The following is a 45,318-nucleotide window of genomic DNA, read 5'->3' as shown; positions in this document are numbered from 1 at the left end:
ATTCCGGTGCGGGCAGTTTCGCCACCAATGCCGAAACGAGTGTTTGCCAGGCCTGCCACAGCAAGACGAGCCACTTCCGTCAGGTGGGCCTGGGCGGCGCTTCTGATCCTGACCACGCCAACGTAGGCGGCGCTGTTGGTAAAAAGTGCACCCAGTCCTGTCATATTCACCAGGGAGGTTTTGCCCACGGTGTGACCGGCGAAGGGGGCGGCAATGTATGCGTCAGCTGCCATGGCCATGAAGAAGGGACGGAAATCGACAAGGACATGAGCTATCCCTGGACGGGTGGTTCCGGCGAATACAGCCAGGGCCGCGGTACGACGGCCCCCCATTCGACGCATACCGAATGGGATGCCGACGATAAGCGCGGTCCCCGGATCTATTGCAACAGCTGCCATGATATTACTGACATTCCTGCCTTTAATTCCGGTACGGACAGTAACGGAGACGGCAGGATCGATCTTTCAGAAACCGATGTTTGTGATATTTGCCACAGTCCGGGTGGCGCTTTTAACGGCGTTAATACGACGGGTGCTTCTATCGGCGCCAAGGAGAACTGGCATAACGGTGGTGTTTACAATAACGGCACAAGTCTGAAACCGGGTAAAGAGAACTGGTGCGTCGGCTGCCATGATGAAATACCATCACAGATCAAGACAGAGACGGCGCCTAATAAGGTGGGGAATAACAGCACTTATGGTTTCTTTGTCAGTGGTCATGGGAAGGCGGCAGGCAATTATACCACCCTGTCCTGGCAGGATACGACGGCATCAGGTAACCCGGGAGCTAACCGGACCTGTGTTGATTGTCATAACGGGGCGGTTTTCCATATTATTTCCGGCCCTAATCCAGCGGGTAGCCGATTGAAGGCGGGCTATGAGAATGACTCTGCCAACAGTAATTGCTCGAACTGCCATAAAGCGGGCGGCCTGGCCACGGCAGCGCCAATCTGGTATACAGACGTGACGGCCTTTGAATTTTCGGCTCATGGAAAGGATACCATTATGCATCCTTACACATCGAGGCCCATCTACTGTAGCGACTGCCATGACGTGCATGGAACGGTGAACCCGGCCATGACAACGGCAAACCAGGAGACACTCTGTTATGAGTGTCATACCGAGGGGGGAGTGGTCAATGATGCTATAGCGAACAACAGGACCGGCGGATATAAGTCAGCAGATGATATTCAGGAGGCATTCAGTAAATCGGAAATTCACAATCTGGGAACCTCCTTCTCCAATGGTGGAAAGACCTATACCCTTGAGTGTATTTCCTGCCATAATGTCCATCTTGTAACGGGGAAATACTGGGATGCAGAGCAGAACCTGAGTCCCATCACGCGGCCGTCGAACCGGAATGAGGTCTGGGGTGACGATGCAACGGAGAAGATGGACTATTATGCGCAGACGGGTGGCTACGGTACGGGTGGTTTCTACCGGAAGATTGCCGAAGGTTATACTCTTGGTTCCGGTGGTCTCCCCTTCGATCAGGGAGGGGTCTATCAGCCGCCGAAGGATGGCAGCGGGATGACGGGATTTGAATTTGACGGCGATGTATTGCCGGCTTATTCCGCCTTCTGCCTGGATTGCCATTCTGAGCGGGTGAGTGCGGTCAATCCCCCTATTAATTGGGGGCAGGGCATCGGTTGTACCGATAACTCCGTAGATCCGCCCAATCAGCGGGTGGAGTGCGGCGCCCGCCATGGTTTTGGCATCGCCGGTACACCCTTTAATATGAATGAGAGCGATCCACTGGCGTCCAGCTTCTGGGGGGATGGCGGCAGCCCCGATGCTCTCTTCAAAATGAATGAGGTCTCACGCGGTCGCGGGGGCGGACATTTCATGCGATGGCCTTTTGATTCCGCCGAGCGCAATGCGGGAATTAACTTTGTAATGGCGTGTACTGATTGCCACGAGGCGCATGGTTCAAATCGTGGTTCAATGATCCGGGAGCGGTTCCAGGTGAATAAAAACGGCGCCTGCGGTTCCGGTACCAGTCCCGGTGAGAATTGTACTGATGGCGGCAACTGGAACTCATTCTGCAATGCCTGTCACTATTTCTATGGCGGCCACCATGCAGGTATGAGTTGTGGTAATGCATCCTGTCATGAAGTGAACTCTCTCCATCGGATCATCCACTCTGGTAGTGAAAGCGGCAGTGGTACCCAGCTTCATCTTACTGAACGGGTGGATGTGAACAATTATTTCCCACCGGATTTTACTCCGGAGATTGAGAGTGTGGTTGCCCCCATAGGCTCGGACAAACTCTATGTAACCTTCAGGGAAAGTGAATTTGGGATGGGCACTCCGGGTATCTTTACGTTGATCGATGAGAGCGATCTCTCTGTGGATACTCTCTCCGGCGCATTGCAACCGGGTGATTTCTGGCTCATCGATAAGAATGATGATAATCCAAGGGCCATCGTTGCAGTCGAGCATACCGCCGGTGATACCATTGCTGTGCTTACTATGAGTCAGCCGACTATTGCGGCTGATCTGGGCGCTGATTTCCTGGCTGCCCAGCCACTCTCTATTTGGGCCTGGTACAAGGGAGGATACAATAACTTGTCCTATACGCCTACCGCACTGCCTGCCCAGTTGGTCTCGGCCGGGCCATGGCCGGCAACCCTCACCGGACCGCCTGATATCATAAGTGTCCTTTATGGTGGTCTTCAGCTTAAACTGAACGGGACAGTCAATAGCAGTAATCAGGTTTATGTTACTTTTGCTGAAGGCGCTTACGCGAATCCCGACGGTAGTGGTAATCTTCTGGCCGAGGGCTTTGTTTTGAGTTGCGGCTGGACGATATCATCGGTTACTCACACAGCCGGCGACAATTTCGCTATTTTGACAATGAGTGCTATTGTCGATCAATCTGATATAGGCGTGTGCACCGTTGCCGCCGCTCCTGATGCCATTTATGGCTTTTACGGCAATCCCGTCGGGACCGGCGCTGTCACCTTTTCCCTGCCTCCGGAAGCCTCGGTTAATGATCTTATATTGAAATGGGATTTCAATGAAGGTATGGGCGCTGTTGCCGACAGTACCGGCGCATTGGGCACGCAAGAGGATATGCACGGTGTGCTTACCCGAAATGTCCAGTGGGTAACAAGTACTAAACCGGGTACGGCAGCAGGCGATAAGGCGGTCAGATTAGATCGGGTCAGCGACAGAGGGGCCGTCCAATTGAACTATACCATTAATCCCGATGACGGTCTTCCTCCGGCAACATATAATAGTGGCGGCGCCCCTGTTATTGTCCAGGAGATGCAACAAAGCGGTGAATTTTCATTTTCCGTATGGATAAAACCGACGGCCCTTGGTTGCAGTGAAGGTCAAACGCTGGGCTTGAATACTAAACTGAGACGAGACATTTTGACCACCCAATTCTGGATCAAGAACTGGGCCCTTGGCATTATGCGTTTTAGTGATGACGGTAATCCCATCTCAGGTAACTGCTCAACGGAAGATTCGACCCATGATGTGTTGCGGTTCTGGGTTTCCGTGGGCGATCCTGCCGATCCGAGGTGCGATCCCTGGGGCGGCACTTTGCCGGCAGCCGTTCTTCCGGTAAGTCCTGCCGGTTATTATCAGGGTGGTTGGATAACGGGGGCCTGTGGTAGTGGAAGTAGCATTATGCCGACTACGAGTTGGACTCACGCATTTGCCCAGACAGAGACGGCAGCTTCCGGCGCGCCCACATATGGTGGTGTCGCTCTGCAGCCGGGTCAGTGGCAGCATGTGGTTGGCACATGGGACGGACGTTATATAAGGATCTATATCAATGGTCAGTTAGCGGCTGAAACGGATATGGGCGGCAGCGGCAATTACATTATGCTTTCCGACCCGCATCTTTGGGGTGGAAACCTGCCTGCCGGCAGCAGGCATGTAAGCTCATTTTTTGCTGTAGGCGCCCGCCCGATTTGGTCAACAAGCGGTACGCCATCCGCCGGTTATACCTATTGGAACGCTAATGGATTTTATGACTTAAATAATTTGACTTATGTAGGTGAGCTTGATGATGTTAAATACTGGAAGAGCGCTTTGCCCTTAACAACGATTCAATACTGATGCTTAAAAAATACATGTGTGCAAGTTTTTATTGATGGGGGCGCTGTCAGGAGTTTATATACGTTCAATGGATGACTATGCAGATATCGGGACAATTTAGCCTGCTGATCTTTTTTTCGATTCAAAGGGACATTTAGAAAAAAGCTTTCCCAATAATCCCTTGTTCATTTTAACCATTTTGTCATGCATAGTGCCTGCCGAGTCCATGTGAAGCTTCATTTCTTCAGGCATACCTTCCATATGGCCCAGCTTGTTAACCAGGAAAGATGAATTCATCATGAGCTTCATTGATGTCATGAGGTATTCACGTTTGAACTCGTCCTTCGTTTTGAGCATTTCCTTCATCTTTCCCATGTAAAAATCCCTGTAACAGTCAACGATGGCTTCGTCGATTTCTTCAATAGTCAGGTTTTTCGGTTTAATAATGGGGTCAATGAGGTTGTATTTTCTATAATCGGTAACTTCAATATACTCCTTCAGATCCTCATTGATATCGGCATAGGGCCAGGGTACGATGGCAAGAAAATGGCAGAAATCGGGATTATATTCAAGCGCCGTTCTAAAGGTTTCTTTAATGGACTCTTTTGTGTCATCAGGAAAGCCGAGGATCATCGATGTTTCCGTTATAATATTATGCGCATTTAAAAGTCTCAGCGCTTCTTTGGATTCATCGGCCTGAATGTCTTTTTTGATGTAATCGAGTATTTCCTGGTTGACAGCCTCTGTTCCCACATAGATATGAATAATACCGGCCTCCCTGTATTTTGGAAGGATATCTTTATCTCTAAGAATATCTTCCACCCGCGTTTCCATAAGAAAATAGATGGGCAGGTCTTTTTCAATTAAAAGGTCCAGAAAGCTTTCCCATCGCTCCCTGTTGTGGGTGGGGTAGTCATCGGTAAGAAGAATAACGTTAACGCCGTATTTGTGGTGTTGCAGTTCCACTTCTTTAATAAGCGATTCGGGACTTCTGCCTCGCCATGATTTTTCCCAGAAGATCCTCTGGGAGCAGAAACTGCAATCCTTATCACAGCCCCTCGATGTGGCAATAGCTCCCAGTCTTGCATTTGGAAGAATAAAGTAGACATAGTCATCCCAGTCGAGCAGATCCCATGCCTGGGGCAGACTGTCCAGTTCGGCAGGGCTCAGAAGGGGCCGTCCAGGCGTTCTCACAATTTTTCCTTCTTCCAGGTAGGCAATCCCCCTGATTTTTAAAAGATCTCCTCCCTTTTCAATTGTTTCGAGCAGTTCCCTGACCGTCATGTCTCCTTCACCTCTAACCACATAATCAAGCGCTCCCCGGGAGAGTTCAAACATTTCTTCAAACATGAAGGTAGGGTGAATTCCACCTATTATCGTTATAATTTCAGGATTTATATCTTTAGCGTTTGTTATTATTTGCAATGCATCAGGTGAGGAACAGGTGATGGCAGTTGTTGCTACATAATGAGGGTCTATTTCCCTGATTTTGTCATTTATCTCCTCATGCCCCACACCTTTCGTCATGGCGTCATAAAGGTGAACTTCCAGACCAGCCTCTCTTGCAGCCGCCGTAAGATAGACCATATTAAGAGGGACCCATCTGCCGGCGACTTCAACGACACCGGCATGGTAGGGAGGAGTTATAAAGAGTATTTTTTTCATTGAGTGCCTATTTAACCGGAATTGTTTTTATCTTATTGAGTGTTGACAGAAGGGTTTTTGTTAATGGAATAATTACTTTGCATATAGTGTGCCTGATATGTTATTTTTTGAAGGAAAAAGGCTGCTTTAACGATTAATTACAGATATTTATTATGTTTTATTCTAAATCCCTTATGGAATAGAGTCAAATTTAAACTGTTGTTTTATAAAATCTTTTATTTCAAAAGATGAATCTCTGTATCAATAGCGCTGATTTCTGTTATTTCCTCCTGCTTTTATGTTATATAGCATGCATGTGATGCCATGTTTGTTATTTGGCGGTTCCCGGCAGGTTTTATTTTACCGGGCGCCGAAAAGAATAATGTCTCTTTGATCTGGACAAGAGAATCCTCAATTAACTATAATCTAGGATTAGGTTAAGGATTTATTTTTTAAGTAAATAGAGGGCAGTTCCTGTGTTGCAAGTGCGGTTATGATCAAGTCCGGAATAAACGATAAAAATGAAACTGATAAGTACAAAAAGGCCCTGGTAAAGGCAGAAAGTGATTTATCACTAATGAAAGCCGAACTCGAACAGAAAACGAGGGAGCTTACCGAGGCTAATGATGAGCTTAAAAGTCTCGACCGGATGAAAAATGAGTTTATCCAGAGTATTTCTCATGAGCTTAGAACGCCACTTACTCCTGTTGTCGGTTATGTGGAACTCTTCCTGAATAATGATCTTGGAGATCTGTCACCGTCGCAACGGGAGATCATGGTAGATATTCATAAATGTTCCAGGCAACTGGCATTTAATATTGATTCCCTGCTTCATATGGTGGCGCTTCAGGATGAAGTGGGCAATGAAAACTATGAAGAAATAGAGATTAACTCCATAATAGAATATGTGGCATACTATATCAGGGAAGATGCAGAGAGCAATGGATTGTCATTTAAGGTTTCATGTGAAGCAAAGCTCGATCCTGTTTGGGGTGTAAGGGGGATGCTAATCCTCATGCTTAATCATATACTGAAAAATGCCATTAAATTTACCTCGAAAGATGGACATATTGCGATGTTAACAGAGAGTAAGGGTAATGGATTTATCGATATAATTATCAAGGATACGGGGGTGGGTATCGATTCTCTGAGAATATCCCGGATCTTTGAGCCTTTTTTTCAACGGGATTGCACTGCAACGAGTGGGTATGAAGGGATTGGACTTGGACTGGCCCTCGTAAAAAAGATTGTAGAATTGCATAAAGGCAGTATTTCCGTTAAGAGCCGGGAAGGGAAGGGAACCACCTTCAGAGTGTCTTTGCCCGTTGTGGCAAATCTCTAAGTTATAAACTAATCAATCTGCCTGTCACATCCCTTGTTAAATAGACCATCGACGGGTTTAATTTAAAAAGCCTCCCCGGGAGGCTTTTTAAATTAATACATTCTCATGCCATGCGCTTGGTCTGTATAAGTATTCCCCCATTTTAACGGGTGGTATTATTGACCTGAAATAGTGCAGGGTTAAGACTAGTCAATGCTGATCATTTCAGGTTCACAGAGAAGAGAACTATAGACAGCTACTCTGCCACATTTCTTGCAAGCGTATTCCAGGTTTTCAATCATGGGAGTGCAGATATGTCTTGGATTGTTAGTGTTTTTATTACAAAATTCACAGGTGTAAGGGATGTCTTCCCTGTTTGGATGGCAAAGGTGGCCTCTGCCACTTGCTTCCTTGCCGCATTCAGGGCATGAATAGGTTTTTACGTAATCCGTCATATGTAACTCCTCGGAAAGTATTTGTAACGAAATCTTTATACTATAGATGATTGGATACAGTCAAATAAAAAGGTTTTTCCTGAATTCCTTCATTGAAATTTGAACCTTTTCCCCTGTCTGCTCCAGGTGAATACTAAAGAAGGCTTATTCTTTATATGGAAGAAGAGTATACGGTAGAAGTTAAGGGGGGAAAGACATTGCTCCCTTTCAGTATTATGAGGGCCATTTTTGCGCTTGTCCTCCTGGTACTGTCGCTGGCTTCTTATCTGATCGGAATTCTTCTGACACTGACCATAATCGGCGCCCTTGTCGGCATTCCCATTATTATATCGACTTATGCCATCGATGCCCTTGCCCTTATGATGCTTATCAATATGAGGGAGAAAGTATATACCTTGAAATGCCCCGTATGCGAAAGAAAGAGATGGGTTATGCCGGCTATTAAAGCGTTTTTTTATTGCAAATCCTGCGCAAGCAGAGTGAATGTATCGATAGAAGAGGATGAATAAGGGGCTGCCCCTTATTCATCCTCAAAAAGATCACTTTTTTTATAGGTAAAGTTACTGATACCGGTTACCTCAAAAATCCAGTTAGAAAGTCTTTCATTGTCTTCAATGGCAATTTTATGGGGATTGGGTGTCGTTGCCGTGTTTTCCTCTTCCTTGCCGGCGCCCGTAAAAGAAGCTGATATTTTTATGAAATGTTTGCTTTGGCCCCCCATTGCTTTTTGCGCCGAAAGAACCTCATATTTTCTTCCATCTTTCAGCACTGCCACATAGGCATTGTCAAAGCTGAGATCTTTTACCCTTTCATTTTCTTTTCTCATGCTGTCTGTAAGGCGTAAATTACTTAAGGCATTGCTTATGCCGTTAATTACGTATGTTTTGAGTTTCTTCCCCTTGGGAACGGTAAAATCCCCGGGTTCAAATTCCTTACTCCCCCTGCTTCTCAACTCAAAGGAACCTCCCTTGCTGTCATGCTTTAGTTTGATGCTGTCAATTTCCTCCCCTTTAACCTGGAGAAGTTCTTTTGCAAGCCATTCAGCCGGTTTGGCCTGTAGAGGTGTTACCTTTGAAACAAGGAAAATGTCCGCTTTTCCTTTAGCCCTTACATAGCGTGAGCTGTTAAGCGCATAGCTTCTCTGGTTATCTCCCCTGTTTTTAGGGGCATTCCCGATGATGATCCCTCCCGGTTTATCATCACCGCTGGAAATGAGGGTAACAATAATAGCCTCTTTATTGTCATCTGAAAGTCCAAAGTTTCCATGTTTTTCCTTTTTAGAGGTTATCCATTCCGTTCCTTTCATGTTTAGCAGTTCCACAAGGAGCGCATCTGCTTTGCCTGTATCAGCCCCGTATCCTTCTTTCTCCTCGACGCTGTATCCATCATCACTTCTTAAGAGCGTTGTTTTTTCGTCCCCTTTTTCAATAATAATTTTTTTTACCTGATCAAGCTTGGCGTCTTTTAGCAGTTTCGAACCGGAGAGGTCCTTATGGCTTGAGGGGGACTGCATAAAAAGGGCTATGGCGAACAGTATTGCTGTCGAAAATACAAGAATGGGCAGGTTCTTTTTCATAGACTTCTCCTCCTTTTGGATCTTGTAATATGAAGAATAAATGCCGAAATAGCGACAAGTAGCGGCATAAGCCAGATATTTGCAATCTTCAGGTTTCTTTGAAGGTTTTCAACGTCTTCTCGTAAGTTTTTTCTGACCTGGCGGAGCTGTTTCTGGTAATCAAGCCTTTCTGCCTTAAAGTTTTCTATTTCCTGGAGTTGCTCGGCAGTGAGTACCTGTCCTTTAAATTTGTCGCCCCTTCGGCTCTGAAGTTCAGAGAGCTTTCTTTCCAGTTCCTCCACCTTGGTCTGAAGTTCAGCCTCCTTGGATCGCCACTTTTCCTGGGCTTCTCTCTGCATATCGGCTACTTTGGTAAAAGGTCTGTTGAATTTCCCTCTCGAACGGATGCTGATGAGATCCTGCGACCCTGCAAGGGTTTCTATCGTATTAAAGGCGAGATTAAGGTTGTCATTGATCAGGTTTATCACTCGCCGTCCGAAAAAGGTGGAAACATTGGCGCTTAACCTGTCTGTAATAAAATCGACATCGGAAAAAACAACCACTGTCGAGGCCTCTTTCGACTCTTTCACATCAGGCATTATTGTCGTGCCGTTATTATCGATGCCTTGAGGGAAGGCTGTTTTGAACTTTCCGCTTACCCTGTAGGCGAGAACCAGTTCAGATGAACCGGCCCTGAAATTTTTTTGAACAGAGTCGGGATTCATAAAAGGTTCTTTTTTAATAAAGTTTGCTTCTTTCGTCGTTTTAATAATAGGGCTTATTTCTATACCGTCCTTATTACCCTCCGCCCTTAATATTCCCGCCGTAGCCAGCACTATATTGTCAACGCCGCCACTTAATATTTCATCGCTCTTTAACTGTTCCTCTCCTATGTTGAGATAAACGGGGTAGGGGACGACCTGGTAGTTGGCGTTACGTACATTGGCGGCAATGTTCATGTCGGCTGCCAGTTCATCAGAACTCATGGAGAGCCCCCAGGCCGCCAGAAGTTCACCCAGGTTTGAAGATCTGTCGTAAAAGGCCGCCTCATAGGGGTTTTTCGGATTGGGAGGCGGGCTGTCCGATTCGCAGCTCGGATCGATAAAGGCGGCAACTTTCCCTCCCTTTAGCAGGTACTGGTCTATGGCCATTTTTGTTTTAGCCGGGATATTTTTCGGATGAATGAGGAGCAGAACGTCAATGTCATCATTGATTTTTTCCGTCTCCAGAGGAATGTCCCTCACTTTGTAAAGCTGCTCTAATTGCGCCATAATGGCCCAGGCATTACCGCCCTGATTTTGCCTGCCGAAAGGAGAGGGGCTCTGCTGCTTGTCGCCTGTTACGGGGAGGAAGCTCAAAATGCCGATATTTTTTCTTTCAGGATTTGTGATATTGACAATTGCCTTCGAGATATCATATTCGAGAAACTTCTCCCTGTCGGGATTAAAGAAAGGAATGACCTCCGAGTTGCCCGATTCATCAGCAATGACAAGGCCCATGTAGAGGGATTCTCCCTTTTGAAGGGGAACCTTCTGGAGACCATACTTTTGGGCAAGTTCCTCCTCTTCCGTGTCAGGTTTTGGATTAAGAGTTAAGAGCGTTGTTTTACCGCCCGATAGTTTTTTGTACTCTTCCAGAATCTCTTTTACTCTTGTTGAATAGGCCTTGATTCCCGGTATGCTCTCCGTTGCTTCTTTAGTGAGATAAAATTTAAATTTCAGATCATCTTCGAGCTTGCTCAGGATGTTTTGTGTGCCTTTTGAAAGGGTGTAAAGCTTCTCTTCCGTGAGGTCAATGCGAAAATGCCTGAACAGCGCCGAACTGACTAGATTAAGGAGTACAAGTATGACGATAATTAAAGCTATTGAAACAGCAGTCTTGTTGTTTTTATTCATAAGGGCCTCCTATATAGCTTTCTTCTCTTCGATGATAAGAGAAGAAATGACTAAGGAAAAAATGATGATTGTGGTGTAATAAATAAGATCTCTCAAATCGATAACACCTCTCTGGATTGAATCGAAATGATTGAGAAGACTTAAGGTTCCCAGCGCATCTGATGCCAGTGAGGGAATAAAAGAGGGCATCCAGAGAGAGGCCATGCCTGCAACCATGAGAAGAAAAATGGTGACGACGCTAATGATGAAACTCACTACCTGGCTTTTTACAAGCGCTGAAAAGCAGCTTCCTATGGCAAGATAGGCGCCTGCCATTAAAAGGCTTCCCATATAACCGGTGATGATGACGCCCATGTCCGGTTCGCCCAGATAGGTAACGGTGAATATCATGGGAAAGGTGAGGAAGAGAGATATGGCCACAATGATCCAGGCAGCAACAAACTTTCCGGCTACGGCATCGATCATGGAGACAGGCATGGTGAGCAGCAGCTCAATGGTGCCGGACCTTCGTTCTTCCGTCCATAATCTCATTGCCACGGCAGGCACGAAAAAGAGATATAGCCAGGGGTGCCAACTGAAAAAGGGTCTTAAATCTGCCTGGTGAGTTTCAAAGAAGTTGCCGATATTGAAAGTGAGAAACCCCGCCATAACGAGGAATATAATAATGAAAACATAGGCTACGGGTGTTGCAAAATAGCTTGCCAGTTCTCTTTTTAATATGGTTATGAATCCTTTTGTCATGCTCTTCCTCCTTCCGTAATTGTTCTGAATACTTCGTTCATATCGCCCTGGCTGAGTGAAACTTCATCAATATCCCAGCCATTTTCGTTGGCAAAGAGTATCACTTCATGAGATATGTTTTGTTTTGCCCTGGGATAAACGGTGATTGTTTTTTCATCTGTTTTTTCAGTCTCTTCCACTCCTGGAAAAGATAGCAGCTTTGTAAGGTGGTCATCTTCGGCTTTGCTATGCAGTTTGATTGTTACCGCATTGTGCTTTTTTGATTGCATCCTGAACTCATCAGGGGTTCCGTCAAATCTTATCTTCCCTTCCGAAATGACAACCGCTCTTGTGCAAAGGGCCTCTACTTCCTCAAGGATGTGGGTGGAGAGAATGATGATCTTGTCCTTTGCCATCTCTTTTATCAGTTTTCTAACACCCGCTTTCTGATTGGGATCAAGGCCGTCTGTGGGTTCGTCCATAATGAGCACTTCAGGGTCATGGATAATTGCCTGGGCCAGGGCCACTCTTCTTTTAAAGCCTTTTGAGAGGGTTTCAATCCGCTGATCGAGGACGGATTGGAGCGCGCATAATTTTACCACTCTTTCCACTGGCGCCTTGCCCTCAAGCTGCCTTATATCTCTAATAAAGTTGAGAAAGTCGAGAACCTTCATATCCGGGTAGAGAGCAGCGCTTTCGGGAAGATAACCTACCTTCTTTTTTGCTGCCATCGGCGCTTCCGATATGTTTGTGCCGAGGATAGATACGGAGCCTGATGTAGGTGTTATAAAGGACGTGATCATTTTCATGGTTGTTGATTTTCCGGCACCATTGGGGCCGAGAAAGCCAAAGACCTCCCCTTTGCTTACCTTAAAGGAGATGTTGTCGACGGCTTTGATGGGGCCGAAGTTTTTGGTAAGACCCGTTACTTCTATACATGGATACTCTGTTTGATTCATAGATACCTCCACCTTTCTCTTTGTTGCAGTGATAATGATAAAAAATAATTATTGTAAAATAGCTTGTCAAGGGGGAGGGAAGGCATTTTTTTTGTTTGACGTGTTTTAAGTGGCAAATAATTGGCAGGGAGTGGATTGATAGCGTTTTGGCTGATAAAAAAATCTTGCAAATTCAATGGCTTCATGTTATCTTCACAAGCTTGTAAATAATCTCACACGCCTTGCCAGTTTTGACCGGGGTCCTTTAAACACAGCGTAAAGGCCGGTCGAAATGCTTTGACGCATGGCGGCGGAAAAACCAAAAAAAGGAGAAAAAGATGACACCAGTTACAATGAAAGAACTTTTGGAGACGGGGGTTCATTTCGGGCACCAGACAAACAGGTGGAACCCGAAAATGAAGCCCTATATATTCTGTGCAAGAAATGGCATATATATTATCGATCTCCAGCAGACGGTAAAAATGTTTAACAATACCATGGAAATCATTCGGGACGAAGTTGCCGGCGGGAAGCAGGTGCTTTTTGTCGGTACCAAAAGGCAGGCTATGGATTCTGTTAAGGAAGAGGCAGAAAGGGCCGGCATGTTTTACGTTAACAACCGATGGCTCGGTGGAATGCTGACAAACTTTAGTACTGTCAAGGGCAGTATTGAAAGGCTTAAGGAACTTGAGCGTATGAAGGAAGACGGCACTTATGATCTTCTTACCAAGAAGGAAACGCTTAAACTGGAAAAAGAGAGAGAAAAGCTTGAAAAGACTATCGGTGGAATCAAGGACATGAATGGTCTTCCCGGGCTTCTGTTCGTTGTTGATCCCAAGAAAGAATCCATTGCCGTCACGGAAGCAAGGAAACTCGGTATTCCTATTGCGGCCATTGTTGATTCTAACTGTGATCCCGATGTGATCGACCATATTATTCCCGGTAATGATGATGCCATCAGGGCCATCAAACTTTTCTGCCAGAAAGTTGCCGATGCCTGTATTGACGGCGCCAACACTTACCAGGAGAAGCTCATGAGTGAATCAGACGATTCAGGTGAGGCGGCAGAAGAAGTGGCGGAAGCGCCGGAAGCTGCTGAAGAGTCGGCTCCCCGGAGGGCTAAAGAAACAGAGACTAAAGAAGAAATTGCGGCAGCTGAGTCTGTAGAGTAATTGATTGGAGGCTTTTTGATGGAAATTAGTGCAGCACAGGTTAGAGATTTAAGAGAAAAAACAGGGGCAGGTATAATGGACTGCAAGAAGGCGCTTGGTGAAACCGGGGGTGATCTCGAAAAAGCGGTTGATTACCTGAGGCAAAAAGGGCTTGCCGCCGCTTCAAAAAAAGCAGGCCGGGCAGCAACGGAAGGTCTTATCGGCTCCTACATCCATGGCGGTGGGAAGATCGGTGTTCTCGTGGAGGTAAACTGCGAAACTGATTTTGTTGCAAGAAATGAGGACTTTCAGACGCTCGTTAAAGATGTAGCCATGCATATTGCAGCGGCTAATCCGCTTTATGTTTCAAGAGATGAAATTTCTGCCGAACTTATTGAAAAAGAAAAAGAGATTTTCAAGGCCCAGGCCCTTGAAAGTGGAAAGCCTGAAAATATTGTTGAAAAAATCGTTGCAGGCAGGGTCGATAAGTTTTGTGCAGAAATCAGCCTAATGGAGCAGGCTTTTGTAAAAAATCCTGATATCACTGTCGAGCATCTTTTAAAAGAGTCTATTTCAAAGATTGGCGAAAATATTTCGATTAGGAGATTCTCCAGGTTTCACGTCGGTGAAGGAATGGAGAAGAAAGAATCTAATCTTGCCGAGGAGGTTGCTGCCCAGTTGGGTGGATGATCTCTATGGGATGTGCCCCTCAATATAAAAGAATACTCCTGAAATTGAGTGGAGAAGCCCTTGTCGGCGATGGTGAATACGGCATCAGCCCCGAAATTATCGGTGCTATTGCCGATGAAGTTAAGGAAGTGAGAGATCTTGGTGTCGAAGTTGCCATTGTTATCGGCGGAGGGAATATCTTCCGTGGTGTGGCGGCAAGTTCAAAAGGAATGGACAGGGCTTCGGCGGACTACATGGGCATGTTGGCCACTGTTATCAATGCTCTGGCGCTTCAGGATGCTCTTGAAAATAAGGATGTTTATACGAGGGTTCAGTCAGCTATCGAGATGCAGCAGGTTGCAGAACCTTATATAAGGCGAAGGGCGACCAGGCATCTGGAAAAAGGCAGAGTTGTAATTTTTGCTGCCGGTACGGGAAACCCCTACTTTACGACCGATACGGCGGCTGCACTGAGAGCAATGGAGGTGAACGCCAATGTTATTCTTAAGGCAACCAAGGTGGATGGCGTTTATGATGCCGATCCGATGAAGGTTGATAATGCGGTAAAGTTCGATGAACTAACCTATATCGATGTGCTGAAAAAAAATCTCAAGGTGATGGATTCAACGGCCATCTCTTTATGTATGGATAATAACCTGCCCATTATCATATTCAACCTGACTAAAAGGGGGAATATTGTCAAGGTGGCCATGGGTGAAAAAGTAGGAAGTGTTGTCAGGGGGATATCATGATCGAAGACACAATTGATGATATGAAAAAAGCAATGAACAAAGCCATTGATTCATTGCGCAGGGAACTTGCAAAGGTCAGAACGGGCAGGGCATCAACAGCCCTTCTTGACAGTATTGTGGTTGATTATTACGGTACCATGACGCCTGTCAATCAGATGGCGACTGTATCGGTGCCTGAGAGCAGGCTTGTTACTATTCAACCCTGGGATGCCACTGCCATAGAGGCTATAGAAAAGGCTATCCTCACCTCTGACCTCGGTCTTAATCCAAATAATGACGGAAAGCTGATCAGACTTTCCATTCCGCCCCTTACTGAAGAAACAAGGCGGGATATGGTAAAACTGGCAAAAAAATTTGCTGAAGACTCGAGAATTTCTGTCAGAAATGCCAGAAGGGATGCCAATGACCTTCTCAAAAGTCTTGAGAAGGAAAAAGAGATCTCTGAAGATGAACTCAAGCGTGCCCAGGATGAGGTTCAGAAAATCACCGATGAATATATAAAGAATGTAGACTCCATTATAAAAAATAAGGAAACCGATATAATGGAGATCTAGATCTCACCCCTGTTTTTTCATTGGTTCTAATCCCTGTAGAATCCTGCCTCCAAAACGGCGCTTTTTTGCCAGATAGCTATTGCACTGTAAATGCTTATAACATGACAGAACTTGAGAAAGATAATATTCCCCGGCACATAGCCATTATAATGGATGGTAACGGCAGATGGGCGCGAAAGCGTCTCCTTAACCGCATTAACGGTCACAGAAAGGGGATGGATGCCGTAAAGGAAGTTGTCACTGCTGCCCGTGAGATAGGCGTCAAATACCTTACGCTGTATGCTTTTTCGACGGAAAACTGGAAAAGACCGCCTGAAGAGATCAAGGCCCTGATGACGCTGCTCGGCAAATATTTAAAGTCTGAATTGCCCATGATGATGGATAACGGTATCAGGCTTGTTACGGTGGGAAAAATCGAAGATATTCCCGACAAGGAGAGGGGTGTACTTCAGGATACAATAGCAAAGACGTCCGGCAATAAGGGAATGGTTCTAAATCTTGCGCTCAGTTATGGTGGAAGGGATGAGATACTGTATTCTTGCCGGTTACTGGCAGAAAAGGTGAAGACTGGAGACCTCGCTCCTCAGCATATTACGGAAAATCTGTTCACGGAAAATCTCCTGACGGCAGGTATCCCCGATCCTGATCTTCTCATTAGAACGAGTGGTGAAATGAGGTTGAGCAACTTTCTCTTGTGGCAAAGCGCCTATACGGAACTCTATTTTTCCGATACGCTGTGGCCTGACTTTGGTGAAGCGGACCTTCTTCTCGCTATTAAGGATTATCAGTCAAGAGAGAGAAGATTCGGCAAGACGAGCGACCAGGTGACACCAGAGGTAAAGCCAAATTGAGCGCGCTAGGAAAAAGACTCATTTCGGCAGCCCTGTTTCTCCCGCTTTTTATTTATATTCTGGCAAAAGGAACACCTTTTTATTTTTTTGTACTGGTTTTTGTTGCCGCCTGTCTGGCCCTCTACGAATTTTATTCATTTAATATTACCCTGCTGACGAAAGAGTTAAAGCTTTTCGGTTTTTTGTGGGGAACCTTCATCCTGATTGCTGCTTATATGGGTGACTTTTCCCAAATGTCGGGGATTATCGCCGGAGGAGTGATTCTCCTTTTTCTAATCAGGCTTTTAAGGGGCAAAGAGTTAAGCGGTGTCATTAATGAAACCGCTTTTTTATGTCTTTCTGTTCTTTATGTTGTTTTTCTCCTCTCTTATCTGGTTCTTTTAAGAGGTCTCCATTACGGCCACCTCTGGATACTGTTCCTCTTCTTTATTACCTGGGGAGGTGACACGGCGGCCTATTTTTCCGGTGTCCATCTGGGAAAAAAGAGACTCTACCCTGAGATAAGTCCTAAAAAAAGTGTGGAAGGATGGATTGGCGGCTTTTTTGGTGGCATTACAGGTGGTCTCTTCTTCAAAGTGTTTTTCTTTCCTCATGTCGCTTTTTTTGACTGTATTCTTATGGCAGCCATTATTGGTATTGTGGGACCCCTGGGAGATCTGACGGAATCCATGATGAAGAGGTCAAGCAATATTAAGGATTCGGGAGGGTTAATTCCCGGTCACGGGGGCTTTCTCGACAGGCTTGACAGTATCATGTTTTCAGCGCCTGTCCTTTATTATTTTGCCGTCATGAGATACGGTCTGGAGGGTTAAGAAAGGGTGTCCGGAAAAAGAATTGCCATACTCGGTTCAACCGGTTCAATCGGGATAAGCGCTCTCGATGTTCTTGACCGCTACAGGGATCGTTTTGAAGTGACGGGTATGACGGCATGGGGAAATGCCTCAGAGCTTAAAAAACAGATTTTTTTCCATCGTCCCAAAATTGCCTGCATCATGGATGAAGAGAAGGCAAGAGAACTTTCTAAAGATTCCTCTCTCAAAGGGACGAAAATTGTATGGGGAACAGAAGGCCTCATTGAAATAGCCACAAGAGATGATGTGGATATGGTTCTTTCCGCCATTGTCGGTTCGGCAGGGCTTGTGCCGACCTATGCTGCTGTTAAAGCCGGTAAGGACATTGCCCTTGCCAATAAGGAGACCCTTGTTGCTGCCGGAAGCATTTTTATGAAGGAAGCTGAAAAAAAGGGGTGTAAGGTTTTTCCTGTAGACAGCGAACATAGTGCGATTTTCCAGTCTCTTTCGGGTCAGCGAAAGGAAGATGTGAAGCGACTCATTCTTACTGCCTCTGGGGGACCTTTCAGGAAAAAAAGCAGGGCAGAGCTTGAAAGCGTTACTGCCGGCGATGCACTTAATCATCCTACCTGGTCTATGGGAAGTAAAATTACTATCGATTCGGCGACACTCATGAATAAGGGGCTTGAGGTAATAGAGGCAAAATGGCTTTTTGATGTTTCTTCAGAGATGATAGATGTCATCATTCATCCCGAGAGTATTATTCACTCCATGGTGGAATATGTCGATGGTTCTGTCGTTGCCCAGCTTGGCATGCCTGATATGAAGGGTCCCATTGCCTATGCTCTGTCATGGCCCGAGAGGCTCCATACGGGAGTAAGGTCTCTCGACCTGGGTGTCAAGGGGGGGCTTACATTTGAAGAACCTGATACGGAGAGATTCCCGGCCCTCAAACTCTGTTACAGGGCCCTTGAAATGGGAGGTACGGCGCCGGCTGTTGCCAGTTCGTCAAACGAGATTGCCGTCGAAGCCTTTCTTGAAGAGAAAATAGGCTTTCTGCATATTCCACAGATTATTGAAAGGGTGCTTTCAAATCATAAAGTCACTGAACCAGAGAATATTGACGATGTGCTGAAAGCGGATCTCTGGGGCCGAAAAGAGGCTAAAGCTGCTATCGATCAAATGAAAAGAGAGGTTTAATTCCTGATGATGACAACAATTATTTCCTTCATTCTCGTTCTTGGTCTTCTTATCCTTGTCCATGAGCTGGGGCACTTTCTTGTTGCCAAGAAGCTTGATGTGAAGGTGGAAAAATTTTCCATTGGTTTCGGGCCAAAGCTTTTTGCCTTTACCCGGGGAGAAACGGAATACATGGTATCTGCATTTCCACTGGGTGGTTACGTGAAGATGAAGGGAGAAGAGCCGGGAGAGGCGCTTGAAAATGATCCGCGCGAATTTGCTTCAAAACCGGTGGGTCAGCGAATGGCCATTATTATCGCGGGTCCCCTTATGAACCTGATACTTACCTTCCTCTTGCTTCCTCTAGTGTTTATGATGGGTGTCAATATTCCCGCCTATTTGAAGGAAGAGGTGCAAATAGGCTGGGTTATGGATGATTCACCGGCTATGGATGCAGGGATAGAGCCCGGTGATATTATAAGAAAGATCGATGGTGAAGAGGTTGCCACCTGGGAAAAAGCGATCACAATAATAACATCGAGTCCCGGAAACAAGCTTTCTGTTGATATTGTGCGAAACGGTTTGCCCCGCCGGGTGGACCTTGTGCCTCACACGCAGAAGAACAATGGGGCCGGATATGCCGGTATTCTTCATCCTATGGAGGCGAGGGCCGCTGAAATAAGTCCGGGCCTTCCGGCGGAAAAAGCCGGCTTTGTTAAAGGGGACCTTATTACTGCAATTAACGGAAGGCAGGTAAGGCACTGGATTGAAATGTCCAACATTATCCAGGAGCTTGGTGAAAAAGAGGCCATAATTTCCCTCGCTAGAGACGGCAAAAGTCTGGAGCTGAAGTTAAAGCCTGTTATCGATGAAGCGAGCAAGAGAGCGATAATCGGTATTAGCCGCAGTGAACAGATGCGGATGGTTAAATATGGTTTTTCCGGCGCAATCAAAGAGGGGATGAATAAGGCCGTAGAGTTGACATCGCTAACCCTGGATATTCTTAAAAAACTTTTTACCTTTAACCTGTCCATTAAAAGTCTTGGCGGGCCCATCATGATAGCCCAGGCAACAGGCGCTGCTGCAGAGTCTGGACTTTCAGAACTTATTTATCTTATGGCATTTATCAGTCTTCAGCTCGGTGTGCTCAATTTACTTCCTATTCCCGTACTCGACGGGGGGCACGTATTTTTTCTGCTGGCCGAACTGGCTCTCAGGAAACCTGTAAGCACCAAAGCGAGGGAGATAGCCCAGCAGGTTGGATTTGCCATACTCATTACGCTTATGCTTATTGTGTCCTACAATGATGTTATGCGGGCAATATCGTTCTGATTAAGACACATTTTTTAACATGACAGCAGCTGATGTCTGCTGATTATTTATTCTTTAGTATCCATCGGTCAACTATGGTGGATCAAATTTTGTTTTCAATTTGGAAAAGAGGGTTTTTTTGCAAGGTCAAGGAAATCAAGGGTTTCGCCGATTCATACTGCTGTACGTCGCACAAGCAAATCTGAAGATTGACGCAGAGATTGCGAAAAAGCACCCTTGACCGATGAAAACTATTTAACTATTAGCCGGAGGAAGAGACATTGGCAGAAGGAATGGGAAAACTAAGGCGCACTAATCATTGCGCTGAACTTACCGCTAAAAACATTGGTGAAGAAGTAACGCTCACCGGTTGGATCCAGAGAAGAAGAGACCATGGGGGTGTTATTTTTGTTGACTTAAGGGACAGAAATGGCCTGACCCAGGTTGTTTTCAGCCCCGAGGTAAATGTTGAAGTGCATGAAAAGGCCCACCAGTTAAGAAATGAATATGTGCTGGCAGTAAGAGGCAAGGTAGCGGCCAGGCTGGAGGGGACCGTTAATCCCAACCTGGCTACCGGTGAGATAGAAGTTATGGTAGAAGAACTCAAGATTCTCAATGAGTCTAAAACGCCTCCATTTATGATAGAAGATAATATCGATATTGCTGAAAACCTGAGACTCAAGTACAGGTTTCTTGATCTTAGAAGACCCTCTGTGGCCAAGGGGCTTATATTAAGGCACAAGATTACGGCAGCAACGAGGGAATACCTTAATGGCAGCGGGTTTCTCGACATTGAGACTCCTATGCTCACCAAGAGCACACCTGAAGGCGCCAGGGACTATCTTGTGCCGAGCCGTGTCAATGGGGGCTCTTTTTATGCTCTGCCGCAGTCGCCCCAGCTTTTTAAACAAATACTCATGGTTTCCGGCTATGACAGGTATTACCAGATTGTCAAGTGTTTCAGGGATGAAGATTTAAGGGCTGACCGCCAGCCTGAATTTACCCAGATAGATATGGAAATGTCCTTTGTCGACAGGGAAGATGTGATGGCGCTTACGGAAGGGCTTATGAAACATCTTTTTAGAGAAGTTCATGGGGTAGATATGACTGACGATTTCCCCGTCATGACTTATGAAGAGGCCGAGAGCAGGTACGGTCTCGATAAACCCGATATCAGGTTCGGACTCGAACATGTTGATCTATCCGATGTTATGGACGGCTGTGGCTTTAAAGTCTTTGCCGATGCGGTAAAAAAAGGGGGGATTGTTAAGGCCATAAATGTGAAGGGAGGAGCCACCTTTTCAAGGAAGGATCTCGATGAGCTGACGGCCTATGTCGGTAATTACGGCGCAAAAGGGATGGCCTGGATAAAGATTACCGAAGAGGGGTGGCAGTCTCCTATCGTCAAGTTCTTTAAAGATGAAGAACTTGAAAAGATTAAAGAAAAGACAGGTGCCGAGACAGGTGACCTGCTTCTCTTTGGCGGTGATAAGAAAGGCATTGTTAATGAGAGTCTCGGCATGCTCAGGAACGAACTGGCAAAAAGACTTGAGCTTGTTAAGGATGACAGTTACAGTTTCCTCTGGGTTGTCGATTTTCCTCTCCTTGAGTATGACGGTCAAACAAAACGTCATGTAGCTATTCATCACCCCTTTACAGCGCCTCTCGATGAAGAAGTGGCGCTACTTGAAAGCGAACCGGCAAAGGTAAGGTCTAAAGCCTATGACCTTGTCCTTAACGGAAGCGAAGTGGGGGGAGGCAGTATCCGTATTCATGACCAGAGCCTGCAGCGTCGCATATTTAATCTTTTGAATATTTCAGATGAAGAAGCAAATGCCAAGTTCGGTTTTCTTCTCGATGCTCTCGAATATGGCGCACCGCCCCATGGCGGACTGGCTCTTGGTCTCGACAGGATTGCTATGATCATGAGTGGCAGTGACAGTATCAGAGATGTCATTGCCTTTCCGAAAACGCAGAAAGCTTCCTGTCTGATGACGGATGCGCCTTCGCCGGTTCAGGCGGAACAGCTGACAGAACTCAATATCAGCCTCAATATACCCAAAGCGGATTAAAAGGGTTCTTTTCAACTCCCCTTTGCAGGGTATAAGCAGCTTTACGAAATTATTTTTTGCCGGAAAATGCAGAAAATAATTTCTGAGATACTAAAAAGGAATAGGCTTAAATATTAGGGGAATTTTCTTCAAATGGACTTTCTGTCGGACATAAGTGAAGAAAAGATTGCTCATGAGCGGCGTAAGGCAAGAGAGCTGAGGCAATCTCAGTGGTGGAAAAACCGGAAGGGGAAAGGTCTCTGTTATTATTGCAGAAGACCTTTTCACCCTTCGGAACTCACCATGGATCACATTGTGCCGGTTATAAGAGGTGGAAAATCGGTTAAGTCCAATGTCGTTCCATGCTGTAAAGAGTGTAACAACAAGAAGAAACATATGCTCCCCTCCGAGTGGGGAGAGTATCTTGAAGGTTTGAAGACCTAGCCCGGATTTCTCATAAACTCGCTGCTGTGCACCTTACCCTGAACTGTTTTGCTGATAAACCTGGTGAAAAATCCAGGTTGGCAGGACCGCTTTTATATGTTTTAACCTGCTGCAGTCAAATATTCTTTACCTCTTCATCACAAGTTGCTTATAGTTGTTTTTTATCTCTTCCTGTCATCATTTATGAAAAAATTTCATAACCTTTTTACGTTTCTTCATAGCTAATAGCATTAGATTCCCAGTTAATAGTGATTATACTTTTTATGTTGTTTTGAAGCTTTCTTTTTTATATCAGGTAGTTGCACGTTATTGTTTTTTAAAATATGCTGATGGTATGATTGTTGCTTTTTCTTTAGACGAAAAGATGTTGAGTTAATCACCAACTCTGCTCAGAGCAAACCTCGGGAAACCTTGGGACGCAGAGCCACGGGGCTAAGAAAAGAGAAGTTTTATGTCAGCCGGGCCGCCAGAGTTTTTTAAACTTTGGCGGCCCGTTTTTTTATAAAAATTATTTAAAAGTACTAAAAGAACAAATATAAACTCTTAAAAAACTAAAAAGTAAGGGAGGGAAGGATATGAAAATGATGAAAGCAGGATTGTTAGCTATTATGGTTGTTTCAATGGTTATGTTCACGTCAAGTTCTATTTATGCTGGAGGCAAAAAAGCAGACAAGTCTGAGATGTGTCATGACGGCAAAGTTATTATGGTTTCAGGCAATGCGATTAAAGCTCATTTGGCTCATGGTGATCCGGACGTATTTGTGAAGGAAGGTAACAGTTGCCGGGAGTACGTAGCAGAGCAATCCGAACCGGAGCCAGTTGTACCGGAACCGACTCCTTCGCCAACATTTGATTTTTCATGGTAAATTGTAAAACTTATCTATATTGAATTAATAAGAAAGCGGATTAACAGCGAAACTGTTAATCCGCTTTTCTATGTCTAATGAGACAGCACTGTTAAGATACTTTTTTCTCTCCTGAGTTTTTTACTCTTCAAAAGAAATGGAAGAGTAAAACCGGTATGAAATAATTTCATATTCTCCTTGAAACCGCTTGCAAATATGGTACAATCGACATGTTTAAAGTGGGTAGATATGGAGTTAATATGCATTCAATTATTCTTTTTGCCAAGGCTCCTGTACCGGGCAAGGTGAAAACACGTCTCACGACAAACTTGTCTCCTCACCAGTCGGCAGCCCTGCATGAATCTTTTGTTATCGACACCCTGATGGAAATGTCGGTCATTAAAGATGCCGATACTTTTCTTGCATGTCACCCCACCTCGGAAGATCCCTTTTTTCTTTCACTTGAAAAACGTTTTCACCTGAACAGATTTGAGCAAAGAGGTCAAAACCTGGGAGAGAGGATGAAAAATGCTTTTCATCATTTGAAGTCTCAGGGCTATGATAAAATTGTCATCATAGGAAGTGATTCTCCTACACTTTCAGGCAGTATTGTTGAGGAAGCCTTTGAGTCTCTCGAAAAACATGATCTGGTTTTAGGCCCGAGTCTTGATGGCGGGTACTATTTGATTGCTATTTCCGGGGAGGTTCCTGAAATTTTTAATGGTATTCAGTGGGGTGGTGATACTGTCTTTGAAGATACTTTTAATAAGGCAAAGAGTCTCGGCCTTGATATGCATATACTTCCCTTTTGGTATGATGTGGACACGATAAAAGAGTTACGTTTTCTGTCAATACACCTCGCCGGACTTGATGATAGAGTTTGTGTGGAAACGAGAAACGTACTTGCAAGAATAGGGAAAACCGTCTGCTACCCTTAAAGAGGTGATAATATAAAACTCAGGACTGAAATAGTTATTAATATTCTCGCCATTATGGGAATTGCCATGATTACTATTGGTGTTATGGTAGTTAATATTTCAGAGAATAATATGGTTAGAATGAAAGAAAGAGATGGGAAAACACTTGTCACTTCATTTCGTTCTATCGTTGAAAGCGCAACGCTTTTTCATTCTGCTTCGGAGACTATTAATCTGCAAAACCTGGTCAATGTTTTTGCCATGGAAAGTGGCGCCAGTGAAGTTATTATTGCAAATGACAGATTCTCTATAATTGCTGATTATGTAAGTAGAGATGATAATATCATTGGTGTTGATAATAATTTAAGAAAATCGATTAGCGAGAATTTGGATTATACCTACCTAAAGAAAGGAAGGGCTTTAAAGGTTATTTCCATTTATGAATCATTATCTGTTTATAGTCCAATGATTGTAAATGGTAAAGTATCGGGAGGTCTAAAGGTTGTCTTTCCCTTGACTGAACTGAACAATACGCTTTTAAGAACGAAATGGCTGCTTCTTTTTTTTCTTTCTTTTGATCTTCTTGTTCTTCTTCTCTTCGGCAGTTATCTTTTGACAAGAAGGATTGTTCTGCCGCTAAGCAAGTTTGCCAAAGCTGCCGAGAATATAGCAAATGGAGATCTCAGTGAGCGCGTTGATGATTATGGGGAGAACGAACTGGGGCAATTATCGACGGCTTTTAATATTATGGCCGACAGTTTGTCGGATCATGTGGGCTATCTCCAGAGGGCTAACAGGGAACTAAGGCAAACAAGACTCGATTTAATCAGGTCTGAAAAGCTGGCTTCCGTTGGCCGGCTTGCTGCCGGTGTCGCTCATGAGATAGGTAACCCTCTGGGCGCAATTCTCGGTTATACCAATATGCTTATCAGTGGTGTTGATGATAAAGCGATGGAAAAGGATTTTGTGGAAAGAGTAGAAAAAGAGGTTAAAAAAATTGACCTTACAATCAGGGAACTCCTTGATTATTCAAGGCCATCATCGGTTGAAATGAGAGACGTTAATGTAAACGGTATTATCCATGAGGCGCTTTCACTTGTTTCTCATCAAAAAGGTTTTGAAAGCCTGGAACTTGAACTTAAATTGCTTGAAGGGTTGCCCCATATTTTGGCTGATGAACATCAAGTGAGGCAGATATTGCTTAACCTCATTCTTAACGCCGTTGATGCCATGCCTAATGGCGGGAGAATAACAGTTTCAACGGAAGCCTTTTATTTAAGTGAAGATAAAGAGGTCTTCCCTCCGAGAAGGAAGGAAGACCATCTTAGCGCTGAATTTACTATAAGGAAAAGAGTCAAGCCGGAAGGCGGCAAAGAGTGGATTAAGGTATCCATTGCCGATACAGGAATGGGCATGGAAAAGGAGGAACTCGGTAAAATCTTTGATCCCTTTTATACGACGAAAGATCCGGGAAAAGGAACAGGGCTGGGCTTATCCATTTCCCAAACCATAATTGAGACCTTTGATGGCAAGATAGAGGTAGAGAGTGAGCCAGGCCGTGGAACAGTCTTTTCACTTTTGCTCCCCGCATGTGAAAAGAAGAATAATGAGGTGTAGACCTTTTTTATTTTACTTGTATGCGTTAACTTGCATAAATTATTTTCAACAGGAGATGTGATATGTCAAATAAGAAAAGAATTCTCGTTATAGACGATGAAGAAGCTATGCGCCATGTGCTTACGTCCATGCTTGCAAAAGAGGGTTACCATGTCAAGGCCTGCGCCAATGGTGATGAAGGGATGAAGGCGCTCGATGAGGATGTCTATGACATGGTTCTTTGCGATGTGAGGATGCCTGGTATGGATGGTCTTACATTTTTTAAGGGGATAAAGAAGAAGGGGCATCACTTGCCTGTTATTATCATGTCTGCTTACGGGACGATAGATACTGCTGTTGAGGCTATAAAGGAGGGCGCTTACGATTACATTTCAAAACCTTTCAGGCAGGATGAAATTATTTTAACACTAAAGAAAGCGGAAGAGAGAGAGAAGCTTACCCGCGAAAATATGCGGCTAAGAGAGGCTGTTGAGAAGAGTTACAGCTTTTCCAGTATTATAGGCAAGGGGCCTAAAATGCAGGAAGTTTTTAATGCCATAAAAAAAGTGGCTGACGTGAGATCGACGGTGCTGCTTACCGGTGAAAGCGGTACGGGCAAGGAACTGGTTGCGCGGGCAATTCATTATAACAGCGTCAGGAAGGATGAATCTTTTATTGCTGTTAATTGCGGCGCTATTCCTGAAAACCTGATTGAAAGTGAACTTTTTGGTCATGTAAAGGGGGCCTTTACAGACGCCGTAAAAACGAGGAAGGGGCTTTTTGAAGAAGCTGATGGAGGGACCCTCTTTCTTGATGAGATTGGAGAACTCCCTCTTGTTTTGCAGGTAAAGCTGCTTAGAGCGTTGCAGGAGGGAGAAATAGCAAGGGTCGGCAGCGCGGCAATTATTAAAGTCGATGTGAGAATTGTTACAGCCACAACAAAGAACCTTGCTGAGGAGGTTAAAGAGGGACGTTTCAGGGATGATCTTTTTTACAGGCTAAACGTTTTTTCTCTTAAACTTCCTCCCTTAAGGGAGCGGAGTGAAGATATTCCCATGCTAATTGACCATTTCATAAGCAAGTACAGGGAAAGGCTTGGCATTAACATTACCGGTATAGACCGCAAAGCCATTGAACTTGCCATTAACTATTCCTGGCCGGGAAATGTCAGAGAACTTGAAAATGCAATAGAGCGGGCCATTGTTATGGCTGAAGGTGATAAAATAAAGGAAAATGATCTTCCGGCAGAACTTAAGGAGGGAGGTGGCGGTCAGCTTGTTCCATTAGCTGATGACGGTCTTTCCATAAAGAAAAACAGCAGAAATCTTGAGGAGAGATTGATCCGGAAGGCCCTTGAAGAAACAGGAGGGAACCGGACAAAGGCAGCCAAATTGCTGGAAATAAGCCATCGTGCCCTCATCTATAAAATAAAGGATTATAATCTTTGATCCGGTGTGTTTCCGCATTTGTTGGGAGGGGAATAAGTGGGGACTCAGGCCGCGATATTCCTGATCTTTTGCAGCTCTTCTTCTCCCAGTGAATTAACCTGGAAATATTCCCGTTCCAGTTCTTCAATATAGAACCTGTCGAGACCGCTGTTAACAAGGAAATCCTCTCGCAGGGCCGCGTCTTTTGTCTTGATGATCTGGGGAAGAAGGTTATGGAGGTAAACAGCCTCTTTCTTGATATTCATGATCACATTACTAAAGATATGGTCGGGAATTTCTTCTTCGAAATTTTCTTTTATCGCCAGATCTTTGGCGATTTCTCTTTTTAGAATTTCCTGCTCTTCCTTCGTATTTAGTTCCGAGTAGAAGGTTTTTATCCTTCCTTTTACATTTTCCTGAATCATGTTGTACATCGCTTCTTCACGGCTCGTGTGATAAAGATTATCAACAATTTCATGGAGCGTGGATTCTCCCTTTTCAACACCTTCAAGACCGTGAAGCAGATATTCGATCTTTTTTCTGCCAAAGTAGGTGAGGTAGTTGTTCTCCAGTATGGGGTCAAAAAAAAGTTCCTTGAAAAAGTCTGCTTTCAGGTCATCAAAAACCTTTTTATTTCCCAGCAGACTCCTAACCTGATCTTCATTAATATTGACTTTCTCCATAAAGGCCAGCTGGCTGATGACAGCTAACGTTGCGTCATACCGGTCAAAGAAGGTAACGATATAACCGAAGTTTTCAAAGGCCGTCGTATCCTTTTCTTCCTTCATTTTTTCATCGCAGATACGGCCTGTATCGAGGAGAATCCCTTCAAAAGTCCGGTCTCTTTTTTCGACGGACGTTCGCTTGGCTTTTAGAAGCCTTATGAGATCGTCATTAATAATAAGCTGGTTGTCCTCCTGGTTGAGAAGAAAAAGGCCCTCCAGTATTTCCCTCGTTTCAATGATATAGTCAGGTTCATTGGTGACAACGATCTTTTTGCCCTTAAGAATCATACTGTCCAGCGTATCGAAAAGATTGCTTGGAATATCGTTTCTCACGCTAAGGGTTCTCAGTCTTGTAAGCTTGGGATTAGCCAGCGCCTTGCCGTCACCGCCTACATCCTTTTCCATTGCAATGAGGATATCCTTATATTCATCGATGATTCGCTTGTTTGCCAGGTCCTTGTACATAACATCGATTTTTATTCTTTCCTGCTGATATTGGTCAATTCCGTACTTTTCGGCCAGTTTTTTAAGTTTTTCCTTATCTTCTTCTGTGACGGTCCTTTTTTCAGTGTATATTTTCCGGAATGTTTCGTAAAATTTTTTGTTGGGAAGGTTTATCAGTTTGAAAAGGAAGAGAACGGCTTCAGGAATACCGATGTCTTTAAGTATGTCTTTGGCGATTTCCGTATCGTTGCTGCTCCCGATATTGATGTTTCTTTTAAGGTCTTTTCCAATCTTTTTAAGGAGTCTTTCCTGCTTTGCTTCCTGCGTTCCCTGCATGTCGAAATGGAGAAAGAAATAATAATTGCTAACTGCATGCATGTTGAAAAATATGGTTTCATATTTTTCAAAACCGCTTGTTTGCTTTGTGAATGTCAGTTTGTCTTGTTCTTCGTCATAGTAGGTGCCGAAAATGGCGAGACGGTTAAGGACATCTTTTTTTACGAGGTCTCTGAAGGGTTGCTCAACGCCGAACATGTATTCACAAAAACTGCCGCCGTTACTGTTATAGGTCAGTCCATCATCACCGATAATAAATTCATTGCCCGGTGAAAAAAACCTGTCATATTCCTTGCCGTCTTCACTGGACGTTTCAAAGAAATAACGGTGGTTAATATCTTTGCCGGCAATGGTGGCATAAAATTCGATACTGTCACCAATCTGCCCATGTAACCTGATGTCCTGAATCATAGGGATAATAGTAGTTGAAACGATTTATAAATGCAAGATCAGAAGTTTTTAAACCGGCAATGCGGCAAGTATTTTAACGGTATTGCTTTTACATCAGAAAAACAATACCATTGCAGTGTAAATGAGATAGCCTGTAAAAAGTATGAAAAGTTTTCTATGAAAATTTTACTTCCGGAAGGTTTTGTAGTAATTTTTACTATGCAGGGCCTGTGGAAACGGTATAAAAGCACTGATAAACCTGCGCCACGCTGGCACTTGTTGTTGGCATGTTAATTGTATGTTTAAAAGACAGTGGAAGGTGATAATTATGAAAGCTTATTTAAATAATGAGAGCGGATTTACTATGATTGAGTTAATTCTGGTGATTGCCATCCTTGGTGTTTTAAGTTCCATTGCAGCGCTTTCGGGGAAAGACATGTATGACAATTACAAGACCAGGGGAGCAGCAAGACAGCTTTATTCCGATATGCAGTACGCCCGTTTGAGCGCTATCAAGGGGGGGCGCCCCTGGGTTGTTGATTTTATGGACGATAAAAGTTACCGTGTAATGATCAAAGATTCAACGGTTTATAAAACTATTAATATTCCTCTTCAATTTAAAGGTGTAAAAATATGCAATTATACCGATTCCTTGAGCCCGCTCAAGGATGCACAGTTTAATCCCAATGGCACTGCGGGAGGTACTGCCGCTGATTTTGGGGTGAAGGTTTCTTTAGGAGGCAAGGTATATAAAATTTATATACCTTCAATTGGCACGGGGATTGTCAGGGTCATTAACTTAAGCAGTAAAGAGCCCTTAAATGCTATCCCTTGCCCATAAAATAAAGGTGGTCGAAGAATATGAAAGGTGTGTATAAGCAGCGCGGATTTACGTTAATTGAGGTCCTTGTGGCAATGCTTCTTCTTACCGTCGGACTCATGTCGGCTTTAAACATGCAATCAACAGCAATTTTGGGAAACAAGGGCGCAAGAGATATGACCGTCGCAACGAACATGGCTGCAGAGATTGTCGAAAGAATGAGAATTAGCGGCAAATCATATGCATATAACGATCTTGATACGGATGCTGATTGTCCATTGGCGGACCCCGTAAAGGGAGATTGTGAACAGTGGAAATCAAGGCTGAATGATCCTGATATAGGTCTTGTGCGCGCAAGGGGGAGGGTCAGCGTTGTTAGTGGGGTGCCCTATGACAGGTTGACGACAGCAACTGTAACCGTCACATGGTTTACCAACAGGGAAAAAAAGATTGTCTACGAAACAATTATTAGAACCTGGTAATGTTAATAAAGTGCCGATAAGGAAGGATGTTTAGAGAGAGAAAAATGGATAGTAATAATAAAAATAAATGGGACATTCAATCCGACAGGGGATTTACTATCATTGAGCTTATCATTGCCATGCTTATCGCATCGGTCGTTGCCATGAGCGGCTTTGCGCTTTTTTCGGCGACAAATCGCTCCTACCAGGTTCAGGAGGGCGTTATCCAGGCCCAGCAAAGCGCCCGCGCTGCTTTGGGACGGCTAGCAAGAGATATACGTATGGCCGGTTTTGGCCTGGATAAAGAACGAGTGCCTTACCCTATAACTATTGGAGAAGATGTGGGCACTGCAATTACACTCGATGGTCCTATTACGGTATTCGACAGCGTTGCGGGGCCTGACAGAATTATTCTCCTTGGCATTGGTTCGCAGGCAGGCGTATTGCAAAACCTGTCAGGCTTTGAATATAACCAAAAGGAGCAGTATCTTTTACGCTTAAACAGTGTCGATGCCTTTATGACTAATGGCGGAGCATTTGTTCCCGAAAGGAAATTCATTACTATCGACGGAGCGTATATGCTAGAACTCAATACTGTCCAGGGGTCGCTTGACCAAAATATTCTGAGGGCTGCAAAAGAACTCCCTAAAGACTTTAAGGAAGATAGCCTTGTTTATATTGTTCAGGCCATCGAATATTCCATAGCGGACGATGTGACAGGGTGCTCACCGGAAAAACCCTGCCTGGTAAGCAAGGACTACACGTATATAAGGGGTGGCAGCGCAGGCAGTGCCCCCCAGCTATATGCTGAAAATATCGAAGATATCCAGTTTGCCTTTGGCTTCGGTCCTTTTGTCGATAAAAATGGAAACGGCTCTTATGACGCCGGTGATTTTGTCGATGGTTTAACTGCTTTGGAACAGCACCGTATTCAAGCGGTAAGGGTGACCGTAGTGGCCAGGGCCGGCCAGGACCCGTTAGGAAAAAAGTTTAAAAGGCCTGCTGTGGAAAACCACCCTGAAGGTGACATTAATTTTTACAGGCGGCGAGTTCTCTCCCAGGTCATTGATTTGAGGAATCCCTTTTAAGGAGGATTATTAGAGATGAGGAGACGGCAATGGAGATAAAATCAATAAACATTGCAAGAGATCACAGGAAGCGCTGGGGAATAATGTTTGACTGTATGAGCAATATTATTTCCGGGCACTATAGGCCGGGTAATAGAGGAAAAAATGCGCTTGCCGGGGCATTTAAAAATGAAAAGGGAATGATTTTGCTGACCGTCTTGATTCTTATGTTTATAGCCACTCTTCTCGGCATCATCGCATTGAACAGCACTACCGTAGAATTACAGATTACAGGGTATGATAAACGCGTTTCAACTGCCTTCGAATCGGCTGAGGGAGGCAACCGGATCGGACAGATGCTTATTGAGCGAACACATGACGAGGGCGCAGTGCCGGATGATATGGGTTTTACTATAAATACGAGCCTCTATAATGAGATTATCTATAAGCAGTTGGAGATTGCCCCTGATAGAGTCGATGTTGAAACCAGTATCGGTGGCGCTTCCGTTGCAATTGATATTGACTACCTTTATGATGTGGCTTTGCCGGGAAGAGCTACAGGGTTTGCCATGGGTTATGAAGGGCTGGGGACCGGTAGTTCTCTTGGTGATGATGCCGTTTTCTACAGACTCAGGTCCAGCGCAGTGGAATAAAGGATTGAAATATAATGAGAAGGCCATTTGAAAAAATGAAAATTTACAGACGTGAGGTGCCAGATATGCGTTATCCAATACTGATAAAGAGAGGACTGATCATGGCGGGATTTGTATTGTCCCTCCTGTCTTACGCCTTAACTGCCGGCGCTGCCGAGATGGCCGACTATACGGCCTTTCCGGCATTTCTTCCCAGAACGGTTTCACCCAACATCCTCTTCCTCCTCGATAATTCGGCGAGCACAGTGCGGCCGGCCTATGGGCGGTGCGACGAGGAGGTTTATAACTGTGCCGACACCTTTGTCAATATCTTTGATGACTATTCGAGCAGCAGAACCTATGACGGCTATTTTGATCCCGGCTTTTTATACCTCTGTGATACAGGGGGATGCGACAAAGAGAGCGCATCAGTTACGGGCAATCGCTCCGGCAACTGGTTGAACTGGCTTGTCATGACCCAGTTTGATATTGTGAAGAAGACCGCTGTCGGCGGTGACGTCGTTGGGTCACCGGAACAAGGAAACCCGCAGACGTTGAAAAGCAGACTTACTGCAAACAATGCCCTGGGAAACCCCATAAAAATAACCAAGGTAGTCAATCAGTCAAATTGTCCCGTAGATTGTTCCGGTCCGGCCATGGTTCCCCAGGAGATCCCCTATTCATGGGTGGCTACACCGGCCACATATACTCAACTTGCCTCCGGAAATGATAATGCATGGGTCGGTCAGATTGATTTCCCCTTTGCATTTACCCTCTATTCAACAACCTTTCCGGCAGACAGCGTGATGACCATAAATGTGAACGGTTGGGCTGCCTTTGAGCCGAGTGGCATAAGCAAATCGGCCAACTATAAAATGCCGACAACGGAACTTTATGATTATGCCATTGCGCCTTACTGGATAGACCAGGAACTTGTCTCGGTAGGCAACAGTGAAATACAATTTTTTATTAAGGGGACGGCGCCCAACCGGGTAGCCGTATTGACATTTTTAAATGTCGTCGATCAGATCTATGATGAAAAAAAGCTTAATCCCCTTACCTACCAGGTCCTCTTTTTCGAAAGAGGCAGCCATATCGTTTTCCAGTATCAAAATGTGCAGGAGGGAGCAACGACCTCTTCTACCCATACAACTCCCAGCACTTTGTGGGGCAATGGTGCGCTGGCTACCATCGGTGTTCAAGGGAATATTTCGGGAGGCAAAACGGGAGAGTATAAGCTGCGCTCACACAGAGGCTTGGCTTCTGATGATGCCACACCTTTTCTGCTCAGAAATAATCTGGCCCTGCTTATGACGCCGAAACATTTTGCATTTGATATAAGGCCTGTAGATAACAGTCCTACAGTTGTCGTTCCGTCAGCACCTTTCGCGTCCAGCGCTAATGAAAAAGCGATAAATATAGACCTGGATAATGCTGCCTTGCCCTGTGTGGAGGCAGATGGATGGTACCGCAATAAGTTAAGGGATGAATGTTATGACCATGAAACTGAGGGGCTTTATCATGAACTGAGGGACGGCCTTTTGGGAGGCAGCCTCGGTTTCAGGCTGGCAATCATGCAATTAAACGACGAGGATGGCGGCTCGGTAGTAAAATCTTTCAATGAAAAAGAAACGACGGGATGGCCCAGCCTGATGGCCGCTACGAGGAGCGCTGCTCCGGTCCAGCATGCGCCCCTGGCCGAGGCGCTCTATCTGGCGCAGGGATATTTCAGGGAGGATACTGCCTATCGTTGGGCCACAGGCAACTGGAATAATTCTGGAGCAGGCAGCTGCTCGACTACAGGTAATCAACTCGATCCTTTCTGTTACAAGAGCGCCGGTGTGATGGTGACCTGCTGCAAGAACTTCATTCTTCTCGTATCGGGAGGCAATTACAGCCATGACTTCAAATACAATATCTACGATGATGTCCCGTTAGCTACCGATCAAATACCCCTTGCCGGAGGGGTTAAGGCTACTGATGATTCAGGGGCAATGGGCACACGGGAAAATGAAGGATGGCTGGATAACGTGGCCTACAAGGCCCACGTGACCGATCTCAGAGACCTTCTCGACCCGGGTGATGACGACGACGGTATGCAAACGCTCAATTTTTATGCCGTAGATACCTATGGAGAGGGATACGGCAGGGGAACGGATACGCTGAAAAAAATGGCCAGGTACGGCGGTTTCAATGATTACACAGCTATAGGCCGGTTGACTGATTTAGATACTGACGGCAATGGCCGTTGTGATTTTACGGACGATAATGGCAATGGGGTTATGGATGGTGATGAAACGGGGGAAATGTGGGAGAGTGATATAGATTGTGATGGAACGCCCGACACTTATTTTTCTGCGTCAGGCGGTGAGAACTTGAAAGGGACCATCATGAGGGCCGTTATGGATATTCTCAAAAGCTCCGCATCGGGAACGTCCGTATCCGTTCTTTCCACATCGTCCAGCGGTGAAGGGGCCATGTACCAGGCCTACTTCTATCCTGCAAGGGTTAAAGCAGGCGGGAATGAGGTGCGCTGGCCGGGATATATACGCTCATATTTTGTCGATGCCGATCAGTATTTGCGTGATGACCACAGCAGTATGTCTTTGACGCCAAGCACCTCGCCCGACCGTAAACTTGTAAAAGGTGAGGACTATGTGGTTGAAATGGATGTTAATGAAGTAACGGGAGATGTTGCTGCAGTCCTGTCTCGTGATATCGGAGCGAGTGACGAAGAAACTGTTCTTCAACATGAACAAACAGTGCCTATCGAGGAGGTGACCTCCCTTTTTGAAGCGGGGGAAGTGCTTGCCAAAAAAGATAAAAGTACACGGAACATATATGCCTGGCTTGATTCTAATGCTGATAACATCATTGACAATACGGGGGATAGCGGGGATTTTAACAGCCTTGGCGGTTTTGACTCAAATGGCGAATTGATGAAGTTCAAGAGCAGCATGGCGGCAGAGCTTGCTCATTATCTGCGGGCCGGTGAAGGTACGGACGGCACATTCGCAAATAGCACCACAACGCTTATGGAGGCGGAAGACATTATTGCTTATGTAAGGGGGGAAAATGTGAGCGGTTTCAGGGCCAGATGCCTCCCTGTGGAGGGTGCGACGACAGAGACTTTTACCGGCGACCGACGTGAAGATTGCGGAACGAATCAGCGCATATGGGCGCTTGGAGACATTGTCTATTCGACGCCTACCCTTGTAGGGAATACGGCTGAGCGCTATTATCGTACCTATGGTGATACGCCCTACCGGCAGTTCCACGAAAAGTACCGTGACAGAAGGAGAGTTATTTACGTGGGAAGTAATGACGGGCTGCTCCATGCTTTTAATGCGGGCGTGTATGACAACAGGGATGACCCTTTGACGGCCAAGAAAGAAGATGGCACCTTCAGGGCCAATCCGGCCACCGGCAGCGGATGGGGCAGTCCTGAACTGGGTGAAGAACTCTGGGCATTTGTCCCTCACGATGTCCTGCCTCATCTTGTGTGGACGACTTGCAACGGTTCGGGCACGGACCCCTCTGCCTGCGGTACGGCGGAATACACGCATACCTACTATGTCGATCAAAGGCCGAAGGCGACAGATGCGCAAATATTTGCTGATGACACAGTTCATCCGGGAGGCTGGGGAACAATGATTATCGTGGGCATGCGCTTTGGCGGCGGGGCGATTAATGTCGATCTGGATCGTAACGGCAGCATGGCCGAAGCAGGAGAACAGGCTTTCAGGTCGGCATATTATGCCTTTGATGTTACCGATCCCGAGAGAAAACCGAGATTGTTATGGCGTTTTACCCATGAAAATCTCGGTTTTGCATCCTCTTATCCGGCCATAGCAAAGTCAGGTAATGCCTGGTTTATGGTTGTGGGGTCAGGCCCTGAAAATAACATGACAATAAGGGATTATGGAAGCAATAAAACAACTACAGGGGGGCATGTTTTTATAGTGGACCTTGCGACGGGAGAAATGTTAAAGAAGTTTGATTCAACTTCTACTCCTGTCGCTTTGCCCTCCGGAGATACTTATATGGGATCACCTTCTACCTTTGATTTTGATGAAGATTTTAGTTCCGAGACCATTTATATCGGGAGCACGACAAGAACAACAGTTAATGTGAGCGGCAATTCTGTCATCAAGAATATTGGAAAGGTCTTCAGGATAAATACCATGGAAAATGCCGATCCGAATACCTGGGTGCTGTCGACTTTCTTTAGCGACCCCGATATGGGGCCGCTCGTGGAACCTGTTGGTTCGGCTCAGGATGTCGGTGAGGGATCACGAATCTTTTTTGGCACGGGCCGCCTTCAGAACGCTGATGATATTTCGGACAGGTTCGAGCAGCGCTTTTACGGCATTGAGGACAAATGCATTGATGGCATTAATTCAATTGAATGCGACACCACGGCGGCTACGGAATACGGCTATACTTTGAGTGACCTCGTTGATACCACCTCTATCGTTGTCACGTCGGATAATGCCGGAGCTGTCTCTGTTGATGAAGGTTCAACCACCGTATGTACTGCCGGAACGAGTTGCAGCTACGAAGATATGGCGAATGATATTGAACTTAATTACAAAGGATGGTATATATCTCTTGAGGCAGATAATGTAAATGCAAGCCAGCGCGTATTGTCAAGGCCCGCCATACTGTCGAAAGTAGTCATGTTTACAGCCTATGAACCCGCCGGGGATCTTTGTTCCATATTTGGAGAGGGCACACTGTATGCCCTTGATTATCTGACAGGAACGGCAACGCAAGCAGCGGCTCTTGGGACGAAAGATATTGACGGCAACACAAAGCTGCATTTATCAAACGATTCCCTTGGGAAGGGGATGCCCACCTCCGTTGGCCTTGTAAGGGGCCGGGATGGTGTGTCAGGTTTTGTCCAGACCTCTTCGGGAAAAATAGTCCGCATCGATAAATTGAATCTGCCGGGCGGTACAAGCGCTGTAGAAAGTTGGCGTCAAAGTACCGAAGGAATGGGAACGATAGAAATTGAGGAAATTTATAAAATGTTTCAATAGTACTGTCGGTAATGTTAAATATGGTTCCTGTAAAGAAGAAATTTATTGTTTGCTTTTTTCTGCTTTTCCTGGGGGGGCTTTTAGCCGGCTGCAAGGGGAAGGAGGCAAGGCCTCCCTCCCCTGATTCAACTGCAACGATAAATACAGAACACGAATCTGCTGCTGAGCCGGACCCCATTTTATCAGATGACTCACTTTCTTCAGGCAATACTTATGAGGAGGAGAAGGAAGATGTCCCTCATGAAGAGGAAATTGGTCCTGAGAATTCACCGCCGGAAATTACGGCTCTCGAACTGACGCCTTCAGTCCTTTACCCCGGCGTGAAGGTAAAAGTTGATGTATCCGCCGTCGACGACGAGGATGACGAAATATATTATTATTATCGCTGGCAGAAAAACAAAAAATTCCTCCCTCGTGAGACAGGAGAGGAACTTGATACGGTGGGCTTTAAAAGAGGCGATTTTGTGACGGCTTTTGTGACGCCCTATGATGAGGAGGGGAAGGGCGATGAAAGAATGTCCCCTTCACTGCTTATTTTAAACAGACCGCCTGAAATCACATCGTCACCTTTGGGTAAGTTCTCAGATGGTATTTTTACTTACCAGGTCGAGGTTACAGATCCCGAAGGAGATGATTTGACATTCAGTTTGGAAAAATTTCCTCCGGCAATGATTATCGATCCTTCGTCAGGCTTGATAGAATGGAAAGTACCGGAGAATGGACAAGGTACGGTTGCCGTCAAGGTAGTTGTTTCCGATGGTAATGCCAGTGCATTTCAAGTTTTTAATCTTGATTATGGAAGATAAGGTTACTTTTAAAGAATATCCCCCCCCCTATATTGCTCAAATCCTGTGCAGGTACTTTTAGTTCCTCTCTATTTTATGCTTCCTAATAGATTCAGCTCCTGGGCAGAATCTTAATTACATATAATTACATATAATTATATGTAATTTATAATAAATTGTAAAAAAATGCTTGACATTGGTTTTAGATATGTTTTAATTGTGCATATTGATGCTAATATAACTTGTATTATTAGGTGGCGATTTGAAAAAAAATAAATTGAAAGAAATAAGAGAAAGTCTTCTTGTCAGTAAGGCAGAGCTTGCCAGAAATGCCGGTATTTCTCCGCTCACAGTGGATCGGGTGGAGAAAGGGATGGACTGCCGGATGGATACTAAAAGAAAGATTATAAAGGCTTTAGGATTGAAATTGTCCGATGCTTCCAGAGTTTTTGGGGACGATTAATTTTCTGCCATATAGTAGGTGCTCTTAATTTATGCTTTTTTTAAAGAAAAAAAATCTTTTTGCCCTGGATGTAGGGTCTTATTCAATTAAACTTGTTGAGCTCAAGCCTCTCAAGAAAGGCTATCAGCTTGTAAATCTGGCTATTGCCCCTTTGCCGCCTGAAGCAATTGTTGATGGCGCTTTGATGGATCCCAGCGCTATTGCTGAAGCAATAACAACGCTTGTGGGCAGCGTTAAAGGTAAAACTACCGATGTTGCTACCTCTGTTGCGGGCCACTCTGTAATTATCAAGAAGATAACTTTGGCCGCCATGACTGAAGATGAATTGGCTGATTCCATTCAATGGGAGGCTGAACAGTATGTTCCCTTTGATATTGCCGATGTAAACCTTGATTTTGAGATTCTTGGACCTGACCCGGCAGATGAGAGCCAAATGGAAGTGTTGCTCGTTGCTGCCAAGAAAGAAATTATTGATGACTATACGGCAGTTTTGGCGGAAGCGGGCCTGAACCCTGTTGTCATGGATATTGATGCCTTTGCCTGTCAGAACATGCTCGAAATAAATTATTCCCTTGCTGAGGGGGAGGCTGTAGCTGTAGTTAATATCGGTGCCAGCCTCTCTAATATCAATATCATTAAAGATGGTTTGTCACTTTTTACAAGAGATGTTGCCAATGGCGGTGGACAATTTACGGAGGAAATTGCAAAACGATTCGGATTAAGCTATGAAGATGCTGATGCGGCGAAGCTCGGCAGGAAGGTGGAGGGCGCTGACCCTGATGAGGTTAAGGCCGTTATCCAGGAATCTTGCGACTCTTTTTCTGCAGAGATCGCCAGAACACTTGATTTCTTTATGGCGACCAATCCTGATGATAATGTTTCCAAGGTTTATATCTGTGGTGGTGGCGCCAAAGTCCGAAATCTTGACAAGGTTATGTCTGATAAGCTGGGTATGCACGTTGAGGTGGCCAATCCTTTTAATGCCATTTCCAGTGGGAAAGCTTTTGATGGGCAATATCTTTCTGATGTCGGGCCGTCATTTGGTGTTGCTGTTGGTCTTGCCATAAGGACGGAGGGAGATTAAATGGTTAAAATTAATCTTCTTCCCGTCAGGGCGGCTGCCAAACGAGAGAGTTTAAGAGCCCAGGCAATGATTGCTGTTTTAATGCTTATCGCTTTGTTTGCCCTTATAGGTTTTCTTCATATGTCGATTACCGGGAAGATAGATGGTTTGAACGAAGATATAAAGCGAACGCAAGCTGAACTGACGAGACTTAATAAAATCAAGGCGAAAGTAGATAAATTCAAGGCTAACTCAAAAATGCTGGCGAAAAAGCTTGATGTTATTAAGAAGCTTAATTACGGGCGGACTGACGGCGTTAAATTGATGGATGAGTTGAGTAATGTCATTCCCGAAGGACTGTGGCTTGAGAGTCTGAAGGGAGGTAAAAAGGGATTGACTCTTCAAGGTATATCGCTGGACCATGATGCAGTAGCCGCCTTTATGACTAGGATGGAAAAGTCCGATTACTTCACTAATATCAAATTGAAGTCAACAAAAAAGAAAGTTATAGCAGGTGAGAATGTCCACCAATTTGATTTATTTGTTATTTATCAGCCGCCGGTACCGGAAGAAAAAGGGAAGTAAATGGCGTTAGATGCTGAAACTATAAAAACAGGCTATATAAAGCTTCCCGATTATCAGAAGACGCTGATATCCGCAGCCCTTATGCTTTTGCTCGGGGGGTTGTACTTTTATTTGTTTTATATGGATAAAATGGATGAGGTCGAAGGATTACAGCAAAAACTTACAGGTTTGCAAAGCAAGGTAAATCAGGTACGGGCTGTTGCTGATGAGTTGCCCAGATTTGAAGCTGAGAACAAAATTGTAAGTGAAAAGCTGGCTCAGGCACTCAAACAGTTGCCAGGTAGCGATGAGATTCCAGCACTGTTGGTGAATATGGAGAAAATGGGTGATCAATCCGGAATTGTTTTTGAAAGCATTATTCTTCAGAAAGAAAAAGCTAAGGACTTTTATGCCGAAGTTCCCATTAAATTAACGATTAAAGGAACATATCATGATACGGCAATCTTTTTTGATAATATCAGCAAACTGCCCAGGATCATTAATATTTCCAGGATTAGTATTGGAAAACCAAAGAATCTTGGGGGACGTTTAGAATTGAGTATTGACTGTATGGCTACTACTTATAAATTTATAGAGAAAAAGAATGTCCCTGCAAATAAGAGAAAGAAATAGAGCTAAATTTTCATGCTTAATTTAAGATTTTCACAGTTGATTTTTGCTTTGCTTGTGTTAGCTGTTATGGTCGGTTGTGGGGAGGAATCTTCTCAACCGCCTTCAGGTCAGAGGCCTGCCAAGGCGGTCAAGGCTAAAAAAGTGCCTAAAAAAGCTGTTGCTGTTAAAAAGCAGGATGCAAAGGTGAAAAAGGAGGAAGAGGTCGTCTATTTTTATGATCCATCAGGAAAGACAGATCCCTTTTTTCCTATTCTTGTGGAAAAAGCCGCTGAAAAAGAGGAAGAAATGATAGCAACGGAGACAGGAGAACCCAAGACCTTTCTTGAAACGCTTGAATTAAGTCAGTTGAAACTTGTCGCCGTTATGATTATGGGTAAGAGACGCATTGCCATGGTTGAGGATCCTGAAGGTAAAGGTCATACAATTTACATCGGCACTCCTATCGGTAAAAGTGGGGGGAAGGTAGCGGGTATTGCAGAAGGGAAAGTTTTGATTGAAGAAAAGTACAAAAAAAAGGGTGAGATTGTTCCGGTGATTAAGGAGCTTGTCATCCAATCTGCGGAGGACAAAAGAAGATGAAAGCGCTTTCAAAATGGATTTTATTGGGGATCTTTGTCCTCATAATTATTACGTATTCTGCAGGATGTACTTTTAAACAATTAGGTTCATCAGGCCTTTTTAATAGAATTGAGGCTGTAAACGCAGAGTTGTCTGAGGAAATAACGTCCATCGTTATTAATAGCGAGAAACCGGCAATTTATACAGCATTTAAGTTGGCGAATCCTTTAAGGATTGTTATTGATATTAGTGATGCTGATATCAGTAGTGTAAAGACGCCTGTTTTGGTTGAGAATGATACTGTTAAGGAAATTCGGATGACTCAATTTGATGAAGACGACGTTAATATAGGCAGGATTGAAATTTTACTAGAGCAAATAACCGGTTATAAGATTGAAAAAGATGGAAATAAATTAAGTGTTTTAGTGGATAATTATGCTGCTGCTTATGATGCTACTCAGGAAGATATGAACGCTGAAGCGCTTGAATCCATTGAACCCGGGCCGGAAATCGAAGCCGAAGCTAAGGTCGCTGCGCCGGAGAAAGCCTATCCGCCTGCAAAGGTAATAAATGATTTTTCTGTGATAAAAGAAGATGGCGCTGTGGCTGTCGTCGTTACCGGCGATGGAGCCATAGGAAACTATAATGCCTTTAGATTAGGGAAACCTGCAAGAGTTGTTGTCGATATTTTTAATGTTAAGAACCTTTACAAGAAAGATAAAATAAAGGTTGATGCAAGCCTGTTGAAAGCAATCAGAGTAGGGCAGCATAAAGGTAAGGTACGTTTGGTGCTGGATTCAAGAAATAATAAAGCTTCCGATTATTTTATCGTAAAAAGAGGTAAGTCACTTGTCATCTCTTTGGGGAAAAAAGGCGTGCTCGATAAAGCGGATTTATCACCGGCGATTGCTCCCTCTCCTGCTTTGCCTGCAAGAGAGGACCCTGGTGAGAGAGGGTTTGTTGTGACGGACCTGAAATTTACTCAACTGCCCGAGGCGTCAAGAATTATAGTCTCAGTGACAGGAAAAGTTAACTATTCGATCACTAAGAAATCTCCCGAGCAAGTCCTTTTAAATCTGCCAAATACTGCCATTCCGAAAGGATTGCAAAGAAGTCTCGATACGTCTGAATTTAACTCTCCTGTTTCACTGATTAGTTCATACCAGGAAAAGGTTGGCAGAGAGAAAAGAACGAGAATTGTTTTTAAGCTTAATAAAGAAGCAAAATATATAGCTGAACAGGATGATGGGACCATTTTTGTCGATTTTGAAAGAGATGCCTCTACTGACGGTGACGATGTTCAAGTGGTCAAACAGGTCCTGCCTGAAAGAAAATTAATTGAGGAGGAAGCTCCTTCTTTGCAAACTAAAGTAGCTGAAGTGGAGAAAATTGATGAACCTCAACTTCTTCCCGGGGTGACTGCGCCAGAGAGGGATGAGCCCTTAATAAAAGATGAAGAGGTTCCCTTTGAAAGTAAGAGCTTAAAAGTAAAACCGTTGAGCAAAGTTTATACCGGTCAAAGAGTCTCTTTAGACTATAAAGATGCAGACATAGGAAATGTGCTTAGGCTTTTTGCTGAGGTTAGTGGATTTAACGTTATAGCAGCAGATGATGTAAAAGGTACGGTTACTATAAAGTTAAGTGATGTTCCCTGGGACCAGGCTTTTGATATTGTTCTTAATGCTAAGGGACTGGGTATGGTCCAGGTGGGAAATGTCATTAGAGTTGCTCCTGCCGATAAGCTGAAGAAAGAAGAAGCTGAAACATTAACCTCCAAGAAAGACAGGGAAAAATTAGTAGAACTGGATTCTGAAATTATTCCTGTGAGCCATGCGCCTGTATCTGAGATGGCAGCCAAGATAAAGGAAATATTGACGGACAGAGGTTCTGTAACGGTAGATGATAGATCAAGCTTATTGATTATTAGAGATATAAGAAGAACAATAGAGGAAGCCAAACTTTTAGTGAAAGAATTGGACAAACCGACGCCTCAGGTTCTCATCGAGGCAAGAATAGTTGAAGTAGATACTAATTACAAAAAGGAACTGGGTGTTCAATGGGGAAGTCAATATGCAGTCGACGCAGCCCATGGAAATGCGCTTAATTATCAATTCCCTAATTCTGTCGGTGTCGGTATCGGCGCCGGAGGTGGAACGGTTTTAAATGCGCCTGTCGGATCAGGCTTTACCGGTACCGGCGTTACCGGAGGAAGTGCAGGCGGCGCTATTGGCATTAGTTTCGGGTCTATTGATAACACAATATCACTGGACCTTAAATTGTCAGCTCTTGAATCAAAAGGCGTGTCTAAAATCATCTCAAGGCCCAGAGTCGTTACAATCAATAAAAAACAGGCATCGATAGAACAGGGACTTTCTATCCCCTTTGAGACAACTTCTGCTGAAGGAACGCAGACTACCTTTGTTGATGCAAGTCTTAAGCTCACCGTTACACCTGAAGTTAAACAGGATAAAAGTATTATTTTAACGATTAAGGCATCAAAAAACGAACCTGACTTTGCAAGAGCAGGCGCCGGTGGCGCACCGAGTATTGCAAAGAAGGAAGCTCAAACAGAAGTGCTTATAAAAGATGGTGATACAACAGTCATCGGTGGAATTTTTACCCAAAAGAAAGGTAATAGTGAGGCTGGCGTTCCTTTTCTTTCAAAATTGCCCCTAATCGGCTGGATGTTTAAAACGATGACTAATAACGATGACAGGGCCGAGCTGCTAATATTTGTTACCCCTAGAATTATAGAAAAGGCACTTTAAATGCTGACCTACATTACTGCAGGAGAATCTCACGGAAAAGGACTTATCTCGGTTATTGAAGGCATGCCTTCAAATCTCACAGTTAAAAGTTCATATGTTAACAGTCAGTTAAAAAGGCGCCAGAAGGGATATGGACGGGGTGGCAGAATGAAGATCGAATCGGATACTGTAGAGTTTCTTTCAGGGATAAGACATGAGGTTACTACAGGGGCGCCTGTCTCACTTTTTATTGAGAATAAGGACTGGAAAAATTGGACAGATGTAATGAGTCCTCAATTGGTTGAAAGTCTTGATTCGGATAAGGCAAAGTATAATCCGGTAACAAAACCGAGGCCGGGGCATGCGGATCTTTCCGGCGCTATTAAGTATAATCAAAGGGATATTAGAAATATTCTGGAACGATCCAGCGCCAGAGAAACCGCTGCAAGGGTTGCTGCCGGTTCGGTTGCAAGGCAGTTGCTGGAACAGTTTGGTATAATTACATATAGCTGGGTAACCGGTATTGGTGGAGTGGAAGATGATAATTCACCCGTAAAAGGGTCTATTTATTATGGTAACCCAAAAGGCGACAAAAAAATACTCCATGAAATATACGAAGATGCAGAAAAGTCGGAAGTCAGTCATCCTGATGAGCAAATTTCTGAAAAAATGAAAAGAAGAATTGATGAGGCCAAAGAAAATGGTGATTCCCTTGGAGGAATTTTTGAAGTAGTCATAAGTGGGCTTCCTGTAGGTCTTGGAAGTCATGTACATAGTCATAGAAAGCTTGATTCCCTTCTTGCCGGCGCCATGATGGGTATTCAGGCCATAAAAGGTGTTGAAATAGGCCTTGGCTTTGAAGAAGGAAGAAGGCCTGGTTCGGCAGTTCATGATGAAATAAAATATGATGGAAAAGAATTTAGACGGCAAAGTAACTATGCTGGTGGAATTGAAGGGGGAATGAGCAATGGCGAAGATATTGTAATAAGAGCCGCTATGAAGCCTATTCCCACACTATACAAACCTTTAAGGTCTGTAGATATTAATAGTAAACAACCCTTTGAGGCAAGTATTGAAAGGTCTGATACCTGTGCTGTTCCTGCTGCGGCCGTAATCGGCGAAGCCGTTGCTGCATTTGAAATAGCAAGAGTTTTCCTGGAGAAATTTGGTGGTGATTCTATTGAAGAGATTAAAAAAAACCATGAAAATTATATGAATTATGTTTCAAACTTTTAATCACAGGGATACTGCCCATAATGGTGATATGGATAAGGGATGCATGGAAACAGTTGAAGTTGATTTGGGCGAACGATCGTACCCTATTTTTATTGGGAATGGCACGTTAAATAAAATCGGAAAAACCCTTGAAGGTTATACGAATAGCAGAACTTTAGCTATCGTTACAAATCCTACAGTATCCGATTTATATCTTGAAGAGGTTAAGGGTAGTTTTGAAAAATCAAAGTTTAC

At 44.6% G+C, this 45,318-nt stretch carries 38 protein-coding genes and 1 riboswitch; of the genes, 31 read left to right on the top strand and 7 right to left on the bottom strand.

Annotation, left to right across the window (positions count from 1 at the left end):
* Nucleotides 1–191 precede the first annotated feature (191 nt).
* Nucleotides 192–4,073 carry a hypothetical protein gene (locus OEV42_11180; GenBank protein MDH3974831.1) on the top strand — a complete coding sequence of 1,294 codons (3,882 nt, stop codon included), beginning with the start codon at nucleotides 192–194 and terminating at the stop codon, nucleotides 4,071–4,073.
* A 96-nt stretch (nucleotides 4,074–4,169) separates the two neighbouring features.
* Here the strand turns inward: OEV42_11180 and OEV42_11175 are convergent, their stop codons facing one another.
* A complete protein-coding gene (locus tag OEV42_11175) occupies nucleotides 4,170–5,717 on the bottom strand; it encodes a B12-binding domain-containing radical SAM protein (protein ID MDH3974830.1) in 1,548 nt (515 codons plus the stop codon).
* A 472-nt stretch (nucleotides 5,718–6,189) separates the two neighbouring features.
* On the opposite strand from OEV42_11175, the gene OEV42_11170 reads away from it, so the two are divergent.
* A complete protein-coding gene (locus OEV42_11170; GenBank protein ID MDH3974829.1) occupies nucleotides 6,190–7,038 on the top strand; it encodes a HAMP domain-containing histidine kinase in 849 nt (282 codons plus the stop codon).
* Between the two features lie 185 nt (nucleotides 7,039–7,223).
* Here the strand turns inward: OEV42_11170 and OEV42_11165 are convergent, their stop codons facing one another.
* Nucleotides 7,224–7,472 (bottom strand): hypothetical protein, encoded by a 249-nt coding sequence (locus tag OEV42_11165; GenBank protein MDH3974828.1) that lies wholly within the window; start codon nucleotides 7,470–7,472, stop codon nucleotides 7,224–7,226.
* A 155-nt stretch (nucleotides 7,473–7,627) separates the two neighbouring features.
* On the opposite strand from OEV42_11165, the gene OEV42_11160 reads away from it, so the two are divergent.
* On the top strand, nucleotides 7,628–7,981 hold the full coding sequence (locus OEV42_11160) for a hypothetical protein (protein ID MDH3974827.1): 354 nt from the start codon (nucleotides 7,628–7,630) through the stop codon (nucleotides 7,979–7,981).
* A gap of 11 nt (nucleotides 7,982–7,992) precedes the next feature.
* On the opposite strand, the gene OEV42_11155 is transcribed toward OEV42_11160, so the two are convergent.
* The 4 genes from OEV42_11155 to OEV42_11140 are packed head-to-tail and all read right to left on the bottom strand — an operon-like array spanning nucleotide 7,993 to nucleotide 12,601.
* A complete protein-coding gene (locus tag OEV42_11155) occupies nucleotides 7,993–9,048 on the bottom strand; it encodes a DUF4340 domain-containing protein (GenBank protein ID MDH3974826.1) in 1,056 nt (351 codons plus the stop codon).
* Entirely contained in the window at nucleotides 9,045–10,922 is a 1,878-nt protein-coding gene (locus OEV42_11150) for a Gldg family protein (GenBank protein ID MDH3974825.1), read from the bottom strand. Before OEV42_11150 ends, OEV42_11155 begins: the two co-directional genes overlap by 4 nt.
* Before the next feature lie 9 nt (nucleotides 10,923–10,931).
* Nucleotides 10,932–11,663 carry an ABC transporter permease subunit gene (locus OEV42_11145; GenBank protein MDH3974824.1) on the bottom strand — a complete coding sequence of 244 codons (732 nt, stop codon included), beginning with the start codon at nucleotides 11,661–11,663 and terminating at the stop codon, nucleotides 10,932–10,934.
* Nucleotides 11,660–12,601: an ABC transporter ATP-binding protein gene (locus OEV42_11140; protein MDH3974823.1), complete on the bottom strand. Its 942-nt coding sequence runs from the start codon at nucleotides 12,599–12,601 to the stop codon at nucleotides 11,660–11,662. Before OEV42_11140 ends, OEV42_11145 begins: the two co-directional genes overlap by 4 nt.
* A gap of 317 nt (nucleotides 12,602–12,918) precedes the next feature.
* Between OEV42_11140 and rpsB the strand changes: the two genes are divergently transcribed.
* The 14 genes from rpsB to OEV42_11070 all read left to right on the top strand — a co-directional run bounded on the left by rpsB (nucleotide 12,919) and on the right by OEV42_11070 (nucleotide 27,139).
* The gene (gene rpsB, locus OEV42_11135; protein MDH3974822.1) at nucleotides 12,919–13,752 is read left to right on the top strand and encodes a 30S ribosomal protein S2; all 834 of its coding nucleotides are present in this window, start codon (nucleotides 12,919–12,921) and stop codon (nucleotides 13,750–13,752) included.
* An 18-nt stretch (nucleotides 13,753–13,770) separates the two neighbouring features.
* Nucleotides 13,771–14,421 carry a translation elongation factor Ts gene (gene tsf, locus OEV42_11130; protein ID MDH3974821.1) on the top strand — a complete coding sequence of 217 codons (651 nt, stop codon included), beginning with the start codon at nucleotides 13,771–13,773 and terminating at the stop codon, nucleotides 14,419–14,421.
* Nucleotides 14,422–14,426: 5 nt separating this feature from the next.
* On the top strand, nucleotides 14,427–15,152 hold the full coding sequence (gene pyrH / locus OEV42_11125) for a UMP kinase (protein ID MDH3974820.1): 726 nt from the start codon (nucleotides 14,427–14,429) through the stop codon (nucleotides 15,150–15,152).
* Nucleotides 15,149–15,706: a ribosome recycling factor gene (gene frr / locus OEV42_11120; GenBank protein ID MDH3974819.1), complete on the top strand. Its 558-nt coding sequence runs from the start codon at nucleotides 15,149–15,151 to the stop codon at nucleotides 15,704–15,706. Before pyrH ends, frr begins: the two co-directional genes overlap by 4 nt.
* Before the next feature lie 101 nt (nucleotides 15,707–15,807).
* Complete coding sequence (locus OEV42_11115; GenBank protein MDH3974818.1) at nucleotides 15,808–16,557, top strand: isoprenyl transferase; 750 nt, start codon at nucleotides 15,808–15,810, stop codon at nucleotides 16,555–16,557.
* On the top strand, nucleotides 16,554–17,369 hold the full coding sequence (locus OEV42_11110; protein ID MDH3974817.1) for a phosphatidate cytidylyltransferase: 816 nt from the start codon (nucleotides 16,554–16,556) through the stop codon (nucleotides 17,367–17,369). The genes OEV42_11115 and OEV42_11110 overlap by 4 nt, the downstream gene beginning before the upstream one ends.
* Nucleotides 17,370–17,375: 6 nt before the next feature.
* Nucleotides 17,376–18,548, top strand: a complete 1,173-nt coding sequence (locus OEV42_11105; GenBank protein ID MDH3974816.1) for a 1-deoxy-D-xylulose-5-phosphate reductoisomerase — start codon at nucleotides 17,376–17,378, stop codon at nucleotides 18,546–18,548.
* Nucleotides 18,549–18,554: 6 nt separating this feature from the next.
* Complete coding sequence (gene rseP / locus OEV42_11100) at nucleotides 18,555–19,859, top strand: RIP metalloprotease RseP (GenBank protein MDH3974815.1); 1,305 nt, start codon at nucleotides 18,555–18,557, stop codon at nucleotides 19,857–19,859.
* Nucleotides 19,860–20,131: 272 nt separating this feature from the next.
* The gene (gene aspS / locus OEV42_11095; protein MDH3974814.1) at nucleotides 20,132–21,910 is read left to right on the top strand and encodes an aspartate--tRNA ligase; all 1,779 of its coding nucleotides are present in this window, start codon (nucleotides 20,132–20,134) and stop codon (nucleotides 21,908–21,910) included.
* A gap of 132 nt (nucleotides 21,911–22,042) precedes the next feature.
* Entirely contained in the window at nucleotides 22,043–22,333 is a 291-nt protein-coding gene (locus OEV42_11090) for an HNH endonuclease (GenBank protein ID MDH3974813.1), read from the top strand.
* A 383-nt stretch (nucleotides 22,334–22,716) separates the two neighbouring features.
* A riboswitch (cyclic di-GMP riboswitch) is annotated at nucleotides 22,717–22,804 on the top strand.
* A gap of 104 nt (nucleotides 22,805–22,908) precedes the next feature.
* Complete coding sequence (locus OEV42_11085) at nucleotides 22,909–23,199, top strand: hypothetical protein (GenBank protein MDH3974812.1); 291 nt, start codon at nucleotides 22,909–22,911, stop codon at nucleotides 23,197–23,199.
* A 239-nt stretch (nucleotides 23,200–23,438) separates the two neighbouring features.
* The gene (locus OEV42_11080) at nucleotides 23,439–24,116 is read left to right on the top strand and encodes a TIGR04282 family arsenosugar biosynthesis glycosyltransferase (protein ID MDH3974811.1); all 678 of its coding nucleotides are present in this window, start codon (nucleotides 23,439–23,441) and stop codon (nucleotides 24,114–24,116) included.
* Nucleotides 24,117–24,170: 54 nt separating this feature from the next.
* Nucleotides 24,171–25,712, top strand: coding sequence for an ATP-binding protein (locus OEV42_11075; protein ID MDH3974810.1), 1,542 nt, complete (start codon nucleotides 24,171–24,173; stop codon nucleotides 25,710–25,712).
* Between the two features lie 62 nt (nucleotides 25,713–25,774).
* Nucleotides 25,775–27,139, top strand: a complete 1,365-nt coding sequence (locus tag OEV42_11070) for a sigma-54 dependent transcriptional regulator (GenBank protein ID MDH3974809.1) — start codon at nucleotides 25,775–25,777, stop codon at nucleotides 27,137–27,139.
* A gap of 44 nt (nucleotides 27,140–27,183) precedes the next feature.
* On the opposite strand, the gene OEV42_11065 is transcribed toward OEV42_11070, so the two are convergent.
* Nucleotides 27,184–29,034, bottom strand: coding sequence for a TIGR04442 family protein (locus OEV42_11065; GenBank protein MDH3974808.1), 1,851 nt, complete (start codon nucleotides 29,032–29,034; stop codon nucleotides 27,184–27,186).
* A gap of 307 nt (nucleotides 29,035–29,341) precedes the next feature.
* Here OEV42_11065 and OEV42_11060 point away from each other — a divergent pair, with 307 nt between their 5' ends.
* The 14 genes from OEV42_11060 to OEV42_10995 all read left to right on the top strand — a co-directional run.
* Nucleotides 29,342–29,854, top strand: a complete 513-nt coding sequence (locus tag OEV42_11060; protein MDH3974807.1) for a GspH/FimT family pseudopilin — start codon at nucleotides 29,342–29,344, stop codon at nucleotides 29,852–29,854.
* 20 nt (nucleotides 29,855–29,874) lie between these two features.
* The gene (pilV, locus tag OEV42_11055) at nucleotides 29,875–30,315 is read left to right on the top strand and encodes a type IV pilus modification protein PilV (GenBank protein ID MDH3974806.1); all 441 of its coding nucleotides are present in this window, start codon (nucleotides 29,875–29,877) and stop codon (nucleotides 30,313–30,315) included.
* Nucleotides 30,316–30,359: 44 nt separating this feature from the next.
* Nucleotides 30,360–31,382: a PilW family protein gene (locus OEV42_11050; protein ID MDH3974805.1), complete on the top strand. Its 1,023-nt coding sequence runs from the start codon at nucleotides 30,360–30,362 to the stop codon at nucleotides 31,380–31,382.
* A 29-nt stretch (nucleotides 31,383–31,411) separates the two neighbouring features.
* The gene (locus tag OEV42_11045) at nucleotides 31,412–32,014 is read left to right on the top strand and encodes a pilus assembly PilX N-terminal domain-containing protein (GenBank protein ID MDH3974804.1); all 603 of its coding nucleotides are present in this window, start codon (nucleotides 31,412–31,414) and stop codon (nucleotides 32,012–32,014) included.
* Between the two features lie 35 nt (nucleotides 32,015–32,049).
* Nucleotides 32,050–37,035: a PilC/PilY family type IV pilus protein gene (locus OEV42_11040; GenBank protein ID MDH3974803.1), complete on the top strand. Its 4,986-nt coding sequence runs from the start codon at nucleotides 32,050–32,052 to the stop codon at nucleotides 37,033–37,035.
* An 11-nt stretch (nucleotides 37,036–37,046) separates the two neighbouring features.
* Nucleotides 37,047–37,841 carry a putative Ig domain-containing protein gene (locus tag OEV42_11035; GenBank protein ID MDH3974802.1) on the top strand — a complete coding sequence of 265 codons (795 nt, stop codon included), beginning with the start codon at nucleotides 37,047–37,049 and terminating at the stop codon, nucleotides 37,839–37,841.
* A 241-nt stretch (nucleotides 37,842–38,082) separates the two neighbouring features.
* Nucleotides 38,083–38,283: a helix-turn-helix domain-containing protein gene (locus OEV42_11030; GenBank protein ID MDH3974801.1), complete on the top strand. Its 201-nt coding sequence runs from the start codon at nucleotides 38,083–38,085 to the stop codon at nucleotides 38,281–38,283.
* A gap of 31 nt (nucleotides 38,284–38,314) precedes the next feature.
* The gene (locus tag OEV42_11025) at nucleotides 38,315–39,367 is read left to right on the top strand and encodes a pilus assembly protein PilM (protein MDH3974800.1); all 1,053 of its coding nucleotides are present in this window, start codon (nucleotides 38,315–38,317) and stop codon (nucleotides 39,365–39,367) included.
* Nucleotides 39,368–39,931: a PilN domain-containing protein gene (locus OEV42_11020; protein ID MDH3974799.1), complete on the top strand. Its 564-nt coding sequence runs from the start codon at nucleotides 39,368–39,370 to the stop codon at nucleotides 39,929–39,931.
* Nucleotides 39,932–40,543: a type 4a pilus biogenesis protein PilO gene (locus OEV42_11015; protein ID MDH3974798.1), complete on the top strand. Its 612-nt coding sequence runs from the start codon at nucleotides 39,932–39,934 to the stop codon at nucleotides 40,541–40,543.
* 12 nt (nucleotides 40,544–40,555) lie between these two features.
* Nucleotides 40,556–41,122, top strand: coding sequence for a pilus assembly protein PilP (locus OEV42_11010; protein ID MDH3974797.1), 567 nt, complete (start codon nucleotides 40,556–40,558; stop codon nucleotides 41,120–41,122).
* 128 nt (nucleotides 41,123–41,250) lie between these two features.
* A complete protein-coding gene (gene pilQ, locus OEV42_11005; protein MDH3974796.1) occupies nucleotides 41,251–43,869 on the top strand; it encodes a type IV pilus secretin PilQ in 2,619 nt (872 codons plus the stop codon).
* Nucleotides 43,870–45,084: a chorismate synthase gene (gene aroC / locus OEV42_11000; GenBank protein ID MDH3974795.1), complete on the top strand. Its 1,215-nt coding sequence runs from the start codon at nucleotides 43,870–43,872 to the stop codon at nucleotides 45,082–45,084. It abuts the gene before it with no gap.
* A 43-nt stretch (nucleotides 45,085–45,127) separates the two neighbouring features.
* Nucleotides 45,128–45,318 (top strand): 3-dehydroquinate synthase (locus tag OEV42_10995; protein MDH3974794.1); only part of this gene is annotated, 191 nt, incomplete at its 3' end.

The sequence above is a fragment of the Deltaproteobacteria bacterium genome, assembly GCA_029860075.1.
In the GTDB taxonomy this organism is placed as follows: Bacteria; Desulfobacterota; JADFVX01; order JADFVX01; family JADFVX01; genus JAOUBX01.
This window is presented reverse-complemented; position numbering and strand designations above follow the sequence as displayed.

Bases quoted from the DNA above. Each gene is read 5' to 3' on its own strand.
- frr (MDH3974819.1), top strand. From the start codon at position 15,149: ATGATCGAAGACACAATTGATGATATGAAAAAAGCAATGAACAAAGCC.
- rpsB (MDH3974822.1), top strand. From the start codon at position 12,919: ATGACACCAGTTACAATGAAAGAACTTTTGGAGACGGGGGTTCATTTC.
- OEV42_11040 (MDH3974803.1), top strand. From the start codon at position 32,050: ATGAAAATTTACAGACGTGAGGTGCCAGATATGCGTTATCCAATACTG.
- OEV42_11090 (MDH3974813.1), top strand. From the start codon at position 22,043: ATGGACTTTCTGTCGGACATAAGTGAAGAAAAGATTGCTCATGAGCGG.
- OEV42_11150 (MDH3974825.1), bottom strand. From the start codon at position 10,922: ATGAATAAAAACAACAAGACTGCTGTTTCAATAGCTTTAATTATCGTC.
- aspS (MDH3974814.1), top strand. From the start codon at position 20,132: ATGGGAAAACTAAGGCGCACTAATCATTGCGCTGAACTTACCGCTAAA.
- OEV42_11050 (MDH3974805.1), top strand. From the start codon at position 30,360: ATGGATAGTAATAATAAAAATAAATGGGACATTCAATCCGACAGGGGA.
- OEV42_11010 (MDH3974797.1), top strand. From the start codon at position 40,556: ATGCTTAATTTAAGATTTTCACAGTTGATTTTTGCTTTGCTTGTGTTA.
- OEV42_11035 (MDH3974802.1), top strand. From the start codon at position 37,047: ATGTTAAATATGGTTCCTGTAAAGAAGAAATTTATTGTTTGCTTTTTT.
- pilV (MDH3974806.1), top strand. From the start codon at position 29,875: ATGAAAGGTGTGTATAAGCAGCGCGGATTTACGTTAATTGAGGTCCTT.
- OEV42_11015 (MDH3974798.1), top strand. From the start codon at position 39,932: ATGGCGTTAGATGCTGAAACTATAAAAACAGGCTATATAAAGCTTCCC.
- OEV42_11140 (MDH3974823.1), bottom strand. From the start codon at position 12,601: ATGAATCAAACAGAGTATCCATGTATAGAAGTAACGGGTCTTACCAAA.
- pyrH (MDH3974820.1), top strand. From the start codon at position 14,427: ATGGGATGTGCCCCTCAATATAAAAGAATACTCCTGAAATTGAGTGGA.
- aroC (MDH3974795.1), top strand. From the start codon at position 43,870: ATGCTGACCTACATTACTGCAGGAGAATCTCACGGAAAAGGACTTATC.
- rseP (MDH3974815.1), top strand. From the start codon at position 18,555: ATGATGACAACAATTATTTCCTTCATTCTCGTTCTTGGTCTTCTTATC.
- OEV42_11115 (MDH3974818.1), top strand. From the start codon at position 15,808: ATGACAGAACTTGAGAAAGATAATATTCCCCGGCACATAGCCATTATA.
- OEV42_11155 (MDH3974826.1), bottom strand. From the start codon at position 9,048: ATGAAAAAGAACCTGCCCATTCTTGTATTTTCGACAGCAATACTGTTC.
- OEV42_11165 (MDH3974828.1), bottom strand. From the start codon at position 7,472: ATGACGGATTACGTAAAAACCTATTCATGCCCTGAATGCGGCAAGGAA.
- OEV42_11045 (MDH3974804.1), top strand. From the start codon at position 31,412: ATGGAGATAAAATCAATAAACATTGCAAGAGATCACAGGAAGCGCTGG.
- OEV42_11020 (MDH3974799.1), top strand. From the start codon at position 39,368: ATGGTTAAAATTAATCTTCTTCCCGTCAGGGCGGCTGCCAAACGAGAG.
- OEV42_11065 (MDH3974808.1), bottom strand. From the start codon at position 29,034: ATGATTCAGGACATCAGGTTACATGGGCAGATTGGTGACAGTATCGAA.
- tsf (MDH3974821.1), top strand. From the start codon at position 13,771: ATGGAAATTAGTGCAGCACAGGTTAGAGATTTAAGAGAAAAAACAGGG.
- OEV42_11070 (MDH3974809.1), top strand. From the start codon at position 25,775: ATGTCAAATAAGAAAAGAATTCTCGTTATAGACGATGAAGAAGCTATG.
- OEV42_11075 (MDH3974810.1), top strand. From the start codon at position 24,171: ATGGGAATTGCCATGATTACTATTGGTGTTATGGTAGTTAATATTTCA.
- OEV42_11085 (MDH3974812.1), top strand. From the start codon at position 22,909: ATGAAAATGATGAAAGCAGGATTGTTAGCTATTATGGTTGTTTCAATG.
- OEV42_11160 (MDH3974827.1), top strand. From the start codon at position 7,628: ATGGAAGAAGAGTATACGGTAGAAGTTAAGGGGGGAAAGACATTGCTC.
- OEV42_11025 (MDH3974800.1), top strand. From the start codon at position 38,315: ATGCTTTTTTTAAAGAAAAAAAATCTTTTTGCCCTGGATGTAGGGTCT.
- OEV42_11170 (MDH3974829.1), top strand. From the start codon at position 6,190: ATGATCAAGTCCGGAATAAACGATAAAAATGAAACTGATAAGTACAAA.
- OEV42_11080 (MDH3974811.1), top strand. From the start codon at position 23,439: ATGCATTCAATTATTCTTTTTGCCAAGGCTCCTGTACCGGGCAAGGTG.
- OEV42_11175 (MDH3974830.1), bottom strand. From the start codon at position 5,717: ATGAAAAAAATACTCTTTATAACTCCTCCCTACCATGCCGGTGTCGTT.
- OEV42_11060 (MDH3974807.1), top strand. From the start codon at position 29,342: ATGAAAGCTTATTTAAATAATGAGAGCGGATTTACTATGATTGAGTTA.
- OEV42_11145 (MDH3974824.1), bottom strand. From the start codon at position 11,663: ATGACAAAAGGATTCATAACCATATTAAAAAGAGAACTGGCAAGCTAT.